This is a genomic window from Rhizobium altiplani (assembly GCF_001542405.1).
Classification (GTDB): Bacteria; Pseudomonadota; Alphaproteobacteria; order Rhizobiales; family Rhizobiaceae; genus Rhizobium; species Rhizobium altiplani.
The window spans coordinates 57,672-110,613 of sequence record NZ_LNCD01000139.1 but is presented as its reverse complement, the minus strand read 5'-3'; the positions used below and the strand labels follow the sequence as shown (position 1 = coordinate 110,613).

The following is a 52,942-nucleotide window of genomic DNA, read 5'->3' as shown; positions in this document are numbered from 1 at the left end:
CGGGCCTGGCTCACAAGGCCGTACCGGTCGAGCACCGCATGCACCGTGCTTCTCGCCGGGATGCGCACGTCGCCGGCCAGACGGCGCACCAGAAGCTCGCGGATCTTGCGCGCCCCCCCAGTGCGGCTTCTCCTGTTTGCAACGAACGATCATCGCCTCGACCGGTTCGGGCAACTGGTTGGCATAGCGCACCGGCCGCCGGGACCGGTCCGTCAGGGCCTCCAGCCCGTCCTCCTTGTAGCGATTGAAGATCTTGTAGCCGGTCTTGCGCGAGATCCCGAACGACCGACACACCTCGCTCATCCCTTCGCCCTCCAGCAAACGGGCGACAAATCCAAGACGCTCATCCATGACCGAAGTCTCTCTCCACGGCATCCACACCTCCCGACCAAAATCGAAAAATGTAACCCATGTCTCCGGTACGGTCTGTCACCTATCTCTCAGGTCGGGCATTAATCATAACACTGATATCAGACGATTTTCATCGATAGCTCGTTCTCGCTTGCACCTCCCTTCAGCCATGGTGGGCGGCCAGATGGGACGAGAAACCTATACTGGGACCGAGGCTCGGCGCTCCATAAGAGAATTCCACGCGGTAGCCGCGGACGGCCCACACGGCTATGATATGTTACCGATGAGAAAAAAATCCTGCGATGAAGCGACGCTGCGCCACTATATGGGTTCCGTCTGCCATCTTTGCCGTTGGTCTGATGCTCGACGGACTATCCGCCCTTGCTCATTATCAGGCTGAGCGCAGGGACAATTCCGATGCGAGCTTCGTGGTTATGGCAAATGAAAGTGTGGTTGGCGCTCTCAACGAGTTTCAGGCACATGCTCTGAGCGGCCCGATACTCGCGAGCGTAATCACTGCCAGCCGCAATGAGGCCATGCACGACGCCCTGCCGATACCTGCAGAGATTCGCCGTCAGTTGGCCGGCTATGCCAGCGAAGACTCAATGAATCGCGTCAGATACAAAATCATTAGCGACAGTTCCTTCAGCCTTGCCTACTTGCTGGAGCATGGCGGTTTTGCAGATGCAGTTACCCTAATCGATGTCGTTGTGTTCAGAGACCCGCGTGTAGCCGCGAGTCCCTGTGCGTGGGCCCATGAGTTGACGCATGTCGACCAATTCCGGGAATGGGGGGTGGAGGGTTTTGCCGTCCGATATGCGCGGGATTGGCGGACGGTCGAAAGTCAAGCTTATGCCAAAGGTGACGGCTACGACCGTTGGAAGCATCAACAGAAAGAATTCCCCAGCCTTGATGTCGATCACAAATGCAGCCTGAAATGATCGGAGTCGAGCGCCAGGCAAACGCTGCCCAAGGAGCGAGGCGCTTGGGCTAGCCAGACAAACATTCCACTGATGATCCAACCTCGACCTTCCTGAGAACTCTCTGAATTTCTAGGATCTTGTCCTTCATCAGGACCAGGAAATGGAGTTCATCCAGGCACGAGCCGCTCTTGGTGCGAACCTAACTCTCGGTAATTCGCCGCTCCTCGTCCAAAGCCACGGCAAGCTGCTTCCAGTCGAGATCCTCCTGCAGTTCGAGATACTGGCTAGGACCGACAAGATCCGCGTCGCGCAGTTCGTCGAGGCGCTTGCGTTGTGCCAGTACAGCGGCAAGGGCCAGATCACGACGGCGTGCCGGCAAAGACCCGGGGCCGTTTTCGCAGATTTCTCGATAGGCTATTCTGATGGCCTCGACCTCCGGGCCCTTCTCGCCTTCAAGGCGGCCAAGGGCAGCCTGGGCAAGAGACTTGCGTGCCATGTGGACTTCCTGCCTCGCCTTGTCCTCCCTCCCGAGCTTCAGGAGGCGGATCATGGGCGCGAGAGTTGCGCCCTGAATGACCAGTGTTGCCAGCACGACCGAGAAGGCCGTCAAAACAACGAGGTCTCGGTCGGTGAAGTCCGCAGGCAGTACGAGCGCGGTGGCAAGCGTGACCAGTCCGCGCATACCAGACCACCCAACCAGCAGCGTTTCACCATGTTCAAAGGGTGCGAGTTCATGACCGTGCCGATGCCTATAGCCGACAATCGCGTGAAAAAAGAATGCAATCGCCAAGCGCGACGCAATAACGCCTACGACGACGATCGCAGCGAACCCGATCGCCCTCTCCAGCTCGGCCGCTGACATGGCGCCTACAATGCGGCGGGCCTGCAGTCCCATCAGCAAGAAGGCAACCACATTCAACAAGAAGACCACGGTCGTCCAGACGGCAAACGAGTGGACCCGCATGCGCGGAGGATCGTCGACCTTGGCAAGGGTAGCGAGTGTCATCGCACTTGCCACTGTTGCCAGCACGGCAGAGAGGTGCAGACGCTCGGCAATCAGCCACGTCGCGAATGCATAGACGAACTGAAGCAGCGTGCCGCCAACCGTATTGTCGGTGGCGGGACGAAGTCGTGAAACCAGAAACCCGAAGCCAATGCCGAACAAGATCCCGCCCGGCGCCGCAAAAGCCATCCGCGCTACGGTTTCAGTATCGAACCCACCCCTCGCCTGGATGGTCAAAGCCGCACTGAACAGCAGCAGCGCCGTAGCATCGTTGAACAGGCTTTCGCCTTTGAGAAGTGCGTCGACCCGGCGGTCGACCGGCAGATTGGACAGGACCGCGGTGGCCGCAGCTGCATCCGGCGGTGCGACGATCGCACCGAGAGTGACTGCCACCGCGATGGGCAACCCGACGGTAAGTGCACTGATCGACACCACGACTCCAACCGTGAACAGCACTGCCACAACCGCGTAGACGAACAGCGGCACCAGCATGCGCCGCGCCGCGCCGAGGGGGAAGTCGTAGGCGGAATCGACAAGTACGGGGGCGATGAACAATGCAAGGGCGGTCGGAGGGTCGATGGGTATATCTGGCGCACCCGGCAACACCGCGACGGCAACGCCGGCTGCAGCGAGGATGCCGGGATACGGCAGCCGCATTCGTCTGGTTACCTGCAATAGCAGGATTGCGACAGCAAGCAGTGCAACGAGTGTTTCGAAGAATGTCATGCCTCGAATAGTAGCAGTCTTTAGCGCGCGTTGAAGAGGGATCGATTCCCTTGTAGAACCCGGTAGTAGAATCAGTCAAAGACGAGCGACGAGCGCCTCAAGGCGGAGCGGCGACCATGGATTACGACGTAGCGATTGTCGGTGCCGGCGCTGCTGGAATTGCGGCGGCACGGACCCTGTCCAGCGCCGGCTCCTCGGTCATCCTCCTGGAAGCGAGTGACCGCATCGGCGGTCGCGCCTGGACAATTGAGATCAGCGGAATGCCGCTCGACATGGGTTGTGGTTGGCTTCATTCGGCCGAACGCAATCCACTCGTCGAGATGGCTCGTGCTGCCGGGCTTACCATCGAAAGCGGCCCGACGGCATGGCGACGGCAATGGCGCGATTTGGGCTTCACGCCGGAAGATCAGAAGGCGGCGGAAGCAGCGTGGGACGCATTCCAAACCCGCATTCGCAGCGATCGCCAACCAAGCGACCGTGCTTCCGATGCGCTGCCGGCAAACGCGGAATGGAATGCCTATTGCGACGCGACAAGCGGATACATGAATGGGACACCGCTCGAGCGGCTGTCGATTAAAGACTTCCTTGCATACGACAATGCCGCATCCGATGCCAATTGGCGGGTTCACGAAGGCTACGGCACTCTGATTTCTTCGAGCATTCCTGATGTTGCATTGCGACCCTCGACACCTGTGCGCCGTATCGCGCTGTCCGATCGTGGAGTCCGGCTGGAGACTGACCGCGGTCCGATCACTGCCCGGAAGGCTGTGATCACGTCGTCGACCAACGTCCTTGCCAACGGTATGATCGCGTTCGATGCGGCAGTTGACGATCATCTTCACGCATCAAGCCAATTGCCGCTTGGCCTGGCAGACAAGCTATTCCTCGAACTGCACGGGAACCATGGCCTCGAGCCCGAGACCCATCTTCTCGGCGATCCCCGCAACGCCGAAACTGGCAGCTACTATATCCGTCCGCTCGGCCGACCGATTATCGAGGGCTTCTTCGGAGGCGCAGGTGCCCTGGTCATTGAGCGTGCGGGGCTGCTGGATGCGTTCGCTTTCGCGATTGAACAGTTGTCATCCCTGCTGGGTAGCGGCATACGACGGCATCTGCGGCCACTGGCCGCGACTTCGTGGTGTCGTACCGATTGGATACGCGGTTCCTACAGTCATGCGCTCCCAAATCACTCCGATGCCCGCAACATATTGGCGCGCCCAGTCGATGATCAACTGTTCTTTGCGGGCGAGGCCACCCACATCTCGGATTTCTCAACGGCGCATGGTGCCTGGGAAAGTGGTATCAGGGCCGCCAACGAAGTCTTGCGCGGCTGACTTGAAGATGTCGTAGACGCCCTGCGTTATTTGGGCGCTCAGGATTGATTGCGGCTTGAGGTCGTCATCGATATCGCGGCGAGCGTCTCTGCATCACGACCGTAAATGTCATCGAAATAGTGCACGACGCCATCTGCGGTTGGCCATGCTGTAAAGTATGAGACATATACCGGAACTTCTTCCGGTACTTGCATGTCCTTCTTTCCCCCATCGGCTATCTGTTGTGCAACAAATTCAACGGATGTTTTCAGAACCGCAGCCGCCATTGCGCGTGGGTTTTCCAACCGTACGCATCCGTGACTAAACATTCGATCCTGCGCGGCGAACTTTCCGCGCGCCGGGGTATCGTGCATGTATATGTCGTGGGGGTTCGGGAACAGGATCTTTAGCTGTCCGAGTGCATTGTCCGGCCCCGGCGGCTGAACAACAGAGATGTTCTCGAGAGGCTGGGCCCAATCGACCTTCGCGGAGGACATCGCCTTTCCTTTTACAGAAACCTTGTAACCTTCCCTGTCGAGATATGCGGGGTCGCGCTTCAGATGCGGTAGCATTTCGTTGCGAATGATCGATTGCGGCACGCCCCAGTCGGGATTGAACTGAACAGTCTTGATCGAAGCATCGAAGAAGTTCGTCTGATGATCCTGTTGCCCGATTACGGCCTTCATCGAAAGTGCCAACTGACCCTGCTCATAGTAATACGCCATGTAAGCCGGTTGATTGATGAAGACATAGCGATCAGGAAACTCCTGAGGCAGCCAACGGATTTCCTCCATCGCAACAATGACCTTATCAATGTTGGCGGCGCTATCGCCTCCCTGACCCGACGATCGCAGCCAATGAAGTTCCGCCGCAAGCTGGGCGAACTTCGGATTGCTCGGCATAAGTCGGTCGACGACCGGCATCAGATCCGGATGGGCAGACAATTGGTCGATGGCCGCCTTCAGATCAACTTGCTTCCGCTTGAAGTCATAGTAGTTGGAGAGCTGGTTGGGATCGATCCGCCCGCGGTAGTTATCCTGCAGAAACATCAAGAACTTGCCGGACAGCGATGCTTCAAATAGGGCCAAAGACTTCGCGTATTCGGGCGAGCCCCGCGGAACCGTCTCAAACGTCGTGGCGACCGCATAGTCACTGGCGCTCAGGCCCCAATCATCCGCCTGCTTCAACAGGTTCATCGCCTGCACAGCCTTGGCGGTGGGACCTCTGCCATCGACCCAGATAAGTTTTGCTTTCGGATTGCCGTAATAGGCCTCAACTGCGTCCGCTATATCGTTGTTCATCACGATCGAGACGCCGCCCATCTCGCGCAGTACCCTTGATTGATTACCTCCAACAGTCTCAAACAGTGTCGAGAACGAACTGGCTCCCTGCCGAGAAATGTGGACAGCCCGGCGCACAGGAACCGCGTAGGCATTTTTCGGGCTGGCCTGCTCGGCAAGTGCCGGCTGCGGCTCGGCCCTAACCTTGCCTTCCAACGCGGCAAACAGAACTAGACTGGCGAGCGCACCCGCGAAGAGTGTCAGTGTTCTCAGGGCCATCGGGTGTCCTCGAAACATTAAAGCAAGATCCGTGCGCTGCTACCGTTATGATCTATGAGCCAGACTACAGCGCCGACATTCGGGCGGAAGATGGGCGGTATGGACCTCGGCATGCTGCCCCTCGTCTTCCTGCTTCTGAGAAGGCCGACATGCAACAGCCTCGGCACCTACTTCCTTGACGCCGAAGACACTGGTCGCGCGAGCATTCTGGAATCCCACCCTATTTCTTCAAGCGCGAGTGTACTGACATCGTGGCACCGCTGGCGCCATGCGCGCGGCGCGCTCGCATTGTTCATGCAATTCTGGCAGCCGAGGCGGATACAGCGAGGAGATGGCGCTCCGCCGATATCAAAGAAATGGTGGTTGCTGACTAACGGAGCCGCCGCAGTGCCGAAAGGCCGGCAGCTTTCGATAAGGTTGCAGCCACGTCCTCGGCGCAGGATCGGGCGAGTTCATAGGGCTCGGCTATCATAAGCCCACTGAAGTAGTGCCTGTCGCTGCCGAGGACGGCAGAACCAGTCGTGGGGCTCGCAGTGGCGACGTAGCTGTGATGCATGTCGTTTCATAGACTTCCAACGCCCAATCTGGCGTTCATCCTCGCCGGACAACCTGCGGCCCAGGAAATAGCGGCAGTACCATTGAAACCACCCGCGGGGATCGTCCGGATATATCCAGCCTTTGGCTCGCCAGACGCTGAGTGGTTGGCTGGCACCCACGCCAAAAAAATTCAAACTCGGATCACACCAGGATGAAATCTTGGCCGCGGCGAACCATTCTTTGGGGAATTCGTCCGTGCAATCGGTCATGTACTTGCCCCCGAATACACCGAGCCTTAGCATCTCCGCAGGTGTCAGTTCCGGCGCAAAGCCCTGGTGGAAGTCTTGGCCCGTGGGCGCGGTCAGCGGATATCGATAACCCTGCTGCATCCGATCGTTCACTTCAATCCACGAAACGACCATCGGTGATCTCCCTACTCGCGTACATCATCGACTAGCTTCATAATGGGACAGACGAGTGATGCCTGCTACTTTAACTGAAACATTTCGATGTGGGCTTGCTCATGTCGAGGTTGAGGCGCGGCTGAGACCAGCCACAGCATTTCGCGGATATCGCCGTTAGATATCGATTTGCGCCACCAGAACTGCCTGCCTGCATTAAAGTTCCCTCGCTCAACGTCGAGGTTCAAAGACGGAGACCTTGCTTCGGACAATCATAAGCCATGGTGGTCAGACTGGTGGAAACGCCGAAACCCTTGGCTCCATGGGCGACGAGATCTGCGTTGTTCCGAAGATTGACGGCATCGATGCTCTTCGTCGCAAAGCCATCTGCGACTGATAGTCGATCATGATCAGCGTGTAATCCTTCGGCGTGAGGAACTGAAGCCTGGCAGCCGCAGCGGAGCTAATGAATGTGCCGGCTGGCGAGGCCGAGGCAAGGCGCAGCGCTGCGAGCGGTCACAACGGCTAGAATTGCGACCGCAGATTTGTCGTTACGCAGTTCGCATGGCCAGTTACGCAGCCGTGGAACTTGTCTGCTCCGTTGCGCCTTTCAGAAGCTTGACGAGGGCCTGTGCACCTGAGGTGGACGAGGCAGGGTTCTGGCCGGTGATGAGCCGACCGTCGGTGATGGCAAAGGGTTGCCAGTTGTCTTTCTTCTCGAAAAGTCCGCCGAGCCGTTTCAGTTCATCCTCAACAAGGAATGGCACGACGTTGGTCAGTTGAACCTCCTCCTCCTCGGTGTTGGTGAACCCTGTGACGCGCTTTCCCTTGACGATCGGCTCCCCCTTGTAGGTCACGCGATGCAAGACGCCAGGCGCGTGGCACACCGCCGCGACGGGCTTTCCGGCGTTATAGAAGGATTCGATCAAGGCGATTGAGTCCGGATCCTCGGCAAGATCCCACATCGGCCCGTGGCCGCCAGGATAGAAGACCGCGTCGAAATCGTCCGACCGCATATCCTTCAGCTTTTTCGTCGTCGCGAACACCTGCTGCGCGTCCGGATCTTTCTTGAAGCGAGCCATCGCAGCGGTCTGATTTTCGGGCAGATCGCTCTTTGGGTCGACTGGCGGTTGACCGCCCTTCGGCGAGGCGAGCGTCAGATCGATGCCGGCGTCGCGAAAGACGTAATATGGTGCTGCGCCTTCCTCGAGCCAGAAGCCCGTCTTGCGGCCGGTGCTTCCGAGTATGTCATGCGATGTGAAAACCATCAGGATCTTCATCTGTCGGCTCCTTCCTTTGCCGTTACGCAGCGAAACCGGCTGCATTAGGAGAGTATGCCGACGATTGCCGGGAAGCGCACTTGCACGTTGGTATTGGCAACACCTTGGTATTGGGTAACACCGTGCGCTGAAAGCCCTCGTTCGCGCAGTACCTGAATCGAAGCCAGACGATGGTATTCGCGATCCACTAGCCAATGGCCAAACCGGAGCGACGATGTTCTCAGGTTGGCCGCATCGATCGGAACCATAGCGGACAGAGTTGAATACGAACATCCAAACGTGCTCTCGATTCCACTATACGAAGGTGTCGCCGATACCTTAGTTCAATGGCTGCATTTCCTCTTTGGTGACTTGTTACTCGCCAGCAAGCTAACTCCAGGAGGCTCTCATGTCCCATAACCAACCGGCGGTTTCGCGCCGTACACTTCTCGCAGTGGCAGCATCAATCAGTGCATTGGGCGTGCTTCCTGAAGCGTTTGCCGCGAGTGGCGATCCAAACGCGATCAAACCATTTCGATTCTCGGCTAAGGATGCGGAGCTATCGGATCTTGCCCGGCGGGTCGCGGCGACCAGGTGGCCTGACCGGGAAACGGTCAAGGATCACTCGCAGGGCGTCCAGCTCGCTACCATCAGGAAGCTCGCCGACCACTGGGCCAAGCACTACGACTGGCGCAAAATCGAAACGAAACTGAACTCCTACCCGCAGTTCACCACGAAGATCGACGGGTTGGACTTTCACTTCATCCATGTGAAATCTAAGCACGCAAATGCCCTGCCGATCCTTGTCACCCATGGATGGCCCGGTTCCATCATCGAACAGCTCAAAATCATCGAGCCCCTGACCGATCCGACCGCGCACGGCGGCAGCGCCGATGACGCCTTCCACGTCGTCATCCCATCGCTTCCGGGTTACGGCTTCTCCGGCAAACCGACAGAGCCCGGATGGAACCCTCCCCGCATTGCCAAGGCATGGGCTGTACTGATGCAGCGCCTCGGCTACCCAAAATACGTCGCGCAGGGCGGCGACTGGGGCAACGCCGTTACCGAGCTGATGGCTGTGCAAGAGCCTCCGGGATTGCTCGGCATCCATACCAACATGGCAGCAACCGTTCCCGCCGACATATCCAAGGCGCTGTCAGCCGGCACGCCGCCTGCCAACCTTACGCCTGATGAAAAGCGCGCGTGGGACCAGCTCGACGATTTCTACAAGAATGGTCTTGGCTACGCCATCGAGATGAACAACCGTCCGCAGACGCTTTACGGCATCGTCGACTCACCGATCGGTCTTGCCTCATGGATGCTTGACCATGACATCCGCAGCTATGACATGATCGCTCGCGTCTTCGACGGCAAAACGGAAGGCCTGACGAAGGACGATATCCTCGACAATATCACGCTCTACTGGCTGACCAATACGGCGATCTCTTCCTCCCGACTGTACTGGGATAACGCGCACTTCCCTTCGGGTGGTTTCTTCGATCCGCGCGGCATCAAGATACCGGTCGCGGTCAGTGCCTTCCCGGACGAGATTTACCAGGCTCCCCAGAGCTGGGCCGAGAAGGCATACCCGAAGCTCATCTTCTACAACCGGCCTCCCAAGGGCGGCCATTTCGCAGCCTGGGAGCAGCCGATGCTTCTCACGGCCGATCTGCGCGCCGCCTTCAAGCCGCTCCGAAAATCGATGTGACGGCGTCTGCGGCGTTCCCTGGTGCCGCAAAATTCCCACCCATTGGATGAAGGAGAAAGACAATGTCAGACAACCAGATCGTCGATTCCAGCTTCACGGCCATCATCAACGCGTCGATCGAGAAGATCGACATCCCGACGTGGTGCTTCACGCTGCCCGAAAAGGAATACCAGGGCTGTTCGCCCGCCCATATCGCTGCCGGCTTCACTACCGCTCCAGACGGTACGCGCATGTCGATCAACGTCGAAACGATCGGCGGCAGCCTGATGGTGCAGCACTACGTCGAAACGCTCGGCGAAAGGGATCATCTGATCCTTGATTCCGACTCTGATGTGTTCACGCCGACGGGCCGGGTAGCCATTCACGTGACCTGGGAACTAAGCGTCAAGGCAATCGACAAAAATCACTGCGAATTTACCAACCGGGTTCAGTCCTTCGCGACCCCGGACATGCTCGCCTCGCTCGACCGGCAGGGCATTCCTTTCGAGATCTTCCGCACGCAGCGCCAGCCGATGTCGATCGCCCATAACAAGGGCGAGACGCCACTGTTCGCAGCCAGCATCGAGCGCCACGCGCTCCGCAGCCAACAGCCGTCGAAAGCAGCCTGAAGCCCAAAGGAGCCGATAATCATGCATCTGTCATACGAGCGCGGTATCACCGGTCTTCTGGTGGTCGACCCGTACAACGACTTCATCACTGAAGGCGGCAAGATCTGGCCACGCATCAAGGAAGTCGCCGAAGCCAACAATTGCGTGCCGCACATGGAGCAAATCCTCAGTACGGCACGACAGGTCAAGATTCCCGTCTTCTTTGCCATGCACCACAGGTACCGCGAAGGCGACTACAAGAACTGGAAGTACATTGCGCCTATTCAAAAGCTTGCGTGGAACCGTAGGAGTTTTGAATACGGGACCTGGGGCGGAGAGTTCAAGGCCGAGTTTGTACCCGCGTCCGGCGAGATTGTCGCCTCGGAGCATTGGTGCTCCAGCGGCTTTGCCAACACCGATCTCGATCTGCAGCTCAAGAGGCAGGGCATTCACAAACTCATTGTCATAGGGCTGATCGCACACACCTGCATCGAGGCGACCGTGCGTTTCGCGGCAGAGCTTGGATACGACGTGACAGTCGTGAAGGACGCCGTCGCCGACTACTCCGACGAGATGATGCACGCGGCGCTGGTGATCAATATGCCGAACTATGCGAGCGCGATCGTAACCACTGAGCAGATTGTTGATGCGCTGAAAACCATGGAGCCCGTGGCCCCTGCCACCTGAGACAACCAGTCATAGCGCCTGCCCACAGACGCCGGCGCTGCTCGTCGGTCGTACGGGACCGAAAACGACGTCCGTCGGTTCCATCGCAGCTTCACACAGCCGATGCCTCGATCAATGCCTTTGCCTCGAGAAGCCTCGGGCTGCTGAAGCCCTCAGTGAATCGCCGATAGACAGGAAGCAGAACACTCGGAACGCTTGCCTGGCGGAACGCACCAAGGCTGACGCCCGCGTTCAATTCCCAATACAGTGCTCCCTGCTTCGCCGCTTCCGCCATCGCCTGTTGAAAAAGACCTTCGATCAGGGACGTCTCGCTTGAGCCTTGCGCCTTGAGCACTTCTGCTTTCCGCCTCAGGATTTCGGGCACCATCCAACGGTAGCCTTTCTCTTCCGAGAACAGCAACGCGTTGGCGACCTCGTTCAAAGCCTCGTTGAAACGCCCCATTGACTGTAGCGCAGCTGCGGACTCACAGAGGTAGAAAGGATAGAACAACAGGTAGGCCCCACTACGCAGTTCCACGAGGCCGGTTCGAAGAGCCTCGATACCCTCGGCCGGGCTACCCGTTCGATAGGCGAGACTGCCCTTGATGCACAAGCCGGCGGCTTGGAAGGGTCGAAGACCGTGCTTGGATGCCTCCGCTAAAAGCTCCTCGCCCCATTCCTGCGCGCGGTCCAGATCGTTAAGCGTTAACGAAACGAAGGAAGCCGACCATGCGAGCGCGACGCAGAGGACGAAAGGCTGCCGTGTCTCTCGGGCCTCCTGTATGGCGACCTCTGCTGTAAGAATTGCGGCGTCCAGTCGGCCACCTGCGATCAGGTTCACTGTGTTGTGAGCCAGAGAAGACGTTCGTACGTCCGCTTCCAATCGCAGCAAGTCTGTCCGGCGGTTCACCAGCGGATAGTGTGTGGCCGCCCATTCAAGCCTCTCGCCGGCTTCTTGATGGAGCGCCTGATAGGTCTGGGGAATGCCGACAAGCCATGAGGCCGTTGCGCGTCCGCGCATATCGTGTTCTTCAACTGCCCCCTCATATTCGCGCGCATAGGCTAGAGCGTCGCTCAATTCCGCCGAGCGGGCGGAGAAGAGCCACAGGGCGCAGGTTAGGCGCTGGCGATAGTCGTAGTCGTTCAGATCCCTGGCAAGTGCCAGCGCGCCGGTGAGCACTTCCTTTCCGCGCTCGTTCATTCCCTGAGTGTAGATGAGCGCGTATCCCAGAGCACATCGCAAGACCATCTCGGTGCGCGAGCCGTTTTCTTCTCCGATGCTCTCCAGCGCGCGCTCAGCCCAGTCGCCAGCTTCGGAGACCAGCGATATTGCCGTCCAAAAGTCGCTTGACGCGGCAGCAAGCTTCGCGCCGAGCACGCCATCGCCGGTTTCCGAGAACGCCCATCTCAAGGCCGCACGCACGTTGTCGGTCTCCTTTCGGTAGCGACCGATATTGTCGAGCGCCGTCTGAAGGGAGCGCTCCTCCGAAAAAGGTTTAAACAGCTTGAGGAAGTATTTCGTAACTCGAGACATTGTTCGCCGAAACTCGTCCCGAGCTCCCAGCTTTTCCAGCGAGTAGACCCGCACAGTCTCAAGAAGGCGCCAGCGCGGAGCAGCGTCGAAACCGTCGAATGCGATCAAAGATTTTGAGACGAGATTTGATATCACGAGCGCCGTTTCCGCTTCCCCGTCGCCGCTGACCGCTACCGCCGCGTCCAGAGTAAAGCCGCCAGGAAAAGTCGCCAGGCTACAAAGCAATTCCCGTTCCGCGTCCGGCAGAAGTTGATAGCTCCAGTCCAGGGTAGCGCGGAGCGTCTGATGACGAGGCAGTGCCGTCCGGCGCCCGCCAGTGAGCAGCACGAAACGATCGTCGAGCCGGCCGGCGATCTGCTCTATCCCCAGCGTCGCAGCACGTGCCGCTGCAAATTCGATTGCCAGCGGTATGCCGTCGAGATGCCGACAAATCCCGGCAATGGCCAAGAGCTTCTCCGTGTCGTCCGCGAAATCCCGTTGCAGCGCTCGAGCGCGCGCCACGAAGAGTTGGATGGCGCTGTGCTCCAGAGCGCTGGTCGCCTCCTCCCTAGCTGGCACCTCCAAAGGTGGGACGCGATAAGCGAACTCTCCCTCGATCCTCAGCAATTCTCGACTTGTCGCAAGGACCGTCACATTTGGGCACGTGCGGACAAGTGCCTCGATCATCGCTGCCGCAGCATCGATGACGTGTTCGCAGTTGTCGACAACGAGCAGCATCGTTCGCCCACCAATGCAACGCGCGACGACCTGGGCCGAGATTTCGTCACCTTGAAGTTGGAGGTCGAGAGTTTGAGCCAAGGTTGTCGGAACTAGGTTGGGGTCCTGCAGCGAAACCAGCTCGATGAAGAAGGCGTCTCCTTCGACGCTGGGCAAAAGACTACGGGCGATTTCGGATGCAAGTACCGTCTTGCCGATCCCGCCGGGGCCTGTCAGCGTCACGACCCGATAAGCGGATGCGAGCGTAAGAAGCTCAGCCACGGCATTCTCACGACCGATAAGATCAGATATCGACGCCGGGATCTTGGAAACGTAACGGGCGTCGGCTGAATGAGTTTTCACCGACGGCGCCGCTCCGTTGAGCGATGGCGCGCCAGATTTCCAGTTGCCAAGAAGTCGGTATCCACGGCCGGAGATCGTCTTGAGCAGATTCCGGTCTTTTCCCAGAGCCTTTCGAATGGCCGATATGTGGACCTGGAGTGTATTCTCCTCTACGACGATCCCAGGCCATACGCGGCGCATCAGATTCTCCTTCGACACGGCGTCTCCACCGGCCACAACGAGGACCTCGAGGATGTCGAATGCGCGGCTTCCGATCGGAACGGGTGCGCCGAGAGCCCTGAGCTCCCGCTTTGCGAGATCCATCTCCCAGCCGCAGAATTCGAAAAGGCCCCGTTCGATCTGTCCCAAAGCGATCCGATCTCTCTTGCCAATGCCAAATAGTTCAGCGGCATCTGTAACCGCCGCGGCGATTCATGACGGCGGAGACGCCGCACCGGATACTTCAGGATATTTCAGATTCTCTCAACCCACTTAAGTCGCTTCACGGGCGGTATTGGCTTAGACAATAGCCATTCTTGTTGGCGAGCTTCGCGCTGTCGGCGCATTCTAAGATAGATACCACTTCGACGTGAATTCATCTTTGAACCGGAGGAGAATGGCATGTACAATGGCGGTCTGCCTCAGACATTCCCAAGTAACAAGTTATCGACGTCGGACGCGCCGTCCGTATCCGTCGTGAGCAACAATGATGAGATCGGCGAGATCCTGCCCGACGAGTTGCGGTCGTGCGGCTGGCGACCTGACATCTTCGGATCAGCAGTTGAATTTCTCTCCGCCCGACGCGTTTCGAGCTTCGGGTGCATCGTTCTCGATGCTGATCTGCCCGATCTGGATGTCCAGACTCTCACCCGGATCATCTGCTTTTATGCGATGCATTGCCCGGTCATTCTGCTAACGAGCCACGACCATCGCGGCATGACCATGACGGCATCTCGGTTCAACTTTACAATCATGTCGAAGCCGGTGAACACGGTTGCTCTCCTTGAAGAGATACAGGCCGCCATTGAATCAACCATCAAGGTCAATGAACTCGACCGGCGTTATCGGTCCCTCTCGGTGCGCGAGCGCCAGGTCATGCAGTTCGTGGTGGCTGGGCTACTCAACAAGCAGGTCGCCTATGAACTGAGCCTCAGCGAAATCACGATCAAGGCCCACCGCGGGCAGGTGATGAGGAAGATGCGTGCACGATCGTTGCCAGAGCTCGTAAACATGGCTGCCAAACTCGAACTTGGCGCTGCACCGCTACACTAAACACGGATCCAGCCGGGGCACCACTATTTGCCGCCGGCTCCGACGGGACGCCGAGAACTGTCAGCGAAAGAGGTCGGAGGCGTCCTCGCCGATCTATTTTTCTCTGACTGCCTTCGACGGAGATCATTGGACCCGTGCTACCGCCCGAGACGTTTGTCCTTAGCCCTCGGATGCTTCCTATCAATCTCTCGGGTGATTGCCGAAATTGCCATCAGGTTTATTCGGGCAATACCTAAGTTTACTTACCAGAATGGCCGTCACGGCCTAGGCTATGTTTTATCGCCTCCCTAGTTGGCGATAAGCTTGCGCAGCAAGCGCTCCAGTGTTCCTCCCGCCGCTGGAGCTCGCGGATCCCCCTCCCACGATCCGCCAAGGCCGTCTCCAATCCGCCTGGAGACGGCCTTCCCTGCATTGGAGTGTGGGTCGCCGATGGTTGATTGTACGGAGCCAATCATGCGGGTGATGTAGGGCACATCAGGCTGGCGGAGTTCGCGGGTAATCTCGAAGGTCCCGGCTTTATCGATTTATGGCCATGGCCATACGTCGTGAACGAGACAGCGCCGACAACCGCCGGCTCTGCCGCTTGGTCATTTGCGTTCGCTAGAGATCAACCGTTGGTAATCGGCAAGCATCTTTGGGTCCTCGACCGATCCGTGATGGTGGAGCAGCCGCCAGGCATCGTCCTTTCGGACAAACCACCGCGTCGTCCGGAAAGCAACGTCGATCGTCTCACGCGGCGTCTTGCATTGGCCTCGCTCGCGACCGACGAAGAGATGCCAGTCGGCGCCACCCTGGCTCGTGAAATCGTGAAAGGTGACGCGGACCTCAGCCTGGCCCTCGAAAAGCCTGGAATAGCCTTGGGAGATCGAAGGCCACCCTCGGCGGATGCCGCCGATGGGATTGTCCATGCTTGGAGCCTCCCCGTTGAACCAGACCGACTCCAGCCCGGCCATGTCTCCGCTGTTGAACGCTCTATAAAACTCTATCAGAGCGTCGAGAGGGCTACCGTCGCCGGCCTTGGCTTCGCTTCCACTGATTTCAACGAAATGCCGTTCCATCGCGAATCCTTTCGTTTCTTCAAAGGCGACCGTTGGGAAATAGAAGCCAGCCCATCAACCTCCCGCGTGCCACTCGACTGCGGCCCCCGTATCAGAAGCGCGATCCGACACACTTCCCAGGCTCAGCCTTGCGTCCGTCCTTCGATGACTTTGAGGGCATCCTGATACAGGCGCCGGGTCAGATCGCCGGCGGACAGCCTCGGTGCGAGCTTCGCCGCCTGCCCTGACCAAAGATTCGTGAAGTCGTTCCTGGACGCCTCCTCCGCTTTCGCCTTGATTGCGGCGAGAGCGGCCGCGGCGGTTGGAAACGGTGGAGCGGTTTCGGAGAGGGGCCCGAGCTCGCGCATGATGCGATTGACAACGCTTCTGGCGGGCCTGCCGGTGAAGACGTTGGTGATCGCGGTGTTGTCGTCGCGCGCATCACCGAGCGCCTGCGCATGAACGGCAGGAATCTTTGCTTTGGGGCAGAAGAGGTACGCAGTTCCGATCTGAACCGCAGAAGCACCGAGCATCAGGGCGGCCGCCACGCCTCGGCCGTCAGCGATGCCTCCTGCCGCGATGACGGGGACCTTCACCGCGTCAACGACCTGCGGGACCAGCGCCATCGTTCCGACCTGCGTGGACATGTCATGCGTCAGGAAATTTCCGCGATGACCGCCGGCTTCAAAACCCATTGCCACGACAGCGTCGACGCCGTTTTCTTCTAACCAGACGGCCTCGGCGACAGTAGTGGCCGACGAGATGATCTTCGCGCCGGTCGCCTTCACTCGCTGCACCAAGGACTTCTCCGGCAGGCCGAAATGGAAGCTCACGATCTCCGGCTTGAACTCCTCCACCACCTCGCAGAAAGCGGAGTCGAACGGTGCACGTCCGGCTGCCGTCACCGGCGCCGCTGGATCGAGGCCGGATTCGACGTAATATGGCGCGAGCAGCGCCCTCCACCGCATCTGCGCGGCTGGATCGGAGGGCGGCGTGTGATGCGCAAAGAAGTTCACGTTCAAAGGAGCCTTCGTCGAGCTGCGGATGCTCGTCAGAGCCGCCTTTAGCTGATCGATGCTCAACAACGCGCTTGGCAGCGACCCGAGGCCGCCCGCCTGTGCAGCGGCGATGACCATCTCGTTCGTGGTCGAGCCAGCCATGGGCGCTTGAATGATGGGGATTTCAATCCCGAATAAGTCGAGGATTCGGCGGTCGGGCCAGCGCGTCATGTCGGACTCCATTTCGTATCCTGTGTCTGACCGTCATATCTCCGGTGCTCGTTGCGGTCCATTGCACCTTGGTGTCTACGCGCGCCAATCGATCCCAAAGTATCGGGGACACCTTGGTACAATAGCGCCTCGAGGAAATCGGCGCGATGGTTGCGGAGAACGCAGGGCGTAAGCGCCTTCGTTCCCGGCACGGCCGGCATCAGCGCATCAATTTCGAAACAAGCCGACCTGCCCCCACGGCAGGCGAATGGCACTTTGCATCAAAACGGAGGCATACATGAGTGTGCAGAAGACAGTGGTGGTAACCGGTGCCTCGCAAGGGATCGGAGCCGGCATCGTGCAGACCTTCCTCGACAAGGGCTACAACGTCGTGGGAACCTCGAGACGCATCAGCGAGACGACGCCATTCGACCGCGCCGACCGTCTGGAACTCGTCGACGGCGACGTCAGCGATCCCGACACCGCCGAACGGGTCGCGCAGCGGGCAATCGACCGCTTCGGATCCGTCGACGCCCTCGTCAACAACGCCGGAATCTTTTTTACGAAGCCCTTCCTAGAATACACGGTCGACGATTTCCGGAAGCTCTCCGCGACCAACGTGGAAGGCTTCATCCTTTTCACCAATCACGCGATCAGGCAGATGCTTCGCCAGAAGTCTGGCGGAAGCATCGTCACCATCACGTCGTCCCTTACGGATCACCCGATCGCGGGCGTGAACGCGTCATTGCCGATGATCACAAAGGGTGGACTCAACGCGATTACCAAAAGCCTCGCGCTGGAATTTGCGGCAGACAATATTCGCGTCAACGCAGTGTCTCCAGGCGTCGTCGACACGCCGCTTCATGCGTCCAACCCGAAGGACTTTTTGAAATCGCTGTCGCCGATGGGAACGATCACCGCGGTGCAGGAGATCGTCGACGGCGTCGTCTATCTGACGGAGTCCGCAAATATCACCGGGGAGGTGCTGCACGTCGACAACGGCGCACATCTCGGCAAATGGTAGCCCGCGGCCTAGAAGCGCGACTGGAGGAACTGGCCATTGCCTTGCCTCCTCCGCCCACCCCATTCGGCGCCTACGTCGAAGCTGTCCAGTGCGACACCCTGTTGTTCCTCAGCGGCATGTTGCCAGTGGTTGGACACGATCCGGTTTATCATGGGCGCGTCGGCGAGGAATTGTCTGTCCTCGAAGGTTATGACGCGGCGCGGACGGCCTGCCTCAGCGGTCTTGCCGCTGCCAAGGCGCAGCTCGGATCGCTGGATCTCATTCGTCGCATCGCCAAGCTCGGCGTCTACATCGCTACGCCGGGAGATTTCCGTGAACATCCGAAGGTCGCCGACGGCGCATCGGAACTACTGCTCGATGTCTTCGGAGCGGATCGGGTCCCACCGCGTATCGTCCTCGGCGTCGCCAGCATACCACTCGGCATGCCGGTCGAAGTCGAACTCGTTTTCGAGATCGAGCCCTAGCAAACCTTTCTCTTCCAATCTGAACGATGGAGTAAGTCATGAAGATCAAGCCAACGGATGCGAGGAACGTCGTCATTGTCTCGTCGAAGTTTCTGACGGCCACCGCCCTTCTGATGCTGCCCGCCCTTGCGCTTTCCGGCCAGGCGGGCGTCGCCGAAAAGACGGCCCGTCCGGCGGGCGAGCAAGCTCAGCCTGCAAGCGAGCAGACACAGATCAAGGTCGACAAGAGAACCCCGGCGTACTGGCGGGTGACCTTCGACAACCCGCCCTTCAACATCTTCGGGCCGGAGACCATTCCGCAGATGGAGAAGGTCGTCGCCGAGATCGAGTCGGATCCCGATTTGCGCGTCATTGTCTTCGACAGTGCGGTGCCGGGCTTTTTCCTGACCCACTACAACTTCACGCCCAAGCTTTCCGAATCCACCAGCCTGCCATCAGGGACGACGGGACTTCATCCGCTTCCGGACATGCTGGTTCGCATCAGCAAGGCGCCAGTGGTGTCCATCGCACTGATACGCGGACGCGCAACGGGGGTCGGTAGCGAACTTGCGCTGGCCAGCGACATGCGCTTTGCGAGCCGGGAGAAGGCAATCCTTTCCCAATGGGAGGTCGGCGCAGGCTTCGTACCCGGTGGTGGTCCTATGGCCCGGCTTCCCCGTCTGATGGGCCGGGGCCGAGCGCTTGAGGTTCTGCTCGGCTCCGACGACATCAATGGCGATCTCGCCGAGGAGTATGGTTACGTCAACCGGTCGTTCCCCGACGACAAGCTTGACCCGTTCGTAGACGCCCTCGCCACTCGCATCTCCGGCTTCGACCGGCAGGCGATTGCCGACACCAAGCGTCTCGTCGACTATGCAAGCCTGCCGTCCAACCCCGAGATCGGCGCCGGGTGGGACGCGTTCATCAGCTCCGTACAGCGCCCGGTCGCACAGAAGAACATTGGCAAGCTGATGGACATGGGCCTGCAGACCAATCCGGACATCGAGGCCAGACTTGGCCACTACACAGGGACTTTGGCCGACAAATAGGTAAACAAGTGTCCGTACAGTCCATGGCAAATCGCACGGACACCTCACATGATTCGTGCGAGCACGGGCAAACAAAATTAGGAAGCGTGCGCCGCTTCCTCGACGAGATAAAGTCGGCCTCCACGTCGAGGCGATACGCCCATCACGCGCTTGAAAGCGGTGCTGAAGGCCGCCTCGGAACCATATCCGACTGAGGCCGCAACCCTGGCGATAGAACTGCCCTCCTGGCGAAGCGCGCGTTCGGCCTGGAGCATTCGCCATTCAGTCAGATAGTTGAGCGGCGGGCGTCCGGTCACATTACGAAAGTGAACCGCGAAAGCCGTCCGAGACATTCCCGCCGCACGGGCGAGTTCAGGAAGCGTCCAGGAACGGGCAATGTCGCCGTGCATGAGGTTGAGCGCTGGGGCGAGTTTTGGATCGCAGGCGGCGCGAAGCCAGCCGGGACGAAGCTGGTCTCCTGATGAAAGGTGCCGACGTAGGATCTGGATGAGCAGCAAATGGGCTAGACTTGAACACGCCATTTCGGCCCCTGGAGCGCCGCCTGCCGCCTCTTCGACGAGTTCGCCGATCAAAGCTCCAAGTCGGCTCGCTCCACTTTCGGCCGCCGGAAGATGAACAAAATCCGGCAGGCTTTCGATCATCAGGCGTCCGCCGGCATGGTGTGTATCGATATGACCTCCGAGAAACAGGAAGTCGTCGCCCTGCCCGACTGGAATGATGGACTTCCCGGCGCCCCTGAAGATCTCGGCCGCCGGCTGCGGAGCAAGCGCCAGATCGCTCGCGACCACAAACCCGACGTCACGCGTCAAGATGAAGATGTCGCCGGCCTCGAGCCGGAATCTTGCGACTGTGCCGTCAAGGGCAAGGAGACAGTGCCCGCGACCGACAACGAAGAACTTGATCTTGCGCGGTGGTTCGAAACGGATGGCCCAGTCGCCGCCACCAATAAAGCCGCCGGCATAGATCGTACGAGCGTCAAAGACCTTGAGGGTATGTGATAGCGGATCGCGTGTCATTTTGAACTTTGGCGAAAGAAACTGGAACTTCTGAATATTCAAAGTACGGCAATCGGAGAGCATATCCAAGGGCGAACAGTCACCGAAAGGAACTCACCAAATGCCTACGACGCAGACGCCACTCGGATCCGGCTTCCATGCCTCCAGCACGACGCTCGACATCATCGCCGGTATCGACCTCACCGGAAAGTTGGTGATCGTGACAGGCGGCTATGCGGGCCTTGGGCTAGAAGCCGCGCGGACGCTGGCGTCGGCTGGAGCCCGGGTGATCGTCCCGGCTCGGGACGTAGATCGCGCGCGACGTGCTATCGCGGAGATTGGTGGCGGGATCGAAGTCCGGCCGATGGACCTCACCGATCCAGCCTCGATCGACGCCTTTAGCTGTGACATCGTCCGGTCGGGGCTTCCGTTGCACATTCTCCTCAACAGCGCGGGCATCATGGCGCTGCCGGAACTGAGCCGCGACTCCCGAGGCAACGAGCTGCAGTTCTCGACCAACCACCTCGGTCATTTTCAGCTCACGCTCCGCCTGTGGCCTGCATTGGTTCGAGCTAGAGGCGCGCGCGTGGTTTCGGTCTCCTCAATGGGTCACCGCTTTTCCGACATCGTCTGGGACGACTTCAATTTCGAGCGCCGCCCATATGATGGCTGGAGCGCGTACGGACAATCGAAGACAGCCAACATCCTCTTTGCTGTCGAACTTGATCGCCGAGGGCGCGACTTCGGGATCCGCGCGTTCTCGTTACACCCCGGCGGTATCGTGACTGGTCTGGCGAAGCACATCTCGACCGAACGCCTGAAGGAAATGGGAAATCTCGACGAGAAGGGTGTGCCTGTCATCGATCCTGACAGGGACATGAAATCGATTCCGCAAGGTGCGGCAACCCATGTTTGGTGCGCAGTCAGCCCTCAGCTCGCCGGCCTCGGGGGCGTGTTCTGCGCGAATTCGGACATAGCGCTTCTCGAGGACGGGTCCATCGTCACCTCGCTCGATGGGCGGGACCGGCGAACGTCGAAAGTCGCGCCTTATGCGGTAGATCCTGCTTCTGCTGAGCGCCTCTGGATGATGAGCGAGAGGGAGACCGACACTCAATTGTCGATTTGAACCGTCTTACTCCTCCCGTTCCTCACCCGCTGGATGCCAGAGTCAATGGGGGCGTTGGCGGCGACACCATTGGATAATGGACGGTCCCCCGAGGCGAGCGCATCATGTGCCTGGTCGCGGGAAGTTCCCCGCGGCAATTTTACCGAGGGATGACAAGATGACCATTCAGGAGCGTAGCACGACCGCGACAAAGGCAGTGAAGGATGCCGACATGAAACTGGAGGTCGTCGTGATCCCAGTTTCGGACGTCGACCGTGCCAAGGCATTCTATACGGGACTTGGATGGCGTCTCGACGCCGACGTGCCCGGCAAGGACGGCTTCCGCGTCGTTCAAGTCACGCCGCCGGGATCTCCCTGCTCGGTGATCTTCGGATCGAACGTCACATCCGCGGCGCCGGGTTCCGCTCAGGGACTGCATCTTATCGTATCGGACATTGAGATGGCTCACGCGGCACTGGCCTCACATGGTGCTGAAATGAGCGGCGTCTTCCACGACGTCGGCGGCGTCTTCCACCACAAGAACACCGACGGACGGCTGCCCGGCCCACACCCTTCGCGCGCCAGCTATGGATCGTTCGCATCCTTTAGCGACCCGGACGGCAACGGATGGCTCCTCCAGGAGATTACGACGAGGCTACCGGGTCGAAAAGAGGCCAACGGCGCGACGTTCACCTCCGGCAGCGATCTGGCAGCAGCCCTTCGGCGCGCTGCGGCTGCCCATGGCGAGCATGAGAAGCGAAACGGGGGCAAGCATGACGATGACTGGCCCTATTGGTACGCCGCATACATGCTTGCCGAGCAAGCAGGGGCCGATCTTCCGGATTGACACGGTCAAACTGCGCGCTTGCCGCCCCCAAGCGGACCAGGTGCCCTTGGCGGCGGCGAGCTTTCGATATTCCGCAGTCGGCAGCCCGCCCCATCCCTAGTTGTCGAAGTCCACTTCTTCGATCACCACGTAAGTGGATTCGAGCGGCTTGTTGAGGACCTCGAGCAGCATCTGGCTCACGCCCGCAATGAGGCGGGCCTTCTCTTCCTCCGTAACCTACTGGCGGCCAGGCGCAGTTCCTTCGCGAGTGACCTGCAGTTTACAATAGTCATCGTTTGGTACCTTCCAATTGTCCGTCTGCCTTCAGAAGCCCAGCGCCGACAGGTGCTGCTCGAGCGCGTCGACGTGTGCATACCCCGCGCCAACCCTGGCCAGCCTGGCATCCTTCCTGACGAAAAGTGTCGGGAAGCTCGAAACGCTCATTGCTCGGGCGGTGGCGAAGTCGTTCGCCGCTTCCGCGATCGTGCTGCCTCGCTTCCACGTCTCCAAGAACTCTTCAGCAGTTGTGGGATGGCCCAAAGTCGTCAGGGCACTGATACCAACGTTTGCGAGGACGACGCCATCGGTGGTATCAAGCGCGTCGACGTAGAAGGCATGCTGAAACGCCCTGAAGACCTTGAGAAGGTTGGCTTCCGGACGCAGGATGCGAGCGGCGACGACCGCGCGGCAAATCGGTTCGGTATCGTAGACGAACCCTTGTCTCGCCAGCAGCCCTTCACGATTGAACGGAAGACCGCTTGCCTCTTCGACCCTAACCCAGTGATGCAGCCTGAATTGCTTTCCGGCATCGTCGAGAACGTCGGTCGCGCCGGCGCGGAGACCGCCAAGTATGATTTGCAGGGAGGCTTCCGGGCGCCGTTCGAGCAGCAGTTCCATTTCCTTTCCGAACCCATAGCACCACGAGCACATCGGGTCTGCGGCCAGTACCAGTTCCATCGTTGTTCCAATCGTTATCGTCTGGGAGGCCTGACGCTCTTGCGTCAGGCCGTTCGGTCCGAAGGCGTGTTACCAGCGACCGGCGTTCTGACCGCCGTCCACGTGCAGGATCTCGCCGGTCACAAAGCTGGCGTTCTCGAGGTAGAGAACGGCGTCCACGATGTCGCTGATCGCGCCCATGTGGCCGACCGGGTGCAGGGCCGAAAGGAACTCGTGCGTTTCAGGAGCGTGCATGGGGGTCTTGATGATGCCGGGCGACACGGCGTTCACCCGAACCCCGGTCTTGGCATACTCAAGCGCGAGTCCCTTGGTGACGGCATTCAGGCCGCCTTTCGTCAGCGAAGCAAGGGCCGCCGGGACGCCAGCGATCGGCTGGTTGACGAGGCTTGTGGTGATCGAGACGATGTGACCGGATCCCTGCTTCAGCATCTCCTTTGCGGCGCGCTGCGTGATATGGAAGAAGCCAGCGACGTTCACGGCGAAGTTGAGATCGTAGTCTTCCTGCGTGAAGTCGACGAACGGCTTGGCTGTGAATACGCCGGCGTTGTTGACGAGAGTGTCGATGCGGCCGAAGCGCTCGATGGCTTCTCGAACGACGCGTTCAGCGGTCTCGACCTTCGAAATGTCGCCGGCGACAGCGTGAACGCCGGCATCGGAACCAGCTTTGATGGAACGCGAGGTGGCTACGACGTTGTAGCCCTTTTCCCGGTATCCGCGGACGAGGCCTTCGCCGATGCCTTGGGACGCGCCGGTGATGATGGCTACCTTCTGATGACTGCTCATGATTGCATCCTTTCGATTGCGACGGCCGATCCATCGGTCCGTCCAACGCCAGTGGCGTCGGTGCAATTGATTTAGATGCTCGCCAGCTTCGGGAGAATTGGCGACAGAAGGAGGATACTCATCCGCCAAACGGCATAATCACCATATGCTTCCTGCCGCCCGGAGATCCGTCGGAGCTCACTCCGAAGATGGGGAGCGGCGCCGCATGTCGGCTTCGCGGCAGTCGTAACACCCGGCCTGCGCTTGCGAGGAGAGTCAAGGTCAATGGCGATCTCTGCTATATGTCGTAACTTCTGCGTGTAAAGGCGAACCTGTTGTTGTCGATGTCGGCGTCAGACGAGACGCACACGTGCTTGTTGCAGGCCCTCGACACAATCCGGAACATGGGTGCCCGCGGCTGGGAATTTCGTGCCGCGACCGACTTAGCTCGTTTCTTAGCGGCTGAGGGTCGCATAAGCGATGCGGGAGCGCTGCTTCAGCCGATCTTGGATAAGTTTGGCGAAGCGCTTGATACCGAAGACCTCAAGATTGCGGGCGGCGTTTTGCCATAAACGAAAGTCTGCTGGGTCCGCCCGTCACGAACCTAAGAGAGGGCATATCGCGGCCGGACAGCATTTTCAGGAAGGATCGGCGGTGGTGAAGATCCTGCAGAACCAAAACAGAACGCTGCCGCCCCTTTGCGGTAAACCTTCCCAATCAGTTGGCAAGTCTCGGCTGCCTGGCTAAGGACAGCAAGCAGGAACCCGAAGGCTGAGGAAATGCTCGGCTCCGCGTTCTCGTTTTTGGCCTTGCGCCCAAGCGGGATAGGGCTAGGTTCGCTACGAACAGCTGCTCGGCTGATTTCTTGTAAACATTCGTAGGAGGTTCGTTATGGAATATCGTCGTCTCGGCAAATCGGGCCTGAAAGTCAGCGAATTCTCCTTCGGATCATGGGTCACCTTTGGCAAGCAGGTTGATGGCGGCGATGCGGTCAGCCTAATGAAGCTCGCTTATGACAGGGGGGTGAACTTCTTCGACAATGCCGAAGGCTACGAGAGTGGAAAATCCGAACTTGTGATGGGCGAAGCGCTCAAGACGCTCGGCTGGAGCCGCGATAGCTTCATCGTCTCCAGCAAGGTGTTCTGGGGCGGGGAGAAGCCGACGCAACGCGGGCTGTCGCGCAAGCACGTAACCGATGCGGCCCACGCTGCGCTCAAGCGGCTGCAGGTCGAATACCTGGACCTCTATTTCTGCCACCGGCCGGATATCGATACGCCGATCGAGGAGACCGTTCGGGCGATGCACGATCTCGTGGCGCAGGGGAAGATCCTTTACTGGGGAACCTCGGAATGGTCGGCGCAGCAGTTAACCGAGGCTTACGCCGTCGCGCGGGATCTTCGCATCACGCCGCCGACTATGGAGCAACCCCAATACAACATCTTCGAGCGCCAGAAGGTGGAAGCCGATTATCGGCCGCTCTACGACCTTCTCGGTCTCGGAACCACGATCTGGTCGCCGCTTGCATCAGGCGTCCTCACCGGCAAATATAACGACGGCGTGCCGGCTGACAGCCGAATGAACCTTCCCGGATACGAGTGGCTGAAGGAGAAGCTATCGAGCGACGCTGGCCGCGCCCAGATCGCGAAAGTCCGCGATTTGGCGAAGCTCGCAGACGAGATCGGGATCTCGATCACGCACCTTGCTCTGCTGTGGTGTCTGGCCAACAAGAATGTCTCAACTGTGATCCTTGGCGCGTCGCGCACGAGTCAATTGGAGGACAATCTTGCGGCCCTTTCGCATAGGGACAAGTTGACTTCCGACGTGCTCGATCGGATCGATGCAATTACCGGAAACAAGCCGGCGGCGGCGCAGCGGTTCTAGCTGCGAGGATCCACAGGCAGCAACGTGTGACGTACTTCTTTTCGTTCGCCTTTAGGACGGCTTAAGATTGAGCCGACATCGGCGCTAGTGAACCTGCCCGGCAGGTGGCGATTTCGTCAGACCATCCGGACGATCGGGAACATAATAGATCCGGTCCATCCAGGAAATTCCGACTTCTTCGGCCGCATCAATGAGGGCCAGCTTTGCATCGTCTGCCGGGAGCAACCCTTCCATAACTGCCGCGCAAACGGCAAGCGCACGCTCAAACGCCGGCCCAAAGGTTACCGGCCACTTGTCAGCTAGTAATGCGGAAGCTTCGCCAGTTCCTTTGATATCGATGGGTTGCGGAAAGTCAGGCAGCCAGATTTCCAGACCAAAGGTCCAATCGCTCGTTGAAAGCATGTGCGTGCTCCTCCCCTGAGTCGCTACGGGCAAAGACTCCTATCGGATCGCGGCGCTTTCATGGTCTCGAACGGTCCATGGCGTGTCGCCCGGACGATTTTACGACACTCTTGAAATTAGACCGCCAATCATGATGTCTACTTTGGATCCCAGCGGCCCGGCCCTAGAGCTTGCCACCGCAGCCTCACCAGTGTCGTTACGTGCGTCGTTTACGGTAACATACTTCACTGCGCTGTTGGTTTCAGGCACCATCAACCCGGCATCCGCCCCGCTAAAGCGCCCCTTCATGCAACACGCGGGACCGTTAACTCGACCTTTGAGCGCGTGAAAGACGGCATGGCACTGCGATGGCACGTAAACCAATCCCGAAGATCGTGACCGGCAGGTTCGGAGGCATGGAATGGCAGACGACCAGGAAACATCAGCCCAAGCTCCTGAATTGGAGGCGACGGACTCCATTCCCCCGCAATATGATTGCGGCCCCCTCAAGCTAAGTGGCAGCAGCAACGCGTTGTACGAACGTCATCTTCTGTTCGACAACGTGCGGGCATCGAGCGAGATAGGAAACCGCGAGCGGTATGAGGCAGTCGCACGGTCCGTTCGGGATATTCTTTCCCAGCGCTGGGAAAAGACAGAAGAGGTCTATGATCGCGAGAACCCCAAGCGGGTCTATTATCTCTCGATGGAGTTCTTGATCGGTCGTTCCCTTAACAACAACGTTGTCAACCTGGGGCTAGGCCCTCTTGCGGATCGCTTCTTTCAAAGACATCAGCTGGACGAATTGGCCTTGCTTTCCGAAGAGCCCGACGCCGGGCTCGGCAATGGTGGCCTTGGACGCTTGGCAGCATGCTTTCTCGAGTCCATGGCGACGATGCAATTGCCTGGAATGGGCTATGGCTTGCGCTACGAGTACGGGATATTCAAACAGTCGATTGTCGATGGCTGGCAACGCGAACAACCGGACAATTGGTTGCGCAGGCCTGATCCCTGGGAAGTTGCCCGACCTCACTTGGCCGTGCCGGTCGAGCTTGGATGTTCGTTCGAAGTGCGCGGGGGAAGCCTGAGAGCGATCGCCGGCGTGCCTTCAAGCTTGCTCGGAATCCCTTACGACAGGCCTGTCGTCGGCTACGGCGGAAAAACGATAAACACGTTGCGGCTATGGGCTTCCGCAACTCCCCACGTATTCGATTTCCAGGAATTCAGCGCAGGTGACTTTGTTGGCGCGCTGGCCGAACGGCTGACAGCGGAAACCGTGACACGTGTTCTTTATCCGGACGATTCCACCAGCATGGGACAGGGCCTTCGCTTCGTGCAGGAATATTTCCTTGTAGCGTGCTCATTGGCCGACCTGGTTCGACGCTTCCAAAAAAGCAACAGTAATTGGGATGATCTGCCGACGAAGGTGGCTATCCAGCTCAATGACACCCATCCGAGTCTCGCCGTCGCGGAGCTCATGCACATCCTCCTGGATACGGCAAAACTTGACTGGGAGCGTTCATGGGACCTCACGAAAAGGACCCTTGCCTACACAAACCACACCCTCCTCCCGGAAGCGCTGGAAAAGTGGCCGGTGCGCTGGTTTGAGTTGATGCTTCCACGGCACTTGGAAATCATCCTGGAAATCGATCGCCGCTTGCGGGAAGAGGTGCAAACTCGCTGGCCGGGAGACAATGGCCGCATCGAGCGCATAGCCATTGTCGAGCAAGGCAATCACCTGGTGCGGATGGCTCACCTCGCAATAGCCGGCTCCCACAGCACGAACGGTGTCGCGGAGATACACTCGAAGCTGCTCCGAAACGTCACTGTGAGCGACCTCGCAGAACTCTATCCTGACCGTTTCAACAACAAGACAAACGGCGTCACGCCACGCCGTTGGCTATTGCTGTCAAATCCGGGTCTTGCCGAATGCATCTCCGAAGCTATCGGCGACCGCTGGATAGCGAACGCGACGGACCTCGAACGTCTGAGGTCGCTTGCCGATGACAGCGGGTTCATTTCCGCCGTCCAAAACGCAAAACGCAAGGCCAAAGTCCGTTTTGCCGATTGGCTCAAGGCGCAGGCGGGTGTTCTGGTTGATCCTGACACGATTTTCGATAGCCAGGTGAAGCGCATCCACGAATACAAGCGACAGCTCCTGAATGGGCTGCGAGTCGTCGCCCTGTACCATCGGCTGCGGCAGAATCCTAGTCTCGATATGCCGCCACGCACCTTCTTCTTTGCAGGAAAGGCGGCTCCCGCCTACCACGCTGCCAAACTGATTATAAAGTTCTTGAACAATCTTGCCGCCACGATCGACGGCGATCCGTTGGTGCGGGGTCGCCTTCGGCTACTATTCCTGCCCGACTACTGCGTGTCACTCGCCGAGCAGCTCATTCCTGCCAGCGACGTATCCAACCAGATATCAATGGCGGGATACGAGGCAAGCGGCACGAGCAACATGAAGTTCATGATGAACGGGGCGTTGACCATCGGCACGCGTGACGGCGCAACGATCGAAATGGCCGAGGCCGCGGGCGAAGAAAATTTCTTCCTGTTTGGGCTGTCCGCAGACCAAGTTGCAAACAGCCGCTGCTGGTATAGCCCCGGCTGGCACTATGAGAACGAGCCAGAGATACGCGCTGTCCTCGACCTGATCCTCTCAGGCGAATTCTCGCGAAATGAGCCGGCAGTCACCGACGCGCTGCGCAACATACTTCTGGTCGGCGGCGATACTTACATGCATTTGGCCGATTTCACCTCCTACATGGATGCAGATTCCAATCTTCAATCACTCTATCGGAAACCGGAAGCTTGGAGCCGCAAGGCGATCCTGAACATCGCGGCTTCAGGAAGGTTCTCGAGCGATCGCACGATCGCCGAATATGCCCGCGACATCTGGGAGGTAGCTCCATGTCCGTTGCCATCGGCTTAGTCTCATGACTGGATCGATGTATCGGTCCCGGCTAGACCAGCGGGAGTTGGCTCAGAAGTTTTCTGGTTTCGATCGCATCCCAGGGAATGTATTCGGTGATGGCCAACCCCACGATTTCGCAAGCAGCAGACACATCCCGAAGGAGCCGCACCACGTGCTCAGGTTCCAGACGCCCCCTGGGGACACCGGATAGAATCGTTTTATCAGTACCCGGTTTATTGAAAAGAATTGGCGGGAAACGGCCGGGCAGGATCGCATCGACGTCGAGATGCACTGCAAGCTGCTTGATGTCCTCGTCCGCAATCCACTTCAGGATTGCGTTACTGTCGCCAGACAACTCACGCGAGGATGTGTGTCGGAGGTTTAGGCGATCAATGACCTTCTGCTCATTAGCAGACCACTCGTCCAGCCCCGCATACATGACCTTGGACGGTCGAACAGGGATATCAACCTCGCCGACGAAATCGCGGTCGCCCTCGCCAAGGAGCATACCGAGCACCTGCGCGTGCGCGTGACCGGTGTCCTTCAGCGTCTGGATATCTGGATGTGCATCTATCCAGAGCACTCCGACGTCCCCACCGTATCGCTTGTTGGAGATACGCGATTGGGGCCAGATCGACGAGACAGTCGCCTCCGATTGTAAGGATGCGATCCGGTGCGTGCTTTTCGATCGCGGACCGCGCTGACCGGGCTTGTTGCAGCAAAGCGCTCTTAGCGACAATTCCATCCTCCAGGGGCAGTTCCGCCTCACCAGGCGACGGAACGTCGATTGTTTCCTCGGGGCCCTGAGATTCGGCAGAGGCCACGACAGCAAGCGCGAGCTGACGTAATACTCGGCGAGGTTCCCGCCTTGCCACTGGGGCAAATGTAATCTGAGGGTGTGGTCAACTGTGGCATGAGCAAACACTCCTTCGCCATCGCGTGTGCCACTGAAGTAATCAAGCCGCCGAGCGCCAAGGCGGACATTCGAGGCGTGCGAAACTTCCCTAGTGAGAATGCGGCGGTTACCAAGCAATCATGCTTAGACTATGCAGAATGATCTGCAGTCCCAGAGCGGCTTGGGTAACGCCGAGCACAACCGCCAAAACCTGCAATGACGTTCCGATCCATCTGAGGATGGATTCAGCAAACATCATGGCCAGCCAGTCAAGCGTCAGGATCAGCAATACGATCGCCGCCACGGTGACGCCTTCCGCTTGCCGGTCACCCGCCAACGTAGCGAAGACGATGACGGCAGCTATACCATAGGGTGTCACAATTGTTGGAAACGCCAACGGTGTCAGAGCAAATTTCAAATCTATCGGGCCCTGCTCCGCTGGCCGTATCATTGGGTCCGCGGTCGGCTGCAAAACGGTTCGCAAAGCCACCATGAACAAGATAATGCCGCCCGTCATCGCCAGCACCGGCAACGAAATCTCCAGATTTTCAAGCATGGTGCGTCCGAGAAATCCGGCGATGGCGAGCGCCGCCGCCGAGAACAGGATCGCTCTGGTGGCTAATTGTCGCCGAACGCTGGGCTCGTAGCTGCCCGCAAGGACCTTGAATGGCACCAGTATCTTAATTGGGCCGAGCATCAAAAAAAGCATCAGGAATATCTTGCGTGAGCCGAATTCCACCTCTGGGAACTCCGGCGGGGGCAAGGATTGCGCAACGGATTGCACCGGAACGCTCACCGCCCAAACCAAAGCGAGAACAGACGCCAGGAGATATCGCCGCACGGGTTCCTTTGCTTTTGTGGTATGGGTCGCCTGGTGTTCGTCAGCCATATCAGCGGAACCGGGTTGCGATCCCGCCTCATACCACTTTCCGTTCTCGACCGCCATTTCGCCTTGGGGTCGAAGCGGCCTCTGGCTTCAGTGGCTTCCCCACGCCCGGTCGGCCATTTGAAGTCGAAGTCCGGCCCAGGATTGGACCATGTCCCAATACACGACGGGGTTGGGAACCAACCCGATAGCCGCTTGCATTTCGGCAGCGCTCGTTGTTCGGTTCAGCAGCATGCGTATTTCATGGAGGGAGACATGGGCGCGACGATCGTCGAGCGCCTCGCAGCAACGCATTTCCCGGATCCAAACGGGCGAGGTGCAGCATCAGGCCAGATTCGCTGGTGGGTCCTGGGAGGACATTACGCCGGAGATGCTCGTTCTCTATGAGCGTCTGCTCGAAAACCAAACGTTCCTTGCTGAGGATCTGCGCGGCCGTTTGAGTAGCGGCGATAGCTGATCTCACCTCCCGTGGCCTCACAAGAAGGCGGGCCACCGTGGTTCGAACATTCGGCGCTGTTCGACTTCCGTTTCCGCGCCCATCAGCGATGACTTAGATCGCTGTGACGCATGACAGTTCATCGTAGCGCCCGTGACTGCTTGATCAACCCGATCTGACTAGCTCGTCCGGCGATCACGAGCGCGCTATTTCGCACGATCGGCATGAATTTTGCGTTCCTACTGCACGTCGACAGCAATTCTCCGCATTGGACAGCCATGGCGGGCATAGATCGGCTCCCGTAATTTACCGTAACGTACGTGCGGCCGGGACTGATTGCTGCTAGCCTATCTTCATGGAGTTGCGAGGGGCCTCCGCATCCGCAAGTATTTTTCGCTCGACCGGTGGCTGCATTTTCTGCGGGTGCAAGCGAGGTTGCCCAGACGTCCAGTGGAGACGGTGATCCGTCTTCCACCAAAGAAAGAAAAGGTGCGATCATGACAAGGTTTCTTGCTTGGTGTGCAACTTGGCTGGCGGCGGTGTCCTGGCTCGCCATTCCGACAGAGCTACCGACGGCCTACGCGCAGCAGCCAGCACCTGCGCCCGCTTCCGCTTCGGCCGCCGCGCCGGCAGCGAGTACCGCCGAAACAGCAGCAGCGCCTCAGGCCTTGACTGAGGACGAACTCGAGACGCTTGTCGCGCGCATCGCACTTTATCCGGATGACCTCGTGGCACTGATCACGGCTAGCTCGCTCTTTCCGCTGCAGATCGTCGAGGCGAACCGGTTCCTTGAAACGAAGAAGACTGATGACAAGCTTAAGCCCAAGGAGACTTGGGATGGCAGTATCATCTCTCTTCTCAACTATCCTGAGGTCGTCAAGATGATGAACGACGACCTGGAATGGACACAGACGCTCGGACAGGCGATCACCTATCAGCAGAAGGACGTCCTTGTGGCCATTCAACAGCTGCGCGACCAAGCGGTGGCCAAGGGCGCGATCAAGACGGACGACAAGATCACGATCGTCAACGAGGGCGACAACGTTGTCATCCGGCCGACCGACCCCGAGAAGGTCTACATCCCGAAATATCCGCCGGAGATGCTCTACGAACCCGGTTACGCCTACGAGCCTATTAGCTACTACGACCAGCCCTATTCGAACTATTGGTATCCCGGTGCTGCCTTCTTCGCCGCAGCCGTAACGGGCGTTGCCTGGGCGGCCGCGGTCAACTGGGACAACTGGGGCGTTTGGGGCGGCAACTGGGGCGGCGACATCGACGTCGATTGCAACAATTGTTTCAACAACCGCAATTTCAACGGCAAGGTTAAGTGGAACGACGTCGACTGGAAGAACGTCGACCGCAGCAAGCTCAACATCGACAGAAGTCAGTTGGCGAACGTCGACCGAAACACTATCCGAAACAATCTCCAGGCCAATGGCGCCAACAACCTGCGCAATCGCGCCTCCGAGATCAACCGTGAGCGCGGCGCTGGCGTCGCCAACCGGGCGGACCGCGCAGCCGACGTGCGCAGAAGCACCGCGGAGGGTCTGAAAAACCGCGGCGGTGCCGCCGGGCAAGCCGGCCTCAACCGCCCCGGCGGTGGGGTCGCCAACCGGCCAGCGGCAGGAAATCGACCGGGCGCCGGCACGGGCGTAAATCGCCCCGGTGGCGGAAACCGGCCTGCGGCCGGCCAGCGGCCCGCGAACGGTAAGCTCGCCGGCAAGGCGGACAACCGCGGCCGCGCAAACGCGCTCGGCAACGTCTCGTCGAAGCGCGGTCAGGTCGACGCTTCGAGGCGTGGAGCGCAGAGCCGCGCCAACGCCCAGCGCCCCAACCGTTCCAACGTCCAGCGCTCGTCCAACCGTTCCAACATTCAGCGCGGAGGCGGCGGCGGACGGCAGTATCGTGGCGGCGGTGGCGGACGGCAGCAGATGAGCCGCGGTGGAGGCGGTAGACAAATGCCTCGAGGCGGCGGCGGCCGCGGTGGCGGACGCGGTGGCGGCAGACGTTGAGCGACCTTTGGGGAGAAAAACGATGAACACGTTCTTCAAGTCTGCAGGCCTCTGGGCCGTTCTTGCAACAACGACCGTTCTTTGCGGAACTGCACCGGTGCTCGCCCAGGATACGCCGTTCGACAGCTTCACGGCCTCAACTCCGGCGCCGCAATTCGACGACCCGGTTGCGGCGGTCGACAAGCTGAAGGCAGCTCTGTCGTCCGGCGACGTCGATGGTCTTGCTGTGCTGCTCGGCATCGACGCGGTCAAGCTAAAGGCCAACGAGGACGCCATGAATACCTACCGGCAAATCCGCGAGGGCGCCGCAAAGCAGGTGGTCGTGGAGGACCGTGACGGCAAGAAGATCGTCGAGATCGGCGACAAGCTTTGGCCGCTCCCCTTCCCGCTCGCGAAACGTGGTGATGGCAAATGGGCCTTCGATACCAAGGCGGGCTTCGAGGAGATCCTCGACAGGCGGATCGGCGAGAATGAACTCCAAGCGATCGACACCATGCGCAACTACGTCGACGCGCAGCAAGAATACGCCTCGGCCGATCACGACGGCGACGGCGTTCTCGAATATGCACAGAACCTCATAAGTAGCCCTGGCAAGACAGACGGCCTTTACTGGCCCTCCAACCAGGGAGACTCAGACAGTCCCGCCGGAGCCTTCGTCGAACAGGCCGCTCTCGAGCGTGCGAAGGCCGGGGATGGCTATTTCGGCTACCGTTTTCGTATCCTGAAGGGCCAGGGCGCCAACATAGCCGGTGGCGACTACAGCTACATAATCAACGGCAACATGATCGTCGGGTTCGCGCTCGTCGGATGGCCCGTCAAATATGGTGAGACGGGAGTGAAGACGTTCCTGGTGAGCGAGAAGGGCGTCGTCTACGAACGCGATCTCGGCACCAACACCGCCGCGGCGGTCGCGAAAATGACGCGCTTCAACCCTGACGAAAAATGGGACATCGTTTCAAACTGACGTTTGGCACCGCCCCGCCGATGGGAGTCATTTCGCAACGTTCGGACAAAATTCGAATGCGATGCGTCCCTTGCCGCCTGTGACTGGGAAAGACAAGCCTGCATTCCTTTCGTCCGTCTATGGCTACGAGTTGCCAGTCGCGAGTGGCGCTTCGATTGGCGCCTAAATCGAGACTTCTCAGACGACATCTGGGCGATGTTCGCACTGCTGCAAATTCCGTAGCCGCTAGGCGCGACGAACCACCTCGCGGCGTCAGGAATAGGGTTTACGGACCCCATTTTGGAAACCGCCCCCCAAGCGAGATCACGAGTGTTGCAGTTCCGCACTCGACTCGCCGTTAAAGCAATGCTCCAGTAACAACAGGCTAAAGTTGGGAGTTGGCGATGTACTACGAGTGGAACGAAGCCAAAGCGAGACGGCAGTACCTGATCAAGTTCGCCTCGGTCTGGCTGGCAGCGATCGCGTTGGCATTTCTTCCTGTCTGGTGGTTGGTGCAGGAAACCACTTTCTAGTCTTGTCAGACGAAGATCTTGCCTGATCGGGAGACACCCAAGGGGTGAACTCGGCCGCAACGCCTACGCCTCTCAGAACTCTCGAAACAGTTCCTACCAGCGGTAGCGCCAGTTACCAACATTGGCGTACGTGCGATCGATGGTCGGCTGTGCTTTTATGAGCCCGGCCAGAAAATGCGGCCACTTCCTGTGATAGTGTTCCGAGGTCCGCGCACACCCCTGCGGGCCTCGTCCTTTGCGCCTCCCACCGAATGACTAGCCCTCCCCCTCAAACGGAGGCATCCTGCCCTTCGCCCCAATAGGTTATTCTGAAACTTGTTCGCAGTCCCTCTGTGAGCAGGGTTAACTCAGGGCCCCTCAGAACCCCGTCGAGCCTTGCGCTTCTCTGTTCTACAGCCAGGCCGCGACAATAGCCGCGGCCTCGGCATTTTCAGGAGGGCTTCGATTTCGGCTGCTCCCGACCCGCGATCGACATGTGCTTGAAGCCTCTGTCGTTCGGTTACATCCGCGTGTCATTTGGCTGCACGTTGAAGCCGCTATGTGACCTCTGGCGACTGTCGATCTGCGGGCTCTCGCATACAGATGGCCTCCTCGGCGCGTCGCGGCCGCTGAATGCCTCGTCGGCATGCCCGTGGTGACAGCAGGCTGGATGATGCTTGGACGAGTGAGTGTGCTGGTGGTCAAGAACACTTGGAGGGCGCCTCAATGCCCCCTAAAGTCGGCCTGGACGCACTCCTCATCAACGGCGATGAGAACTGCGACAAACGCTCGGGCACAATTCCGGGCGCCCTGAGCCGGGGCAACATAAACCAGGTGAACCGAAGGCGAGATGAGCGGGCTAGGCAGGGACAGGTTCAAGATTGCCATTCTGGCCGTTGCCCTTACCGGCCTTACGGTTGGGGCCAGCCTGAGGCTTGCCGGAAATGTTGATCTCGCCGAGATGGTCTGGGTCGCGGGGGTCGTTCCTGTCCTTGCCGTCCTAATCATCGAGATTGTCCGAAGCCTCTGGAGAGGCGAGGTCGGCCTCGACATCGTGGCGGCTCTGTCCATGTCGGCCGCGCTTGTCTTCGGTGAGACGCTCGCCGCGGCCGTCGTCGCGCTGATGTACACTGGAGGCACATTCCTCGAGAGCTTTGCCGAAGGCCGTGCCCGCCGTAACATGCAAGCCCTCCTCTCACGCATTCCACGCACCGCCGCCCGATACCGCGACGGCGCGTTGGAAGAGGTGTTGCTCAACCAAATCGCACCCGGCGACCTTCTCCTCATTCGGCAAGGGGACGTCGCGCCTGTCGACGGAACTGTCGAGAGCGCGCGCGCGGTCGTCGACCAGTCAGCCATGACAGGTGAATCGATGCCTGTGAGACTGATGCACGGGCAAGAGGCGATGAGCGGCTCGACCAATGTGGGTGATGCCTTCGATCTGCGCGCAAGCCGCCGCGCTGCGGAGAGCACCTATGCAGGGATCGTCCGTCTGGTCGAGGAGGCGCAGCGGTCGAAGGCGCCGATGTCTCGACTGGCAGATCGCTATTCGATCCTGTTCCTCGTCGTTACGGTCACGCTTGCCGCTGCCGCGTGGTGGATGACCGATGACCCAATCCGGGCCGTAGCCGTGCTGGTCGTAGCCACACCCTGCCCTCTGATCCTTGCGGTGCCGGTCGCGCTGGTCGCGGGCCTATCGAGGGCAGCGCACTTTGGCGTGCTGATCAAGGGCGCGAGGGCCCTCGAGGCACTCACGCAGGCCCAAACATTGATCCTCGACAAGACCGGCACACTGACGGACGGCCGTCCGCAGATTGTGTCGGTCGACACTTATGCTGACTTGCCGCCGGGTGAAGTGCTTCGCCTGGGTGCGGCAGCCGATCAGGCATCGAAGCACCCCATGGCACAGGCGATCGTTGCCTCGGCACGCGCGCAGGGCATGCCCCTGCCAATACCGACGCATATCGAGGAAGTTCCAGGAGACGGGGTCGCGGCTCAGGTGGACGGCCGATCCGTCGTCGTGGGCGGGACAGATTTCGTCATCAGCAAGATTGGCAGATCGCGGGCTCCGGATCAGGAATCCGAAGCGGGCTCTGTGCTGGTCGCGGTCGCGGTGGACGGTCAGCTCGCGGGAAATCTGGTCCTGTCCGACCCGTTGCGCCGGGAAACGGCAGGCTTCCTTTCCGGCATCCGCCGCAGTGGCATTAGACGGATTGTGCTTGCCACAGGCGACCGTCACGCCGTCGCCGAGGCCGTTACTGAAGGGCTCGGGCTTGATGCCGTCCGCGCCGACCTGACGCCCGACCAGAAAGTTCTTCTGGTGCTGACCGAACGCAAGAACGGGCCGGTGATGATGGTGGGCGACGGCGTCAACGACGCTCCCGCATTGGCGGCCGCCGATATCGGCGTAGCAATGGGAGCACGGGGGGCGGCCGCCTCCGCCGAGGCTGCTAGCGTTGTTCTGCTGGTTGACGACCTCGGTCGGCTCGTTTCGGGGCTAGAAGTGGCTAAGCGATCACGCGGGATCGCGGTCGAAAGCGTCGTCGCGGGCATCGGTCTTTCCATGGCCGGAATGGTTGCGGCAGCCCTTGGCTACCTCACGCCAGTCCAAGGCGCGCTCCTTCAAGAGGCAATCGATGTTGCGGTCATCCTGAACGCCTTGCGCGCGCTGCGAATAACACCAAGAAACGTGTCGGCAGTGGGCACACGGGTTAACCCTGTCGAGCTCCAATCCCAGGCAGAACGCTACGGTGCCTCTCAATGACTAGCCTCTCCCTAGCTGAGACGCATATGGTGTCTCGACGCTGATACGACGCCGATCTGCATCGGCGATGCACGCGGCAATACCTTTGGGGGACCGGAAGCCCGTCATTGAAAGCCTCAAATTGCAAGATGTCAGAAAGGTTTAGGCTGAGCCCCGAACGCGGTCTCGATCTGCCGCGAATATTACAACCAGAAACTTATTTTGAGACGACACGGCCACTAAGTCGGGTAGGCTGCTTCCATGAAGGGGGTAGCTGGAATGAACTCGGAAGCGCGAGACTATGGACATCAAACCGACTGGCAAAGCATCGCCGTGCTAACGATGCCATTGGCCATTGCCGTCGTTTCGTTTGGATGTCAGTTTTTCCTGTAGATATCTCATTATGCAAGGCTCCGCGCTTTTGCAGCACAACGCTGCAGCGCAGTGACTTGCATCCTATTGGACGCCCCTAGACTGTCACAAGGAGAGCGTTGCCCGAGGCGGTTGCGCTTTATCCAGACAACCTCATTTTAAGCTCGACAAGCACGATCCGAGGAAATTCGCTGCACCCTCGCGCGACGAACTGGCGCGGCGCCCAAGGCGCAGCGATTTGATGGCGAGTCCGAAAACTCCACCGCCATGTCGCGCTGGACAGCTTTGTAGATAATCGTTGCCCTCCCTGGGTCCTCAAGCTTGCGCTGGGTCAAGGTGCGAAACGAGCGGGCCACCTGTTCCGAACGCGGCATCATTGGAAACAGCGAAAGCGACTCCAGATGTATTTGGCGACGTTTACTTCGAGCCATATTCACTTACCTAAAGGGCAGAGTAGCCCGAGAATTTAAGGGAGCTGCCTGGGCAACAACCTCCTCGCAGCAGGCGATACCGGCAGCTGCCTTTTGACGGAGGAGAAAATGACCGATAGCCGCTCAGATCCGAAGGGACCCGATCTCGCCCTCGGAATAGCACTCGACGACCTTCCCGATGGAGGCAAGCTGGTTGGTCACAAAGACGGCGAGTCCGTGCTTCTCGTGCGTCGTGGAGCAGAGATATTTGCCGTCGCCGCCACCTGTTCGCACTATGGCGGACCGCTGGTCGACGGCCTGGTTGTCGACGACAGTGTTCGTTGCCCCTGGCATCATGCCTGCTTCGACCTGCGAACCGGAGAGGCCCTGCGCGCACCGGCCCTGTCGCCGCTCACGTGCTGGTCGGTCGAGCAGCGCGGCGATAGGATTTTCGTTGGCGAGAAACGCAAGAAATCGTCGCAAGCCTCGCGCGATAGCAATGCCGAGGTCTTGCCGGAAAGAATCGTCATCGTCGGCGGTGGCGCGGCGGCTTTTGCCGCGGCCGAAAGACTGCGGCGCGAACAATATCAGGGCGCCATCGTCATGATCAGCGACGACGAGGCGTTGCCGGTCGACCGCCCCAACCTCTCGAAGGACTATCTTGCGGGCAAGGCTCCCGAAGACTGGATCCCACTGCGCACGGAAGGCTTTTATGCCAAGAACGGCATCGAGGTACGCCTCGGAACGAAGGTTGCCGACATTGATGTCCGCGCCAGAGAGGTCGTGCTCGCCGATGGCGGCCGGGTCGCCTTCGACAAATTGCTGCTAGCGACCGGCGCCGAACCGGTGCGCCCCAGCATACCGGATGCCAACCAGCCTCATGTCCACACACTGCGCTCGCTTGCCGACAGTCGCGCGATCATCGCGCAGAGCGGCGCGGCGCGGCGCGCTGTCGTGCTGGGCGCCAGCTTCATCGGCCTCGAGGTCGCTGCCGCGCTTCGGACCCGCGGTGTCGAAGTGCATGTCGTGGCGCCTGAGGAACGGCCGATGGAACGGGTGCTAGGTCCCCAGATGGGCGACTTCATCCGCGCCCTGCATGATGAACATGGTGTCGTCTTCCATTTGAAAGATACCGCTGCCAGCATCGGCGCCAGCGAGGTTTTGCTGACGAGCGGCAGCACGCTGACTGCCGACCTGGTCGTTGCCGGCATCGGCGTGCGCCCGCGGGTCGATCTCGCCGAAAGAGCGGGGCTTACCATCGATCGGGGTGTCCTGGTCGATGCCTATCTGGAGACCAGCGCGCCGGGGATATATGCGGCCGGCGACATCGCGCGGTGGCCCGACCCCCACAGCGGCGAGAACATCAGAGTTGAGCATTGGGTCGTGGCCGAGCGGCAGGGTGCTACCGCTGCGCTGAACATGCTCGGACGCCGGAAGGAGTTCACGGATGTGCCGTTTTTCTGGAGCCAGCATTACGACATCCCGATCAATTATGTCGGACACGCCGAGAGATGGGACGCGATCGAGATCGAGGGCGACATTGCTGCGAAGGACTGCCTCCTGCGCTTCACGCACGGCGGACGCGTTCTGGCGGTTGTCACGATCTTCCGCGATGCGGAAAGCCTCGAGGCAGAACTGGCGATGGAACAAAACAAGGCATAACGCGCGTAGTGGCTCTATGCCAACCCGCATCTCTCCTGTCGAAAAATAGCGCCGTGGAGTTGATCCATAAAGCACCGTGTGGCTGCCGACGTGAGCGTCACGCGCGCGGCTGTAATGGCTGCCAACGGCATCACATGTCGATCCAGGCGCCCGACCTGCAGTGCAAGATGGGGCTTTTCCGTCCCGCGACAGCGAGGTGCCCTGAGTTGACAAATGGCTGACTGCCCATAATCTGCGCGTACGCCTTTTAGATCGCCGTTTTTTTTCGTGGTGAGGTTCATGCCCATGGCAAAGTGCATGAGACGATTTCTGCTGGCGAATGTTGCCCTTTGGCTTTCCGCGATCGCGGCGGGCGCTGCGACGCTCGATACGGTCACCCAGCGCGGCAGTGTGCGTATCGGCTACATTACCGACGAGGCGCCCTTTTCCTCCGTCAAATCGGGCGCCGATCCGATGGGATATGCCATCGACCTGTGTGGCAAGATCGCCGACGAAATAGAGTATCGGGTTCCGCAACTGAAGCGCGAATACGTTGAAATGACGCTCGCCAACGGCTTCGATGCAGTGAAAAACGGACAGATCGACCTGCTTTGCGGCGCGATCACAGTCAATTTGAAGAGGCGAGAAATCGTTGACTTCTCACAGCCAATCTTTCTGACGGGGGCGACCGCGCTGCTCCGCAAAGATTCGCCTAACTATCTGCAGACTCTTTTTCTCGAGAAGCCCGCTGTTCGCCCGGTCAGCCAGCGTGTCCCCTCCACACGCGTAATCGGGGTGCGGGCAAGCACAACAACTGGAACGACCCTGCGCGAGGCGTTGGCCATCCAAGCCTCGAAGACGAAGCTTTCCGATTTCGAAACGCACGAGGACGGGCTTAAGGCGCTGGAGGATCACAAGATTGACGCCTATATCGCCGATCAGGTGCTACTCATCAGCCTGGCCAAGAGGGCACGCGATCCATCGTCGCTCGAGATCGGTGATCGGCTCTTTACGCATGAACCCTATGCAATAGCGCTGCGTCGCGACGACGCCGACTTCCGCCTGCTGGCCGACCGTGCGTTGACGGCATTCTATCTGTCGGACGATTTTCTGCCGCTGCTGGAAGGCTATTTCGGATCCGAGTCGCCGATGCTGCACACGCAAATCATCATGGAGCATGTTCCCGATTGATTTTAATCACCTCAATCAAGGGATTACACAAGCAGCTGCACCGCCTTGCGGAACGACCGACCGCAAAGGGGTATCCTGATGCCTAATGCCCGCCGCGCCCGAGAAGATGGGCAGCCAACCGCCAGGTGTGATGCGCGATTCGGTCGAGTCGTCGAGCGGCGTCGATCCGCGCGAAGGCACTTGCAGCTACCAGCTCTCCCGGTGCAACCGAGGCAAGAGTTGTCGCGCGATGGTCCTGCTTCAGCGCGCTGAGTTCTTTTGCCGCCCGTTCGGCTTCCAAAAGCGTCGCGGCGACCTCGGGTGACACGCTCCAACCGATAGCCGCGGCCTGCGCGCTGAGGGCGGTTTCAGAAGTGATCGAGCGACCAATCGCTTCGGCCGCGATCATCACACGTGCGCATAGCTCGGTCGCGCGGCTTTCGAGAACGGCTTCGACCGGCCGGCCGGGGAGCTCCCCCTCCTCCAGGACCTCCGCAAGGCGCGAAGCGTGATCCAGCGCGTGCAGCATGCTCGTCATGCGCAACCGCTCATCCTCAGTCTCGGGCGGCTCCTTCAATTCGGAGAGAAAATCCCGTATCTCCGACAGCACAATGCCGGTCGAAACGCCTCCGGTCGCAAGCCTCGTCGGGCCCGAGAGCGCAGCAGAAACCGAGGCAGTGTTCGTCGCGAGGACGTCCGCCAGGACGCGCCTGACCGTCTCGATCGCGATGACCGGACTGGCAAGGGCGCTTGGATCAAGCGCGCGCTGAACGGCTGTCTGCCTCGACGGCAACATACGCTCGACAACGCGGGTAAACCATTGCGTCGCCGGAAGCAGCACCGCAACCCCTACGACGTTATAGGCCGTGTGATAGGCAGCAAGCTGCGTCATCCCGTCGACCGACGCGGAAAAGCGTTTCATCAGTACAGTCGTGAACGGAAAGGCGATGATCGCGATAAGCGCCGCGATCATCTTGAACAGCACATAGGCCAGGGCGAGGCGCTTGGCCGTCGTGCTGGCGCCGATCGCGGCTAAGGCGGAACTCGTCGCCGTCCCGATATTCTGGCCGATGATCAGTGCTGCGCCTTGCTCCAGGCTCACTGCCCCGGCGTAGAAGGCGGAAATGGTCACGGCGATCGCCGCCGTCGAGGACTGCATGACCGCCGTCATCGCCAAGCCAACGCCGATCAGCATCATGAGGCCAGCCAAACCCGCGCCCCAGCTAACTCCCGGAGAACCAAGCACCGAGGGCAGATCGGACGGATGCAACGTCTCCGCCAGTCCCCCCATGCCCTGCTGCAGCGTCGTCAGCCCGTAAAGAATGAGCGCGAAACCCGCAAGCGCACTGCCCCCCGCCGCGATCCTCCCACCGCTCAGTAGCTTGGCCAGCGCTCCGATGAATATCATCGGCAGCGCGTAGGCTGAGAGCGAGACTCTCACGCCGATCAGCGCAACCAGCCATCCCGTTCCCGTTGTGCCGACATTGGCGCCGAAAACGAGCCCAAGCCCCTGCGGGAAGGTCAAGAGCCCGGCGTTGACGAGACCGATCGTCGTCATCGTCACCGCGCTCGACGACTGGACGAGCAAGGTGACGACAGCGCCCCAGAAAGCGCCGGAGAGCGGCGTGGCGACTGCCGCGCCCAAGGCGGTCCGTAACGCCGATCCCGCCAATGCCTTGAGGCCCTCGGTCATGACTGTCATGCCGAGGAGAAAGAGCCCAATTCCACCGAGAATGGCAACCGCTGTCGACATCGGCGTTTGGCTCCCTTCGCTTCGCTCTTTATCTCTTCAAGCTAATAGGACCAACCGCGCCGTGCAAGCGGGCTTGGAATGCCCTTCCCTTGGGTGAGTGAGCGCACGGGAAAGCCAACGCGCGGCCTTCGATTCGGTGCTTATCTTTTCCGAATCTGATCCGCGGCGGCCGGCCTCCCCCCTTGCCTCTCCTTGCCGTAAGAGGATGCTTCTTCGCCAGTTGTTGCGACTCAGCGGCTTGCAAAAAACCTGTTGACGGGCCGAGATAGGCCAAGGTGTTCACGTAGCGTCGCACCCTCGTATTCCCTCCTGAAAACGCCTCGTCGCTGCAGCTCGGGTACAAGCCGATCAACGACATCGTCGAGACCTTGGGGAAGGTAGGGGAAGACGATGTTGAAACCGTCGCTGCCGCGTGCCGTCAGCCATTGCGCCATCTCATCGGCGATCGTTTCCGGCGTTCCTACGAAGGCAAGGCCCGCGTAGCCCCCATAGCGCTGCGCGAGCTGCCGAACGGTCAACTGCTCTTCCTGGGTGAACTTCAGCACTTGCGCGCGGCCGGTCTTGCTGGCGTTCGTCTCGGGTATCTCAGGCAGCGGCCCGTCCGGATCGAAGCCGGAAGCATCATGACCAAGGGCGATCGAGAGCGAAGCGACGGCGCTGTCATAGTGAACGAGGCTGTCGAGCAGCGCCCGTTTCGCGCGCGCCTCCTCAATGCTGTCGCCAATGACGATGAAGGCGGCCGGCAGGATCTTGAGGCTATCAGGATCGCGGCCGACGGCGGCCATCCGCTCCTTGATATCGGCATAGAGTGATTGCGCCGCCGGGAGATCGCGCGGCGAGCAGAAGACGACTTCGGCTGTCTCGGCGGCAAGCTGGCGGCCCGGCTCAGACTGCCCCGCCTGCACGATCACCGGCCATCCCTGAGGCGGGCGGGCAATATTGAGCGGACCGCGCACACTGAGCTCCTCGCCCTTGTGATTGAGGACATGCATTCTGGCCGGGTCGAAAAACTGGCCACTTTCCACGTCGCGCGTAAATGCGTCGTCGGCGAAACTGTCCCAGAGGCCGGTGACGACGTCGTAAAACTCGCGGGCGTGGCGATACCGTTCGCCGTGTTCGACATGCTCATCGAGGCCAAAATTCAGCGCGGCGTCGGGATTAGCCGTCGTCACAATGTTCCAGCCCGCGCGCCCGGCGCTGATATGGTCAAGCGAGGCGAAGCGGCGCGCAACGTGATAGGGCTCGTCGAAGGTCGTCGAGGCTGTCGCAACGAGCCCGATCCGATCGGTGACGGCGGCAAGCGCCGACAGCAGTGTGAACGGCTCGAAGGAGGTTACCGTCTGGCTCCTCTTCAGTGCCTCCAAAGGCATGTTGAGCACGGCCAGATGATCAGCCATGAAGTAGGCATCGAACTTCGCCGCCTCCAGCCTTTGCGCAAACTCCTTTAAGTGCTTGAAGTTGAAGTTCGCGTCCGGGTAGGCGCCGGGATAGCGCCAGGCTCCGGTATGCAGACTGACGGGGCGCATGAAGGCGCCGAGATGCAATTGTCGCTCGTGTGCCATCAAGTCGTCCCGCCTTATGCCTGCCCGTGCCCGCCGACTACGCCTGCGGCTGCTTGGTCTTGCGCAGGTACGGCAGCACCGTGTCAAACGATCCGAAGCGCGTTACCGCGTCCTCGTTGGAGACGGAAGCCGTGATGATGACGTCATCGCCCTGCTGCCAGTTCGCCGGCGTCGCGACCTGATGCTTTGCCGTCAACTGAATGGAGTCGATCGCGCGGAGGATCTCGTTGAAGTTTCTCCCCGTCGTCATCGGGTAGGTGAGGATCAGCTTGATTTTCTTGTCCGGGCCGATGATGAAGACGGAACGAACGGTTGCGTTGTCAGCTGGCGTGCGGCCTTCCGACGTTTCTCCGGCTCCAGCCGGCAGCATGTCGTAGAGCTTGGCAACCTTCAGGTCCTTGTCGCCGATCAATGGATAGTCGACATCAAAGCCGGTCGCCGTCTTGATATCGCTCTTCCACTTGCTGTGGCTTTCCACCGGATCGACGGAGATGCCGATGATCTTGGCGCCGCGGCTGCGGAATTCGGGCTCCAGCCCTGCCATCGCCCCAAGCTCGGTCGTGCAAACCGGCGTGAAGTTTTTCGGATGCGAGAAGAGTACGGCCCAGCCGTCACCGATCCAGTCGTGGAACTGAATGGGACCTTGTGTGGTGTCGGCGGTGAAATCAGGGGCAATATCGTTGATGCGGAGGCTCATGAGTAGTGACCTTGTTGGAAATGGCGCTGGTGTTCAATGACAGGCGATTCTGTAGTCGTTTTCTGGCACTGTTCAAGCACTTGTGCCACGATGCCGGTGATCAATGGCCGCAAAGTTCGCGTGCCGGCCAGTTGCCTCGTCGATGACATCGACTACCACGCGGATGAGGCCCCTCTACCAAGAGACGGCTTTTTCGGCGGTATCTTATCGAGATGCCGCGTTCTGGCTTTCAGGGTTTCGAAGGCACGGTAGCCCCCCGGCCACCGGCCATAGCCGCTGGCGACATTGACGTGCCCGGCCAAACCGGCATTGCGAAGCTCGCTGCCCCAGAGACGGGCAAACAGTGTCAGCCGATCGAGCGACATGTAGTGATCGTTCAGGCTGCCGACGACGATACTCGGAAACGGCAGCTCGGCCGTCGGCATCGTACCAAACGCAATCTGCCCGGGATGCAGCTTCTCAGTCACCAGCAGGTCGCACGGCGCCACGAGCAGCGCTCCCCTCACCCGCGCCGCAGCAGGCCGCCCGGCAAGGCTTGCCGCGAGCAGACATCCAAGACTGTGAGCAACGATATAGGCTTCACCGGCATCTTCGAGCACGGCCTCGAGCCTCGCCCGCCAGACGCTGAGGTGCGGATGATCCCAGTTGTCCTGCTGGACAAGGCGACTTTCGGGATGGTCCCGCAGCCATGCGGTTTGCCAGTGCGCATCTTCTGATCCGAAGAGCCCGGGAAGCATAAGTACTGGCGCCATCATCAATCCTTATCCGCATTGTGTGAAGGAGTATCTGTTCCTAGAGAACGCCGAGGGTGATGGCGAAGAGGAACCCGAAGGCGAACACCGTCGCCGCGGAAGCAGCCACATCCGCCGCGGCATCGGCAAGCCGGCTACGCGGAGCAATATGGCGAGCATCGAAAACGGCCATGACGATCCCTCAATACCAAGGCGCCGGAGACGAACTCCAATAGTAGATTTCATAGTCGCGTGCCGTCAGTTCGCCGTCGCCATGCGGCTCAAACCGTGGTGCGACTGCCGGTTGGGAAAGTCCGATGAGGACCATCGACCGGAACCAAAGAAGAAGAGACTGCATCATCGTTTTCTCCTTGCCCTACCTCAGATCAGCTGGTTGCGCCTCGCATTCGAAAGCAGGTCCGCGGCACTGGCGACCGGGCCGAACAGCATCAGCAGTCGATTTTGCTCGCGCATCGTCAGCCGATAGCGACGCGCAAAGTCGAAGACGCTCCAAAGCTCGCTCCCCATCGCCCGTTTCTCCGAACTGTCCATGCCACCATTCCGCCAAATCTCATTCGGCCGCCTGAAGCGAGGCCCTTGCCGACGGGACGAAAGAGAAGGCAGCGAGTTCATCGACGACAGAACCGATGCGGCCAGACAGCGCCTCCGAAGCGATTTTGTAGCCGACGAAATCGCGGTCAGCGGCATAGACGGCCGTCGGCAACGTGTGGGCCATGAAGAATCCGAACAGCGGCCGCAGCTGATGCTCGACAATCAGGGCATGGCGGTCTCCGCCTCCGGTGGCAGAAATGATGATGGGCTTCGAGCGCAGTTCGCTCGGCTCGATTAGATCGATCAAGTGCTTGAACAGGCCGGGATACGAGCCTTTGTAGGTGGGCGAGCCGATGACCAGGACATCCGCCTTCACGATATCATCAAGAACCTGGCTGGCCTGTTCATCCAGGTCGCGACGCCAGAGCGCAGTGCCCAGCGACGGACCGACGTCCTTCAGATCGTAGATCTTGCTTGAAAAGCCGTAGTTTTCGGCAGCAAGCCCCACAATATGCTCGACCAGGGCATAGGTCTTGGACGGACGGTTAAAGCTACCGGCAATACCCACCAATCGCAGCGACATAGATCTCTCTCCTTTGTTGTTAGACCGAATATTGTCTATAAATTTTATGAACAAAAGAAATGACGTTCCGTTATCTAGGAGAACCGTGAAATTCGATGCCCTCGGACGCGCCGTCACGCAGCCTGGCTTCTGCAACTCTCCTAAGCTGTTGAACAGCAAACCTATGAGGCGGCAGAGAGCGACGGCCAGACTGTGTAATCGCGTGCGCCTGCTACGGCCCGGCCGTTCAAAAGTTCCAAGGTGTGCCGCAAGCTTTCTGTCTCGGCATACGCGTTTTTCTTGGAACCTTTGGCCGCGCCGCTCGTTGTGTGATTGCAGCGTTTGAAATCCGCGCTGCCGGACCAGCATCGCCTATGTAGGTTCGTCAAAAAGGCCCGGTGGTTTCTATCCCGCCGGGCTTTTCTTGGTCCCTTCCCCCGCTTTTCTCCTTCGATTGTCGTTCGTTTTGAACAACTTGCGGTCTCGAGCATTAACTATCGTCTGCAACCAGGAAACAACCCAATGACGATCACCGCCAAAGTTGCCGCCGCCCTATGCATGCTCATGGCACTGAGTTCTTGCGCAAACACGATCAAGGGCATTGGGCGCGATACGGCTAATACCGTCAATGCGACCCAGAACGCCGGCAATCGTGTAGCGAATGCTGCGTCCCGCTAATCTCGTTGATGGCTTCTCCGCCAACAACCGGACCCTGCATGCTTCCGGTCTGAAACCCGCCGAGACGCGTTTTTTGGTGGACAGCCTGAGCGCGTTCGAAAGGAGCGTTTCAATCTCTTCGCGTTAATCGACGGAAATAGCCGGCGGGCCTTGAAATCGCATCGATCGAAGCAAAGATTCGTCTGGATGCGATGGAGGCCTAGCCATGTCGAACTATAAAGAGGAAAGGCGGTTTCGGTGTCAGGACGACAGAGGAAAAACCTATGTCGTCATTCAGCAGATCAGGATTTCTGGCCAAAACGCGCCTTCGCCCAAGACCGACTATATGACCGAAGAAGGCGAGATCGTGAATCGACTCGATGAAGATCATTTTCTGCTCCTGCTCGATGGGCAGGTACTGCACATTCCCCATATCTCGGATACGGATCACTGAGCGGTGACGGCAACGACAGAAATGGCGCGCCGCTGACTCCAGGCGGTTGCTTTCGCTGCGTCTGCCGCCGACCAAACTCAACCGAATCATGATTCGGCGCGATCATCCGCATGACTGGGACATGAACGCCGGTTTCAGTGCGCATTCATTCGCCACATCTAATCTGCCCAACCATCAGCGCTCCGAAGCGTTGCGTTGAAAGATACAGATGGAGACCGATCATGAGAAAGCTAGTTGTTGCAGCCGCCGGACTAGCGACGCTGCTCGTAAGCGCACCGGCTTTCGCGGACGGCGTATACTTCGAGTTCGGCTCCGGCCCACGCTATTATGACGATCCGCCTCCGCCGCGCTACTATAGGCACGGCCCGCGCTATGCGTACGACGATGATGGCGATGATTATTATCGCCCGCGTTATGCGCGACAGGTGTGCTGGGACCAGCCCTACCAGAAAAAGAGCCATCACCACTACATCACCAAATACAGGACGGTCTGCCGCGACCGCTAACATGTAGTGCGGAAGGCAATGATGGTGCGCCCGGCGGCGCACGATCACCGGTTCCGCATCCTGCGTCCTTCCTTCCTTTTTCAACGAAAGCGCAAAAAGGTGATTGGCCCCGATGGTTAGGTTGCGATAGGACTTCGCGCATCATTGCCTGCCGCCGGAGTGCCTAAGTGTCGATTGCCGATATTTCCTTGTTGAGCGCCCTTTTTGCCGGCGCGCTGTCGTTCCTGTCGCCCTGCGTCCTGCCTCTCGTTCCCCCCTATCTCTGCTATATGGCCGGCATTTCCGTCGAGCAGTTTCGCGGTGGCAGCGCCGTTGCCGTTGCCCCGGACGCGCGGCGGGGCGTGCTGTTTTCGGCGCTTTTCTTCACACTCGGCTTCGCGACCGTTTTTGTGGCGCTCGGAGCTGGTGCATCCAGCATCGGCATGGCGCTTCGCCAGCATCTCGATCTCCTGGCAAAGATCGGCGGCCTGATCATCATCGTCATGGGTTTGAATTTCCTCGGAGTCTTCCGGATTGGAATTCTGGCCCGCGAGGCGCGCTTCCAGGGCAGCGGCAAGCCCGCGACGCTGACCGGTGCCTATATCATGGGCCTGGCTTTCGCTTTTGGCTGGACACCCTGCATCGGTCCGGTACTCGGTGCGATCCTTGGCGTTGCGGCCTCGCGGGAGACGGTTGGCTCAGGTGCTGGGCTGCTGGCCGTCTATTCCCTCGGCCTTGCCATCCCGTTCTGGATCGCCGCTGGCTTTTCCGGCGCCTTCATGAACTTCCTGACGCGCTTTCGCCGGCATCTCGGAACGGTCGAGAAAGTCATGGGCATATTCCTCGTCCTGACCGGCCTCGCCTTCATGTTCGGTTTCGTCAGTGACGTCGCAATCTGGTTCCAGCAGACCTTTCCAATCCTGATGAAAATCGGCTAAGCCGAAATCACCCTGCAGAAATTTGCATTTGGAATAGCCGTTGTTCGACATTGTCAGTCTGCTCCTGCCGTTCTTCGGCCTGATCCTCATTGGCTATATCGCAGGCAAGGTGACGAAGCAGCCGGCCGACGCGCTCGGCTGGATGAACACCTTCATCATCTATGCAGCGCTGCCGGCGTTGTTCTTCAAGCTCGTCTCACGCACGCCCTTCGAAGATCTGACAAGGATCGACTTCATCGCCACCGATCTCGCGGCAACCTATTCGATCTTCATTGCGCTGTTCGCGATCGGTCGCTGGATCCGGGGTAATTCGCTCGCCGACTGCACGATCCAGTCGTTTGCCGGCGCCTACGGCAACATCGGCTATATGGGGCCTGGCCTCGCTCTGCTGGCGCTCGGCCAAGCAGCGGCCGTACCGGTCGCGCTGATCGTCTGCCTCGAGAACGCGCTGCACTTTATCGTCGCGCCGGCGCTGATGGCAGCGGCAGGCGATGACCGGCGTTCCGCGGGACGGCTGGCGATCGACATTACTCGGAAAGTGGCCTTCCACCCCTTTATCCTGTCGACGGCGTTCGGCTTCGTTGCTGCCGCCTTTCACATCGATCAGCCGGCCGCATTCCAGCATTTCGTCGACTATCTCGCGCAGGCTGCCGCCCCCTGCGCTTTGTTTGCCATGGGCGTCACGCTGGCGCTTCGGCCGGTGAGGCGCATACCGGCCGAAATCGGCTATATCGTTCTGGCGAAGCTCATCGTGCACCCGATTGTCGTCTATCTCGCGCTGACCGCCATCGGTGGCTTCGAGCCGGTCTGGATCTATGCCGCGGTACTGCTTGCCGCCCTGCCGACGGCAACCAACGTCTTCGTCATCGGACAGCAATATGGCGTCTGGAAGGAACGCGCTTCGGCAACGATCCTGATCACGACGGCGCTTTCCGTCGTGACCGTCTCGCTCTTCCTGATTGCGATCAAATCAGGCTTTCTTCCGGCTTAGCTTTTCCTTGATCGCGCCGGGAATATCGCGGAACGAACGACCAGGCTCGATGCCCTCACGCATGACAATGCTGCGCAGTGGGGGGAGTGCCGACAGAATGTGCAGGCCGGCAGCGCGCATCATCTGCACAGGCAGGAAATCGGACAATAGCGAGCGATTGAGAAGATCGACGCTCGCGGTGCGGCTCATGATATCGGCGCGACGCTTCCGATCGAAACGGTCGCCGGCATCAGCCGCGATCGGCAGTTCGGGTCGCGTGCAAAGAATGTCCTGAAGCGCCATGACATCGCGCAGGCTGAGGTTCAGCCCCTGCGCGCCGATCGGCGGGAAGACATGCGATGCCTCGCCAATGAGGGCAATCCGCCCCTTGCCGGAGCGATGGGCCATCATGCCTGATAGAGGCCAGAGCTGCACACCTTCCTCGACGGTCACCTTACCGAGCAGTGACTGCATGCGCTCCTCGACGACATTGCTCAGTTCGACGAGCGAGAGTTCATTGCGGGCGACGGCATCCGATGGGTTCTGGACCCAAACGAGGCTGGAGCGATTGGCGGGCAGCGGCACCTGAGTGAAGGGTCCGCTTTCCGTATGGAACTCCGTCGAGATATTCTCATGCGGCAGCGTGTGTTCGAAGTTCAGCACCATGGCCGACTGCGGATAAGACCAGGTGCGAACGTCGATGCCGGCGGTTTCGCGCAGCTTCGACTTGCGCCCATCAGCGCCAACCGCGAACGTCGCCGACAGGATTTCGCCATCGGCAAGCGTGACCGTCACCGCCTCGGTGCCGATATCGATCACGTCCGCAAACGACGTAAAGCGCGTGATGTTCCCCTCACCGGCGATTGCGGTCTCCAGCACCCCCATCAAGGCTTTGTTCGGGAAATTGTAGCCGAAGGCCTCAAGATCGAGTTCGACCGAACGGAATGTGGTGATCGGCGCCCGCAGCAGGCGATTCGTGCCGTCGATGATGCGCATGGTGGAAAGCGGCGCGGCCGCTGGCCGCAACTTTTCCCACAAGGTCAACCTGTCGAGGAAACGGATCGATTGATCCATGAGCGCGGTCGTGCGCCGGTCCTGGCTCGGCGATGGCGGGGCAACGAGAGCCACGTTGCGTCCGCCGCGAGCCAAGGCGATGGCGGCGATCATGCCAGCAAGCCCGCCACCGATCACCGCGATTTCAAAAGTCTTCATTGCACCGTTCCGTCAATTCTTTGACGGCGATCCGGTGCTTATGCAGCCGGCTTCGCCTGACGGCGCCAACTATAGCCCTTGCCAGCGTCCGCGTCACGCACAGCCGGTTGATAATGATGCGGAATTCCCGGCAGGCGATGTTCCGTGAGGCGCTTTATCGCAGTCTCGTTGGTGACAGCGAAGCTGTCGATGCCGACCCGCTGCATCAGCGGAATCTGGTCGATCAGCACGTCGCCGACGGCGCGCAGTTCGTTGGTGTATCCAAGGCGGTCGCGCAGGAGGGATGCATGGCTGAAGGCCCGGCCATCGTTGAACGCCGGGAAGGCGACAGCGACGATCTCAAGCCGATAGAGGTAGGGCTCGAGCTTGCGAATATCGTCCGCCGGCTTGATCAGCACGCCGAAGCCGACCTCGTTGCTCTCGTCGGCCCTGGCGATCAGCTCGTCCAGGCCGAGAAGGGGCTTCTGCCCCTCGACTGCCTTCACCTCTTCAGTCTCGATCACCCAGGGATCGTTCTCTACGAAGCCGGTTTCTCTCCAGATCTTGGTCATCGTCCCCTCCCTACGCCGCTTCTGCCGCCGAACCATACAGCGCGTCCTTGAACGGCTGAGGACCAACGCGGCGATAGGTTTCGAGGAAGATCTCAGACGGCTCCTTGCGGATTGTCAGATAGGTGTTGACGATCGTTTCGATCGCGTCGGTCACCTTGTCAGGCTCGAAGCCGCGGCCGATGATCTCGCCGATCGACGTATGCTCGTCGCCCGAACCGCCAAGCGTGATCTGGTAGAGCTCAGCGCCCTTCTTCTCCACGCCCAGCAGGCCGATATGGCCGACATGGTGATGGCCGCAGGCATTGATGCAGCCGGAGATCTTGATCTTCAGCTCGC

The 52,942-nt window shown here is 59.7% G+C and carries 48 protein-coding genes and 3 pseudogenes (1 of these 51 running past the window's edge); 24 read left to right on the top strand and 27 right to left on the bottom strand.

All coding sequences use genetic code 11. The features are described 5' to 3' along the window. A pseudogene (locus tag AS026_RS35070) lies at positions 1-375 on the bottom strand (helix-turn-helix domain-containing protein); the annotation flags it as partial. A 335-nt stretch (positions 376-710) separates the two neighbouring features. Between AS026_RS35070 and AS026_RS35065 the strand changes: the two are divergent. Next, positions 711-1,292, top strand: a complete 582-nt coding sequence (locus tag AS026_RS35065; RefSeq protein ID WP_245307735.1) for an eCIS core domain-containing protein — start codon at positions 711-713, stop codon at positions 1,290-1,292. Positions 1,293-1,473: 181 nt separating this feature from the next. Here AS026_RS35065 and AS026_RS35060 read toward each other — a convergent pair whose 3' ends face one another. Continuing rightward, the gene (locus tag AS026_RS35060; protein WP_062375489.1) at positions 1,474-3,003 is read right to left on the bottom strand and encodes a cation:proton antiporter; all 1,530 of its coding nucleotides are present in this window, start codon (positions 3,001-3,003) and stop codon (positions 1,474-1,476) included. A 116-nt stretch (positions 3,004-3,119) separates the two neighbouring features. On the opposite strand from AS026_RS35060, the gene AS026_RS35055 reads away from it, so the two are divergent. Next, positions 3,120-4,337, top strand: a complete 1,218-nt coding sequence (locus AS026_RS35055) for a flavin monoamine oxidase family protein (protein ID WP_062375487.1) — start codon at positions 3,120-3,122, stop codon at positions 4,335-4,337. Positions 4,338-4,375: 38 nt separating this feature from the next. Here the strand turns inward: AS026_RS35055 and AS026_RS35050 are convergent, their stop codons facing one another. From AS026_RS35050 to AS026_RS35040, 4 genes and pseudogenes are all read right to left on the bottom strand, one after another. Further along, a complete protein-coding gene (locus AS026_RS35050; RefSeq protein ID WP_062375485.1) occupies positions 4,376-5,875 on the bottom strand; it encodes a L,D-transpeptidase family protein in 1,500 nt (499 codons plus the stop codon). Between the two features lie 452 nt (positions 5,876-6,327). Further along, entirely contained in the window at positions 6,328-6,834 is a 507-nt protein-coding gene (locus tag AS026_RS35045; RefSeq protein WP_062375483.1) for a hypothetical protein, read from the bottom strand. A gap of 256 nt (positions 6,835-7,090) precedes the next feature. Further along, positions 7,091-7,221 (bottom strand): annotated as a pseudogene (locus tag AS026_RS43855) (hydrolase); the annotation flags it as partial. A 164-nt stretch (positions 7,222-7,385) separates the two neighbouring features. After that, positions 7,386-8,093, bottom strand: coding sequence for a type 1 glutamine amidotransferase domain-containing protein (locus AS026_RS35040; RefSeq protein ID WP_062375503.1), 708 nt, complete (start codon positions 8,091-8,093; stop codon positions 7,386-7,388). A 388-nt stretch (positions 8,094-8,481) separates the two neighbouring features. Here AS026_RS35040 and AS026_RS35030 point away from each other — a divergent pair, with 388 nt between their 5' ends. The 3 genes from AS026_RS35030 to AS026_RS35020 all read left to right on the top strand — a co-directional run bounded on the left by AS026_RS35030 (position 8,482) and on the right by AS026_RS35020 (position 11,054). After that, positions 8,482-9,780, top strand: a complete 1,299-nt coding sequence (locus tag AS026_RS35030) for an epoxide hydrolase family protein (RefSeq protein ID WP_062375478.1) — start codon at positions 8,482-8,484, stop codon at positions 9,778-9,780. Between the two features lie 62 nt (positions 9,781-9,842). Continuing rightward, complete coding sequence (locus tag AS026_RS35025; protein ID WP_062375475.1) at positions 9,843-10,388, top strand: hypothetical protein; 546 nt, start codon at positions 9,843-9,845, stop codon at positions 10,386-10,388. Positions 10,389-10,406: 18 nt separating this feature from the next. Then, entirely contained in the window at positions 10,407-11,054 is a 648-nt protein-coding gene (locus tag AS026_RS35020; RefSeq protein WP_100248236.1) for a cysteine hydrolase family protein, read from the top strand. 91 nt (positions 11,055-11,145) lie between these two features. Here the strand turns inward: AS026_RS35020 and AS026_RS35015 are convergent, their stop codons facing one another. Further along, entirely contained in the window at positions 11,146-13,974 is a 2,829-nt protein-coding gene (locus AS026_RS35015; RefSeq protein WP_062375470.1) for an ATP-binding protein, read from the bottom strand. Between the two features lie 252 nt (positions 13,975-14,226). Here AS026_RS35015 and AS026_RS35010 point away from each other — a divergent pair, with 252 nt between their 5' ends. Beyond that, the gene (locus tag AS026_RS35010) at positions 14,227-14,877 is read left to right on the top strand and encodes a response regulator transcription factor (protein ID WP_062375468.1); all 651 of its coding nucleotides are present in this window, start codon (positions 14,227-14,229) and stop codon (positions 14,875-14,877) included. 587 nt (positions 14,878-15,464) lie between these two features. Here the strand turns inward: AS026_RS35010 and AS026_RS35005 are convergent. Next, positions 15,465-15,935 (bottom strand): YybH family protein, encoded by a 471-nt coding sequence (locus AS026_RS35005; RefSeq protein WP_025658974.1) that lies wholly within the window; start codon positions 15,933-15,935, stop codon positions 15,465-15,467. 122 nt (positions 15,936-16,057) lie between these two features. Then, complete coding sequence (locus tag AS026_RS35000) at positions 16,058-17,143, bottom strand: NAD(P)H-dependent flavin oxidoreductase (protein WP_062375500.1); 1,086 nt, start codon at positions 17,141-17,143, stop codon at positions 16,058-16,060. Positions 17,144-17,420: 277 nt separating this feature from the next. On the opposite strand from AS026_RS35000, the gene AS026_RS34995 reads away from it, so the two are divergent. Genes AS026_RS34995 through AS026_RS34985 form a run of 3 tightly spaced genes read left to right on the top strand, consistent with a single transcriptional unit; the run spans position 17,421 to position 19,638 of the window. Beyond that, the gene (locus tag AS026_RS34995; protein WP_025658976.1) at positions 17,421-18,146 is read left to right on the top strand and encodes an SDR family NAD(P)-dependent oxidoreductase; all 726 of its coding nucleotides are present in this window, start codon (positions 17,421-17,423) and stop codon (positions 18,144-18,146) included. Further along, positions 18,140-18,610, top strand: coding sequence for a RidA family protein (locus tag AS026_RS34990; protein WP_062375466.1), 471 nt, complete (start codon positions 18,140-18,142; stop codon positions 18,608-18,610). The genes AS026_RS34995 and AS026_RS34990 overlap by 7 nt, the downstream gene beginning before the upstream one ends. A gap of 38 nt (positions 18,611-18,648) precedes the next feature. Beyond that, the gene (locus AS026_RS34985; RefSeq protein WP_062375464.1) at positions 18,649-19,638 is read left to right on the top strand and encodes an enoyl-CoA hydratase/isomerase family protein; all 990 of its coding nucleotides are present in this window, start codon (positions 18,649-18,651) and stop codon (positions 19,636-19,638) included. Between the two features lie 77 nt (positions 19,639-19,715). Here the strand turns inward: AS026_RS34985 and AS026_RS34980 are convergent, their stop codons facing one another. Next, entirely contained in the window at positions 19,716-20,654 is a 939-nt protein-coding gene (locus tag AS026_RS34980) for an AraC family transcriptional regulator (RefSeq protein ID WP_062375498.1), read from the bottom strand. 100 nt (positions 20,655-20,754) lie between these two features. On the opposite strand from AS026_RS34980, the gene AS026_RS34975 reads away from it, so the two are divergent. Both AS026_RS34975 and AS026_RS34970 read left to right on the top strand, forming a co-directional pair. Then, positions 20,755-21,759 carry an SDR family NAD(P)-dependent oxidoreductase gene (locus AS026_RS34975; RefSeq protein ID WP_062375462.1) on the top strand — a complete coding sequence of 335 codons (1,005 nt, stop codon included), beginning with the start codon at positions 20,755-20,757 and terminating at the stop codon, positions 21,757-21,759. A gap of 157 nt (positions 21,760-21,916) precedes the next feature. Further along, positions 21,917-22,585, top strand: coding sequence for a VOC family protein (locus tag AS026_RS34970; RefSeq protein ID WP_062375460.1), 669 nt, complete (start codon positions 21,917-21,919; stop codon positions 22,583-22,585). Positions 22,586-22,681: 96 nt separating this feature from the next. Here AS026_RS34970 and AS026_RS40790 read toward each other — a convergent pair. The 3 genes and pseudogenes from AS026_RS40790 to AS026_RS34960 all read right to left on the bottom strand — a co-directional run bounded on the left by AS026_RS40790 (position 22,682) and on the right by AS026_RS34960 (position 24,304). Beyond that, positions 22,682-22,843 (bottom strand): annotated as a pseudogene (locus AS026_RS40790) (tautomerase family protein). A 45-nt stretch (positions 22,844-22,888) separates the two neighbouring features. Then, on the bottom strand, positions 22,889-23,521 hold the full coding sequence (locus AS026_RS34965; protein WP_062375458.1) for a DsbA family protein: 633 nt from the start codon (positions 23,519-23,521) through the stop codon (positions 22,889-22,891). Between the two features lie 69 nt (positions 23,522-23,590). Beyond that, on the bottom strand, positions 23,591-24,304 hold the full coding sequence (locus tag AS026_RS34960) for an SDR family NAD(P)-dependent oxidoreductase (protein ID WP_025658983.1): 714 nt from the start codon (positions 24,302-24,304) through the stop codon (positions 23,591-23,593). A gap of 870 nt (positions 24,305-25,174) precedes the next feature. On the opposite strand from AS026_RS34960, the gene AS026_RS34950 reads away from it, so the two are divergent. After that, on the top strand, positions 25,175-26,164 hold the full coding sequence (locus tag AS026_RS34950; protein WP_062375453.1) for a potassium channel beta subunit family protein: 990 nt from the start codon (positions 25,175-25,177) through the stop codon (positions 26,162-26,164). Between the two features lie 84 nt (positions 26,165-26,248). Here AS026_RS34950 and AS026_RS34945 read toward each other — a convergent pair whose 3' ends face one another. After that, on the bottom strand, positions 26,249-26,566 hold the full coding sequence (locus tag AS026_RS34945) for a DUF982 domain-containing protein (protein WP_025658986.1): 318 nt from the start codon (positions 26,564-26,566) through the stop codon (positions 26,249-26,251). A 400-nt stretch (positions 26,567-26,966) separates the two neighbouring features. Between AS026_RS34945 and AS026_RS34940 the strand changes: the two genes are divergently transcribed. Next, entirely contained in the window at positions 26,967-29,477 is a 2,511-nt protein-coding gene (locus AS026_RS34940; RefSeq protein WP_062375450.1) for a glycogen/starch/alpha-glucan phosphorylase, read from the top strand. Between the two features lie 31 nt (positions 29,478-29,508). Here AS026_RS34940 and AS026_RS43850 read toward each other — a convergent pair whose 3' ends face one another. Together AS026_RS43850 and AS026_RS40785 are read right to left on the bottom strand one after the other, a co-directional pair. Beyond that, positions 29,509-30,204: an arginase family protein gene (locus AS026_RS43850; protein ID WP_425349840.1), complete on the bottom strand. Its 696-nt coding sequence runs from the start codon at positions 30,202-30,204 to the stop codon at positions 29,509-29,511. 277 nt (positions 30,205-30,481) lie between these two features. Continuing rightward, positions 30,482-31,300: a MarC family protein gene (locus AS026_RS40785; protein ID WP_082728670.1), complete on the bottom strand. Its 819-nt coding sequence runs from the start codon at positions 31,298-31,300 to the stop codon at positions 30,482-30,484. An 873-nt stretch (positions 31,301-32,173) separates the two neighbouring features. On the opposite strand from AS026_RS40785, the gene AS026_RS34920 reads away from it, so the two are divergent. From AS026_RS34920 to AS026_RS34895, 6 genes are all read left to right on the top strand, one after another. Beyond that, entirely contained in the window at positions 32,174-33,691 is a 1,518-nt protein-coding gene (locus AS026_RS34920) for a DUF3300 domain-containing protein (protein WP_062375443.1), read from the top strand. A 22-nt stretch (positions 33,692-33,713) separates the two neighbouring features. After that, positions 33,714-34,655, top strand: coding sequence for a DUF2950 domain-containing protein (locus AS026_RS34915; RefSeq protein WP_025658991.1), 942 nt, complete (start codon positions 33,714-33,716; stop codon positions 34,653-34,655). A 383-nt stretch (positions 34,656-35,038) separates the two neighbouring features. Beyond that, entirely contained in the window at positions 35,039-35,167 is a 129-nt protein-coding gene (locus AS026_RS44080; protein ID WP_018858765.1) for a hypothetical protein, read from the top strand. Positions 35,168-35,996: 829 nt separating this feature from the next. Continuing rightward, on the top strand, positions 35,997-37,910 hold the full coding sequence (locus AS026_RS34910) for a heavy metal translocating P-type ATPase (RefSeq protein ID WP_062375441.1): 1,914 nt from the start codon (positions 35,997-35,999) through the stop codon (positions 37,908-37,910). An 890-nt stretch (positions 37,911-38,800) separates the two neighbouring features. Next, positions 38,801-40,333: an FAD-dependent oxidoreductase gene (locus AS026_RS34905; protein WP_025658993.1), complete on the top strand. Its 1,533-nt coding sequence runs from the start codon at positions 38,801-38,803 to the stop codon at positions 40,331-40,333. A gap of 297 nt (positions 40,334-40,630) precedes the next feature. After that, positions 40,631-41,503 carry an amino acid ABC transporter substrate-binding protein gene (locus AS026_RS34895; RefSeq protein WP_245307731.1) on the top strand — a complete coding sequence of 291 codons (873 nt, stop codon included), beginning with the start codon at positions 40,631-40,633 and terminating at the stop codon, positions 41,501-41,503. 82 nt (positions 41,504-41,585) lie between these two features. Here AS026_RS34895 and AS026_RS34890 read toward each other — a convergent pair whose 3' ends face one another. The 8 genes from AS026_RS34890 to msuE form a co-directional block, all read right to left on the bottom strand. After that, positions 41,586-43,235, bottom strand: a complete 1,650-nt coding sequence (locus tag AS026_RS34890) for a Na/Pi cotransporter family protein (RefSeq protein WP_062375437.1) — start codon at positions 43,233-43,235, stop codon at positions 41,586-41,588. 230 nt (positions 43,236-43,465) lie between these two features. Continuing rightward, positions 43,466-44,797 (bottom strand): LLM class flavin-dependent oxidoreductase, encoded by a 1,332-nt coding sequence (locus AS026_RS34885; protein ID WP_062375435.1) that lies wholly within the window; start codon positions 44,795-44,797, stop codon positions 43,466-43,468. Between the two features lie 37 nt (positions 44,798-44,834). Beyond that, complete coding sequence (locus tag AS026_RS34880; protein WP_062375434.1) at positions 44,835-45,494, bottom strand: peroxiredoxin; 660 nt, start codon at positions 45,492-45,494, stop codon at positions 44,835-44,837. A 152-nt stretch (positions 45,495-45,646) separates the two neighbouring features. Further along, positions 45,647-46,246 carry an RBBP9/YdeN family alpha/beta hydrolase gene (locus tag AS026_RS34875; RefSeq protein ID WP_062375494.1) on the bottom strand — a complete coding sequence of 200 codons (600 nt, stop codon included), beginning with the start codon at positions 46,244-46,246 and terminating at the stop codon, positions 45,647-45,649. Positions 46,247-46,286: 40 nt separating this feature from the next. After that, positions 46,287-46,418, bottom strand: coding sequence for a hypothetical protein (locus tag AS026_RS44075; RefSeq protein ID WP_280949572.1), 132 nt, complete (start codon positions 46,416-46,418; stop codon positions 46,287-46,289). Between the two features lie 9 nt (positions 46,419-46,427). Next, positions 46,428-46,586 (bottom strand): hypothetical protein, encoded by a 159-nt coding sequence (locus tag AS026_RS42160; RefSeq protein ID WP_156932677.1) that lies wholly within the window; start codon positions 46,584-46,586, stop codon positions 46,428-46,430. Between the two features lie 20 nt (positions 46,587-46,606). Further along, entirely contained in the window at positions 46,607-46,777 is a 171-nt protein-coding gene (locus tag AS026_RS42555; protein WP_167354930.1) for a hypothetical protein, read from the bottom strand. 19 nt (positions 46,778-46,796) lie between these two features. Continuing rightward, entirely contained in the window at positions 46,797-47,360 is a 564-nt protein-coding gene (gene msuE, locus AS026_RS34870) for an FMN reductase (protein ID WP_062375432.1), read from the bottom strand. Between the two features lie 501 nt (positions 47,361-47,861). Here msuE and AS026_RS34865 point away from each other — a divergent pair. The 5 genes from AS026_RS34865 to AS026_RS34845 all read left to right on the top strand — a co-directional run bounded on the left by AS026_RS34865 (position 47,862) and on the right by AS026_RS34845 (position 50,864). Continuing rightward, positions 47,862-48,017 (top strand): entericidin domain-containing protein, encoded by a 156-nt coding sequence (locus AS026_RS34865; RefSeq protein WP_018858777.1) that lies wholly within the window; start codon positions 47,862-47,864, stop codon positions 48,015-48,017. 205 nt (positions 48,018-48,222) lie between these two features. Then, the gene (locus tag AS026_RS34860) at positions 48,223-48,450 is read left to right on the top strand and encodes a hypothetical protein (protein WP_018858778.1); all 228 of its coding nucleotides are present in this window, start codon (positions 48,223-48,225) and stop codon (positions 48,448-48,450) included. 221 nt (positions 48,451-48,671) lie between these two features. Beyond that, positions 48,672-48,956: a hypothetical protein gene (locus AS026_RS34855; protein ID WP_025659001.1), complete on the top strand. Its 285-nt coding sequence runs from the start codon at positions 48,672-48,674 to the stop codon at positions 48,954-48,956. Positions 48,957-49,123: 167 nt separating this feature from the next. Further along, positions 49,124-49,873, top strand: a complete 750-nt coding sequence (locus AS026_RS34850) for a cytochrome c biogenesis CcdA family protein (RefSeq protein WP_062375430.1) — start codon at positions 49,124-49,126, stop codon at positions 49,871-49,873. A gap of 40 nt (positions 49,874-49,913) precedes the next feature. After that, the gene (locus tag AS026_RS34845) at positions 49,914-50,864 is read left to right on the top strand and encodes an AEC family transporter (RefSeq protein WP_025659003.1); all 951 of its coding nucleotides are present in this window, start codon (positions 49,914-49,916) and stop codon (positions 50,862-50,864) included. On the opposite strand, the gene AS026_RS34840 is transcribed toward AS026_RS34845, so the two are convergent. The 3 genes in view from AS026_RS34840 to AS026_RS34830 are tightly spaced (at most 38 nt apart) and all read right to left on the bottom strand, a layout consistent with a single transcriptional unit that may run on beyond the window. Then, the gene (locus AS026_RS34840; RefSeq protein ID WP_025659004.1) at positions 50,844-52,055 is read right to left on the bottom strand and encodes a UbiH/UbiF family hydroxylase; all 1,212 of its coding nucleotides are present in this window, start codon (positions 52,053-52,055) and stop codon (positions 50,844-50,846) included. The genes AS026_RS34845 and AS026_RS34840 overlap by 21 nt on opposite strands. Positions 52,056-52,093: 38 nt before the next feature. Further along, positions 52,094-52,606, bottom strand: coding sequence for a DUF934 domain-containing protein (locus AS026_RS34835; RefSeq protein WP_062375427.1), 513 nt, complete (start codon positions 52,604-52,606; stop codon positions 52,094-52,096). Positions 52,607-52,616: 10 nt separating this feature from the next. After that, positions 52,617-52,942, bottom strand: the end of a protein-coding gene (locus AS026_RS34830) for a nitrite/sulfite reductase (protein ID WP_025659006.1). Its footprint extends 1,345 nt past the window's final position; only the last 326 of its 1,671 coding nucleotides appear in the window; the start codon falls outside the window, past its right edge; it ends in the stop codon at positions 52,617-52,619.

Coding starts and splice junctions, on each gene's coding strand:
- AS026_RS42555 (WP_167354930.1), bottom strand. CDS start 46,777: ATGGACAGTTCGGAGAAACGGGCGATGGGGAGCGAGCTTTGGAGCGTC.
- AS026_RS34950 (WP_062375453.1), top strand. CDS start 25,175: ATGGAATATCGTCGTCTCGGCAAATCGGGCCTGAAAGTCAGCGAATTC.
- AS026_RS34960 (WP_025658983.1), bottom strand. CDS start 24,304: ATGAGCAGTCATCAGAAGGTAGCCATCATCACCGGCGCGTCCCAAGGC.
- AS026_RS35065 (WP_245307735.1), top strand. CDS start 711: ATGCTCGACGGACTATCCGCCCTTGCTCATTATCAGGCTGAGCGCAGG.
- AS026_RS34965 (WP_062375458.1), bottom strand. CDS start 23,521: ATGGAACTGGTACTGGCCGCAGACCCGATGTGCTCGTGGTGCTATGGG.
- AS026_RS34985 (WP_062375464.1), top strand. CDS start 18,649: ATGAAGATCAAGCCAACGGATGCGAGGAACGTCGTCATTGTCTCGTCG.
- AS026_RS35010 (WP_062375468.1), top strand. CDS start 14,227: ATGTACAATGGCGGTCTGCCTCAGACATTCCCAAGTAACAAGTTATCG.
- AS026_RS34970 (WP_062375460.1), top strand. CDS start 21,917: ATGACCATTCAGGAGCGTAGCACGACCGCGACAAAGGCAGTGAAGGAT.
- AS026_RS35025 (WP_062375475.1), top strand. CDS start 9,843: ATGTCAGACAACCAGATCGTCGATTCCAGCTTCACGGCCATCATCAAC.
- AS026_RS35045 (WP_062375483.1), bottom strand. CDS start 6,834: ATGGTCGTTTCGTGGATTGAAGTGAACGATCGGATGCAGCAGGGTTAT.
- AS026_RS34990 (WP_062375466.1), top strand. CDS start 18,140: ATGGTAGCCCGCGGCCTAGAAGCGCGACTGGAGGAACTGGCCATTGCC.
- AS026_RS35030 (WP_062375478.1), top strand. CDS start 8,482: ATGTCCCATAACCAACCGGCGGTTTCGCGCCGTACACTTCTCGCAGTG.
- AS026_RS34855 (WP_025659001.1), top strand. CDS start 48,672: ATGAGAAAGCTAGTTGTTGCAGCCGCCGGACTAGCGACGCTGCTCGTA.
- AS026_RS34875 (WP_062375494.1), bottom strand. CDS start 46,246: ATGGCGCCAGTACTTATGCTTCCCGGGCTCTTCGGATCAGAAGATGCG.
- AS026_RS34910 (WP_062375441.1), top strand. CDS start 35,997: ATGAGCGGGCTAGGCAGGGACAGGTTCAAGATTGCCATTCTGGCCGTT.
- AS026_RS35055 (WP_062375487.1), top strand. CDS start 3,120: ATGGATTACGACGTAGCGATTGTCGGTGCCGGCGCTGCTGGAATTGCG.
- AS026_RS34940 (WP_062375450.1), top strand. CDS start 26,967: ATGGCAGACGACCAGGAAACATCAGCCCAAGCTCCTGAATTGGAGGCG.
- AS026_RS35000 (WP_062375500.1), bottom strand. CDS start 17,143: ATGACGCGCTGGCCCGACCGCCGAATCCTCGACTTATTCGGGATTGAA.
- AS026_RS44080 (WP_018858765.1), top strand. CDS start 35,039: ATGTACTACGAGTGGAACGAAGCCAAAGCGAGACGGCAGTACCTGATC.
- AS026_RS42160 (WP_156932677.1), bottom strand. CDS start 46,586: ATGATGCAGTCTCTTCTTCTTTGGTTCCGGTCGATGGTCCTCATCGGA.
- AS026_RS34895 (WP_245307731.1), top strand. CDS start 40,631: ATGAGACGATTTCTGCTGGCGAATGTTGCCCTTTGGCTTTCCGCGATC.
- AS026_RS43850 (WP_425349840.1), bottom strand. CDS start 30,204: ATGGAATTGTCGCTAAGAGCGCTTTGCTGCAACAAGCCCGGTCAGCGC.
- AS026_RS35060 (WP_062375489.1), bottom strand. CDS start 3,003: ATGACATTCTTCGAAACACTCGTTGCACTGCTTGCTGTCGCAATCCTG.
- AS026_RS34840 (WP_025659004.1), bottom strand. CDS start 52,055: ATGAAGACTTTTGAAATCGCGGTGATCGGTGGCGGGCTTGCTGGCATG.
- AS026_RS40785 (WP_082728670.1), bottom strand. CDS start 31,300: ATGGCGGTCGAGAACGGAAAGTGGTATGAGGCGGGATCGCAACCCGGT.
- AS026_RS34920 (WP_062375443.1), top strand. CDS start 32,174: ATGACAAGGTTTCTTGCTTGGTGTGCAACTTGGCTGGCGGCGGTGTCC.
- msuE (WP_062375432.1), bottom strand. CDS start 47,360: ATGTCGCTGCGATTGGTGGGTATTGCCGGTAGCTTTAACCGTCCGTCC.
- AS026_RS35050 (WP_062375485.1), bottom strand. CDS start 5,875: ATGGCCCTGAGAACACTGACACTCTTCGCGGGTGCGCTCGCCAGTCTA.
- AS026_RS34835 (WP_062375427.1), bottom strand. CDS start 52,606: ATGACCAAGATCTGGAGAGAAACCGGCTTCGTAGAGAACGATCCCTGG.
- AS026_RS34880 (WP_062375434.1), bottom strand. CDS start 45,494: ATGAGCCTCCGCATCAACGATATTGCCCCTGATTTCACCGCCGACACC.
- AS026_RS34945 (WP_025658986.1), bottom strand. CDS start 26,566: ATGCTTTCAACGAGCGATTGGACCTTTGGTCTGGAAATCTGGCTGCCT.
- AS026_RS34890 (WP_062375437.1), bottom strand. CDS start 43,235: ATGTCGACAGCGGTTGCCATTCTCGGTGGAATTGGGCTCTTTCTCCTC.
- AS026_RS34995 (WP_025658976.1), top strand. CDS start 17,421: ATGAGTGTGCAGAAGACAGTGGTGGTAACCGGTGCCTCGCAAGGGATC.
- AS026_RS34885 (WP_062375435.1), bottom strand. CDS start 44,797: ATGGCACACGAGCGACAATTGCATCTCGGCGCCTTCATGCGCCCCGTC.
- AS026_RS34975 (WP_062375462.1), top strand. CDS start 20,755: ATGCCTACGACGCAGACGCCACTCGGATCCGGCTTCCATGCCTCCAGC.
- AS026_RS35005 (WP_025658974.1), bottom strand. CDS start 15,935: ATGGAACGGCATTTCGTTGAAATCAGTGGAAGCGAAGCCAAGGCCGGC.
- AS026_RS35040 (WP_062375503.1), bottom strand. CDS start 8,093: ATGAAGATCCTGATGGTTTTCACATCGCATGACATACTCGGAAGCACC.
- AS026_RS34980 (WP_062375498.1), bottom strand. CDS start 20,654: ATGACACGCGATCCGCTATCACATACCCTCAAGGTCTTTGACGCTCGT.
- AS026_RS34860 (WP_018858778.1), top strand. CDS start 48,223: ATGTCGAACTATAAAGAGGAAAGGCGGTTTCGGTGTCAGGACGACAGA.
- AS026_RS34865 (WP_018858777.1), top strand. CDS start 47,862: ATGACGATCACCGCCAAAGTTGCCGCCGCCCTATGCATGCTCATGGCA.
- AS026_RS34915 (WP_025658991.1), top strand. CDS start 33,714: ATGAACACGTTCTTCAAGTCTGCAGGCCTCTGGGCCGTTCTTGCAACA.
- AS026_RS44075 (WP_280949572.1), bottom strand. CDS start 46,418: ATGGCCGTTTTCGATGCTCGCCATATTGCTCCGCGTAGCCGGCTTGCC.
- AS026_RS34905 (WP_025658993.1), top strand. CDS start 38,801: ATGACCGATAGCCGCTCAGATCCGAAGGGACCCGATCTCGCCCTCGGA.